The sequence below is a fragment of the Undibacterium sp. FW305-107 genome, assembly GCF_058788535.1.
In genome coordinates this window covers 403078-460748 of the sequence record NZ_JBYTAV010000003.1, presented here as the reverse complement: position 1 = coordinate 460748, position 57671 = coordinate 403078, and the positions used below count along the sequence as shown (strand labels likewise).

Annotated in this window: 54 protein-coding genes (1 of these 54 running past the window's edge); 29 read left to right on the top strand and 25 right to left on the bottom strand. The window is 50.6% G+C overall.

The genetic code is table 11. The annotated features are described in order from the left end of the window. Nucleotides 1-13: 13 nt before the first annotated feature. On the bottom strand, nt 14-1129 hold the full coding sequence (locus AC3WQT_RS09135; protein ID WP_492703554.1) for a Re/Si-specific NAD(P)(+) transhydrogenase subunit alpha: 1116 nt from the start codon (nt 1127-1129) through the stop codon (nt 14-16). A gap of 453 nt (nt 1130-1582) precedes the next feature. On the opposite strand from AC3WQT_RS09135, the gene AC3WQT_RS09130 reads away from it, so the two are divergent. From AC3WQT_RS09130 to AC3WQT_RS09105, 6 genes are all read left to right on the top strand, one after another. Next, nucleotides 1583-2074 carry an NUDIX hydrolase gene (locus AC3WQT_RS09130; RefSeq protein WP_492703553.1) on the top strand — a complete coding sequence of 164 codons (492 nt, stop codon included), beginning with the start codon at nt 1583-1585 and terminating at the stop codon, nt 2072-2074. Beyond that, nucleotides 2071-3168: a tRNA 2-thiouridine(34) synthase MnmA gene (gene mnmA / locus AC3WQT_RS09125; protein ID WP_492703552.1), complete on the top strand. Its 1098-nt coding sequence runs from the start codon at nt 2071-2073 to the stop codon at nt 3166-3168. Before AC3WQT_RS09130 ends, mnmA begins: the two co-directional genes overlap by 4 nt. A gap of 348 nt (nt 3169-3516) precedes the next feature. Continuing rightward, nucleotides 3517-4464 (top strand): MurR/RpiR family transcriptional regulator, encoded by a 948-nt coding sequence (locus tag AC3WQT_RS09120; RefSeq protein WP_162040004.1) that lies wholly within the window; start codon nt 3517-3519, stop codon nt 4462-4464. A 1-nt stretch (nt 4465) separates the two neighbouring features. Beyond that, nucleotides 4466-5467: an isoaspartyl peptidase/L-asparaginase family protein gene (locus tag AC3WQT_RS09115; protein WP_492703650.1), complete on the top strand. Its 1002-nt coding sequence runs from the start codon at nt 4466-4468 to the stop codon at nt 5465-5467. A gap of 88 nt (nt 5468-5555) precedes the next feature. Continuing rightward, complete coding sequence (locus AC3WQT_RS09110) at nt 5556-6347, top strand: prohibitin family protein (protein ID WP_492703551.1); 792 nt, start codon at nt 5556-5558, stop codon at nt 6345-6347. A gap of 64 nt (nt 6348-6411) precedes the next feature. After that, nucleotides 6412-6756 (top strand): hypothetical protein, encoded by a 345-nt coding sequence (locus AC3WQT_RS09105; protein ID WP_492703550.1) that lies wholly within the window; start codon nt 6412-6414, stop codon nt 6754-6756. Between the two features lie 612 nt (nt 6757-7368). On the opposite strand, the gene AC3WQT_RS09100 is transcribed toward AC3WQT_RS09105, so the two are convergent. From AC3WQT_RS09100 to AC3WQT_RS09085, 4 genes are all read right to left on the bottom strand, one after another. Next, nucleotides 7369-7893: a carboxymuconolactone decarboxylase family protein gene (locus AC3WQT_RS09100; RefSeq protein WP_186950911.1), complete on the bottom strand. Its 525-nt coding sequence runs from the start codon at nt 7891-7893 to the stop codon at nt 7369-7371. Nucleotides 7894-7971: 78 nt separating this feature from the next. Continuing rightward, complete coding sequence (locus tag AC3WQT_RS09095; protein ID WP_110255121.1) at nt 7972-8520, bottom strand: peroxiredoxin; 549 nt, start codon at nt 8518-8520, stop codon at nt 7972-7974. A gap of 386 nt (nt 8521-8906) precedes the next feature. Continuing rightward, nucleotides 8907-10829, bottom strand: a complete 1923-nt coding sequence (locus AC3WQT_RS09090; protein ID WP_492703549.1) for a PAS domain-containing sensor histidine kinase — start codon at nt 10827-10829, stop codon at nt 8907-8909. Between the two features lie 5 nt (nt 10830-10834). Continuing rightward, nucleotides 10835-12139, bottom strand: a complete 1305-nt coding sequence (locus AC3WQT_RS09085; RefSeq protein WP_492703548.1) for a cyclic di-GMP phosphodiesterase — start codon at nt 12137-12139, stop codon at nt 10835-10837. 177 nt (nt 12140-12316) lie between these two features. On the opposite strand from AC3WQT_RS09085, the gene asd reads away from it, so the two are divergent. From asd to AC3WQT_RS09060, 5 genes are all read left to right on the top strand, one after another. Then, a complete protein-coding gene (gene asd, locus AC3WQT_RS09080; protein WP_492703547.1) occupies nt 12317-13168 on the top strand; it encodes an archaetidylserine decarboxylase in 852 nt (283 codons plus the stop codon). A 329-nt stretch (nt 13169-13497) separates the two neighbouring features. After that, nucleotides 13498-13713, top strand: coding sequence for a hemin uptake protein HemP (hemP, locus tag AC3WQT_RS09075; RefSeq protein ID WP_492703546.1), 216 nt, complete (start codon nt 13498-13500; stop codon nt 13711-13713). A 27-nt stretch (nt 13714-13740) separates the two neighbouring features. Continuing rightward, nucleotides 13741-14100, top strand: coding sequence for a hypothetical protein (locus AC3WQT_RS09070; RefSeq protein ID WP_492703545.1), 360 nt, complete (start codon nt 13741-13743; stop codon nt 14098-14100). A 4-nt stretch (nt 14101-14104) separates the two neighbouring features. Continuing rightward, complete coding sequence (locus AC3WQT_RS09065) at nt 14105-14344, top strand: (2Fe-2S)-binding protein (RefSeq protein ID WP_492703544.1); 240 nt, start codon at nt 14105-14107, stop codon at nt 14342-14344. A gap of 8 nt (nt 14345-14352) precedes the next feature. Beyond that, nucleotides 14353-15030, top strand: coding sequence for an energy transducer TonB (locus AC3WQT_RS09060; protein ID WP_492703543.1), 678 nt, complete (start codon nt 14353-14355; stop codon nt 15028-15030). Between the two features lie 243 nt (nt 15031-15273). Here AC3WQT_RS09060 and AC3WQT_RS09055 read toward each other — a convergent pair whose 3' ends face one another. Both AC3WQT_RS09055 and AC3WQT_RS09050 read right to left on the bottom strand, forming a co-directional pair. Further along, entirely contained in the window at nt 15274-16521 is a 1248-nt protein-coding gene (locus AC3WQT_RS09055) for a hypothetical protein (RefSeq protein ID WP_492703542.1), read from the bottom strand. A gap of 12 nt (nt 16522-16533) precedes the next feature. Further along, a complete protein-coding gene (locus tag AC3WQT_RS09050) occupies nt 16534-17259 on the bottom strand; it encodes a hypothetical protein (protein ID WP_492703541.1) in 726 nt (241 codons plus the stop codon). A gap of 874 nt (nt 17260-18133) precedes the next feature. On the opposite strand from AC3WQT_RS09050, the gene bfr reads away from it, so the two are divergent. Further along, nucleotides 18134-18610, top strand: a complete 477-nt coding sequence (gene bfr, locus AC3WQT_RS09045) for a bacterioferritin (protein ID WP_492703540.1) — start codon at nt 18134-18136, stop codon at nt 18608-18610. A gap of 113 nt (nt 18611-18723) precedes the next feature. On the opposite strand, the gene AC3WQT_RS09040 is transcribed toward bfr, so the two are convergent. Then, nucleotides 18724-19332, bottom strand: coding sequence for a glutathione S-transferase (locus AC3WQT_RS09040; RefSeq protein WP_492703539.1), 609 nt, complete (start codon nt 19330-19332; stop codon nt 18724-18726). A 263-nt stretch (nt 19333-19595) separates the two neighbouring features. Here AC3WQT_RS09040 and purB point away from each other — a divergent pair, with 263 nt between their 5' ends. Further along, nucleotides 19596-20963: an adenylosuccinate lyase gene (gene purB / locus AC3WQT_RS09035; protein ID WP_492703538.1), complete on the top strand. Its 1368-nt coding sequence runs from the start codon at nt 19596-19598 to the stop codon at nt 20961-20963. A 92-nt stretch (nt 20964-21055) separates the two neighbouring features. Here purB and AC3WQT_RS09030 read toward each other — a convergent pair whose 3' ends face one another. Beyond that, the gene (locus AC3WQT_RS09030; RefSeq protein ID WP_492703537.1) at nt 21056-22261 is read right to left on the bottom strand and encodes a sterol desaturase family protein; all 1206 of its coding nucleotides are present in this window, start codon (nt 22259-22261) and stop codon (nt 21056-21058) included. Nucleotides 22262-22515: 254 nt separating this feature from the next. Between AC3WQT_RS09030 and AC3WQT_RS09025 the strand changes: the two genes are divergently transcribed. The 4 genes from AC3WQT_RS09025 (at nt 22516) to AC3WQT_RS09010 (ending at nt 24781) form a co-directional block, all read left to right on the top strand. Further along, nucleotides 22516-23052 (top strand): cytochrome b, encoded by a 537-nt coding sequence (locus AC3WQT_RS09025; RefSeq protein ID WP_492703536.1) that lies wholly within the window; start codon nt 22516-22518, stop codon nt 23050-23052. A 19-nt stretch (nt 23053-23071) separates the two neighbouring features. After that, nucleotides 23072-23638 (top strand): YceI family protein, encoded by a 567-nt coding sequence (locus tag AC3WQT_RS09020; RefSeq protein WP_492703535.1) that lies wholly within the window; start codon nt 23072-23074, stop codon nt 23636-23638. Nucleotides 23639-23696: 58 nt separating this feature from the next. Beyond that, entirely contained in the window at nt 23697-24263 is a 567-nt protein-coding gene (locus AC3WQT_RS09015) for a YceI family protein (RefSeq protein WP_492703534.1), read from the top strand. A 125-nt stretch (nt 24264-24388) separates the two neighbouring features. Next, a complete protein-coding gene (locus AC3WQT_RS09010) occupies nt 24389-24781 on the top strand; it encodes a MarR family winged helix-turn-helix transcriptional regulator (protein ID WP_492703533.1) in 393 nt (130 codons plus the stop codon). A gap of 54 nt (nt 24782-24835) precedes the next feature. Here the strand turns inward: AC3WQT_RS09010 and AC3WQT_RS09005 are convergent, their stop codons facing one another. The 9 genes from AC3WQT_RS09005 to queA form a co-directional block, all read right to left on the bottom strand. Beyond that, the gene (locus AC3WQT_RS09005; RefSeq protein ID WP_492703532.1) at nt 24836-27931 is read right to left on the bottom strand and encodes an efflux RND transporter permease subunit; all 3096 of its coding nucleotides are present in this window, start codon (nt 27929-27931) and stop codon (nt 24836-24838) included. Next, nucleotides 27928-29214 (bottom strand): efflux RND transporter periplasmic adaptor subunit, encoded by a 1287-nt coding sequence (locus tag AC3WQT_RS09000; protein ID WP_492703531.1) that lies wholly within the window; start codon nt 29212-29214, stop codon nt 27928-27930. Before AC3WQT_RS09000 ends, AC3WQT_RS09005 begins: the two co-directional genes overlap by 4 nt. A 293-nt stretch (nt 29215-29507) precedes the next feature. Continuing rightward, nucleotides 29508-30530 (bottom strand): protein translocase subunit SecF, encoded by a 1023-nt coding sequence (secF, locus tag AC3WQT_RS08995; protein ID WP_492703530.1) that lies wholly within the window; start codon nt 30528-30530, stop codon nt 29508-29510. A 33-nt stretch (nt 30531-30563) separates the two neighbouring features. Continuing rightward, nucleotides 30564-32441 (bottom strand): protein translocase subunit SecD, encoded by a 1878-nt coding sequence (secD, locus tag AC3WQT_RS08990; RefSeq protein WP_492703529.1) that lies wholly within the window; start codon nt 32439-32441, stop codon nt 30564-30566. 78 nt (nt 32442-32519) lie between these two features. Next, nucleotides 32520-32786, bottom strand: a complete 267-nt coding sequence (gene yajC / locus AC3WQT_RS08985) for a preprotein translocase subunit YajC (RefSeq protein ID WP_492703649.1) — start codon at nt 32784-32786, stop codon at nt 32520-32522. A 390-nt stretch (nt 32787-33176) separates the two neighbouring features. Beyond that, on the bottom strand, nt 33177-34628 hold the full coding sequence (locus AC3WQT_RS08980) for a YdgA family protein (RefSeq protein ID WP_492703528.1): 1452 nt from the start codon (nt 34626-34628) through the stop codon (nt 33177-33179). Between the two features lie 219 nt (nt 34629-34847). Further along, nucleotides 34848-36371: a flavin monoamine oxidase family protein gene (locus AC3WQT_RS08975; RefSeq protein ID WP_492703527.1), complete on the bottom strand. Its 1524-nt coding sequence runs from the start codon at nt 36369-36371 to the stop codon at nt 34848-34850. 136 nt (nt 36372-36507) lie between these two features. Next, nucleotides 36508-37641 carry a tRNA guanosine(34) transglycosylase Tgt gene (gene tgt / locus AC3WQT_RS08970; RefSeq protein WP_492703526.1) on the bottom strand — a complete coding sequence of 378 codons (1134 nt, stop codon included), beginning with the start codon at nt 37639-37641 and terminating at the stop codon, nt 36508-36510. Further along, complete coding sequence (queA, locus tag AC3WQT_RS08965; protein ID WP_492703525.1) at nt 37634-38683, bottom strand: tRNA preQ1(34) S-adenosylmethionine ribosyltransferase-isomerase QueA; 1050 nt, start codon at nt 38681-38683, stop codon at nt 37634-37636. Before queA ends, tgt begins: the two co-directional genes overlap by 8 nt. Nucleotides 38684-38878: 195 nt before the next feature. Between queA and recG the strand changes: the two genes are divergently transcribed. Next, on the top strand, nt 38879-41035 hold the full coding sequence (gene recG, locus AC3WQT_RS08960; protein WP_492703524.1) for an ATP-dependent DNA helicase RecG: 2157 nt from the start codon (nt 38879-38881) through the stop codon (nt 41033-41035). A 6-nt stretch (nt 41036-41041) separates the two neighbouring features. Then, nucleotides 41042-41530, top strand: coding sequence for a GNAT family N-acetyltransferase (locus AC3WQT_RS08955; RefSeq protein ID WP_492703523.1), 489 nt, complete (start codon nt 41042-41044; stop codon nt 41528-41530). Nucleotides 41531-41554: 24 nt separating this feature from the next. Here the strand turns inward: AC3WQT_RS08955 and AC3WQT_RS08950 are convergent, their stop codons facing one another. Continuing rightward, complete coding sequence (locus AC3WQT_RS08950; RefSeq protein ID WP_492703522.1) at nt 41555-42433, bottom strand: LysR family transcriptional regulator; 879 nt, start codon at nt 42431-42433, stop codon at nt 41555-41557. Between the two features lie 135 nt (nt 42434-42568). On the opposite strand from AC3WQT_RS08950, the gene AC3WQT_RS08945 reads away from it, so the two are divergent. The 5 genes from AC3WQT_RS08945 (at nt 42569) to AC3WQT_RS08925 (ending at nt 49227) form a co-directional block, all read left to right on the top strand. Continuing rightward, nucleotides 42569-43387: an SDR family NAD(P)-dependent oxidoreductase gene (locus AC3WQT_RS08945; protein ID WP_492703521.1), complete on the top strand. Its 819-nt coding sequence runs from the start codon at nt 42569-42571 to the stop codon at nt 43385-43387. Between the two features lie 699 nt (nt 43388-44086). Beyond that, nucleotides 44087-44998: an SDR family NAD(P)-dependent oxidoreductase gene (locus tag AC3WQT_RS08940; protein WP_492703520.1), complete on the top strand. Its 912-nt coding sequence runs from the start codon at nt 44087-44089 to the stop codon at nt 44996-44998. Nucleotides 44999-45284: 286 nt separating this feature from the next. Further along, nucleotides 45285-46229, top strand: a complete 945-nt coding sequence (locus AC3WQT_RS08935; RefSeq protein ID WP_492703519.1) for a hydrogen peroxide-inducible genes activator — start codon at nt 45285-45287, stop codon at nt 46227-46229. A gap of 28 nt (nt 46230-46257) precedes the next feature. Then, the gene (gene rimJ, locus AC3WQT_RS08930) at nt 46258-46791 is read left to right on the top strand and encodes a ribosomal protein S5-alanine N-acetyltransferase (protein ID WP_492703518.1); all 534 of its coding nucleotides are present in this window, start codon (nt 46258-46260) and stop codon (nt 46789-46791) included. A 165-nt stretch (nt 46792-46956) separates the two neighbouring features. Then, nucleotides 46957-49227 carry a patatin-like phospholipase family protein gene (locus AC3WQT_RS08925; RefSeq protein WP_492703517.1) on the top strand — a complete coding sequence of 757 codons (2271 nt, stop codon included), beginning with the start codon at nt 46957-46959 and terminating at the stop codon, nt 49225-49227. Here the strand turns inward: AC3WQT_RS08925 and AC3WQT_RS08920 are convergent. Beyond that, nucleotides 49200-49988 (bottom strand): helix-turn-helix domain-containing protein, encoded by a 789-nt coding sequence (locus tag AC3WQT_RS08920; RefSeq protein WP_492703516.1) that lies wholly within the window; start codon nt 49986-49988, stop codon nt 49200-49202. The genes AC3WQT_RS08925 and AC3WQT_RS08920 overlap by 28 nt on opposite strands. A 216-nt stretch (nt 49989-50204) precedes the next feature. Between AC3WQT_RS08920 and AC3WQT_RS08915 the strand changes: the two genes are divergently transcribed. Further along, nucleotides 50205-50462: a hypothetical protein gene (locus tag AC3WQT_RS08915; RefSeq protein WP_492703515.1), complete on the top strand. Its 258-nt coding sequence runs from the start codon at nt 50205-50207 to the stop codon at nt 50460-50462. Nucleotides 50463-50504: 42 nt separating this feature from the next. Here the strand turns inward: AC3WQT_RS08915 and AC3WQT_RS08910 are convergent, their stop codons facing one another. The 4 genes from AC3WQT_RS08910 to ugpB all read right to left on the bottom strand — a co-directional run bounded on the left by AC3WQT_RS08910 (nt 50505) and on the right by ugpB (nt 54835). After that, a complete protein-coding gene (locus tag AC3WQT_RS08910) occupies nt 50505-51581 on the bottom strand; it encodes a sn-glycerol-3-phosphate import ATP-binding protein UgpC (RefSeq protein ID WP_492703514.1) in 1077 nt (358 codons plus the stop codon). A 1-nt stretch (nt 51582) separates the two neighbouring features. Further along, nucleotides 51583-52434, bottom strand: coding sequence for a sn-glycerol-3-phosphate ABC transporter permease UgpE (gene ugpE, locus AC3WQT_RS08905; protein ID WP_422949466.1), 852 nt, complete (start codon nt 52432-52434; stop codon nt 51583-51585). Between the two features lie 2 nt (nt 52435-52436). Further along, a complete protein-coding gene (ugpA, locus tag AC3WQT_RS08900; RefSeq protein WP_110255157.1) occupies nt 52437-53318 on the bottom strand; it encodes a sn-glycerol-3-phosphate ABC transporter permease UgpA in 882 nt (293 codons plus the stop codon). A gap of 203 nt (nt 53319-53521) precedes the next feature. Then, nucleotides 53522-54835 carry a sn-glycerol-3-phosphate ABC transporter substrate-binding protein UgpB gene (gene ugpB, locus AC3WQT_RS08895; RefSeq protein ID WP_492703513.1) on the bottom strand — a complete coding sequence of 438 codons (1314 nt, stop codon included), beginning with the start codon at nt 54833-54835 and terminating at the stop codon, nt 53522-53524. A 191-nt stretch (nt 54836-55026) separates the two neighbouring features. Here ugpB and ubiA point away from each other — a divergent pair, with 191 nt between their 5' ends. The 4 genes from ubiA to AC3WQT_RS08875 all read left to right on the top strand — a co-directional run bounded on the left by ubiA (nt 55027) and on the right by AC3WQT_RS08875 (nt 57106). Next, nucleotides 55027-55893, top strand: a complete 867-nt coding sequence (ubiA, locus tag AC3WQT_RS08890; protein ID WP_492703512.1) for a 4-hydroxybenzoate octaprenyltransferase — start codon at nt 55027-55029, stop codon at nt 55891-55893. Between the two features lie 130 nt (nt 55894-56023). Further along, on the top strand, nt 56024-56335 hold the full coding sequence (locus AC3WQT_RS08885; protein ID WP_162039958.1) for an ElaB/YgaM/YqjD family protein: 312 nt from the start codon (nt 56024-56026) through the stop codon (nt 56333-56335). 15 nt (nt 56336-56350) lie between these two features. After that, a complete protein-coding gene (locus AC3WQT_RS08880; protein ID WP_492703511.1) occupies nt 56351-56740 on the top strand; it encodes a phage holin family protein in 390 nt (129 codons plus the stop codon). Nucleotides 56741-56743: 3 nt separating this feature from the next. Then, nucleotides 56744-57106: a YqjK family protein gene (locus tag AC3WQT_RS08875; RefSeq protein WP_492703510.1), complete on the top strand. Its 363-nt coding sequence runs from the start codon at nt 56744-56746 to the stop codon at nt 57104-57106. A gap of 59 nt (nt 57107-57165) precedes the next feature. Here AC3WQT_RS08875 and proC read toward each other — a convergent pair whose 3' ends face one another. Then, a protein-coding gene (gene proC, locus AC3WQT_RS08870; protein WP_492703509.1) for a pyrroline-5-carboxylate reductase crosses the window boundary here: on the bottom strand, nt 57166-57671 show its 3' portion. Its footprint extends 325 nt past the window's final position; 506 of the gene's 831 nt are visible here — the last part of the coding sequence; its start codon lies off the right edge, out of view; its stop codon occupies nt 57166-57168.

Here is a 57671-nt window from a genome sequence, read left to right as displayed (position 1 = left end):
TAAAAACTTGACTCTATTTCTTTAAGACTTCACCACCTGAGCAGACCAGGGTGGCAGCGACGATTTCATCTTCACGGTTAATCGCCAGCGCAGCATCCTTGTCGATGATGAGCTTCAGGAAGTCCAGCACATTACGTGCATACAGGGCCGATGCATCAGCCGCCACCAGGGTAGCCAGGTTAGGCTCGCCTATGATGTGTACGCCGTATTTGGTGACTGTCTTGTTGAGTTCAGACAAAGGGCAATTGCCGCCCTGCTCTACCGCCATGTCGACGATGACTGAGCCTGGTTTCATGGCTTTTACTGTCTCTTCCGAGATCAGTATCGGTGCCTTGCGACCAGGGATCAGGGCTGTTGTGATGATGATGTCAGCCTGCTTGGCACGTTCATGTACGAGAGCTGCCTGTCTTTCCATCCATGCTGCTGGCATGGGACGGGCGTAACCACCCACGCCTTTGGCGATCTCGCGTTCTTCATCAGTTTCGTAAGGCACATCGATAAATTTCGCACCCAGGGATTCAACCTGTTCCTTGACGGGTGGACGTACGTCCGATGCTTCAATCACTGCACCCAGGCGTTTGGCTGTGGCAATGGCTTGCAGACCGGCTACACCTACGCCCATGATCAACACGCGTGCGGCCTTGACCGTACCTGCAGCTGTCATCAGCATGGGCATGAAACGTTGATACGTATTGGCAGCCAGCATGACAGCCTTGTAACCAGCAATATTGGCTTGCGAAGACAAGACGTCGAGCGACTGCGCACGGGTAATGCGCGGTGCAGCTTCGAGTGCAAATGCGGACAGGCCGTGTGTGGCCATTGCCGCAATATTGTCTGCGTCAAACGGATTGAGCATGCCAACCAGCACCGTGCCTGACTTCATCAACGCACGTTCTTCTGCATTGGGGGCGCGTACTTTCAAGACCAGTTCAGCGCCCAGTGCATCAGCGGCTGTGCCAATTTCTGCACCGGCAGCCTTGTAGGCCTCGTCAGTAATACTGGAAGCCACACCTGCACCAGACTGCACGATCACCTGGTGTTTTGCTGCGACATATTTCTTGATGGTTTCTGGGGTTGCCGCTACACGCGTCTCCCCCGGCCGTGACTCGGCGGGTATGCCGATTTTCATAGATTTGCTCCCTTTTTTAGTGTGAATATTGGTGTATCAATTTCGTGCTGGAAAGGCCAAGGGTAAGCTCTGACCGTTCCATTATTTTTTTGCTGATGCGGGTCACCAGTTTGCTTACCCGAATCTTACATTTGATATTCGACAACGATATTACACGCAAAATGTTTTTTAGCACAACCGTTCACTTTTTTGTGCTTTCTACAAATTTCTTTTAAGAACCATACTGACGACACCCTGCAAACACCTACAAAATTAAATTATTTCCTTTAAAAACAGTCACTTGACCGCGAAACCCGGAATCATTCAAGTTTGGTGCAAAATCAAAATATAGTGAAAGCGCAAAAATAAGCAGACATAGATAAATTACGCATTAGCTAATTCGCTTTCAAATTTGCTGGTTTGCCACACAAAATTTGACGGCAAAGTAAAATGTCGGACTTACTGAGAGAAGCCATGTCTGCCATTTGGAAACCATCCGTCACTGTAGCCGCAATTATTGAGCGCGACCAACAGTTTTTCATGATTGAAGAAGAAACACCTGATGGTGTGCGCATCAACCAGCCCGCCGGTCATCTGGACCCCGATGAAAGCCTGATACAGGCCGTCATCCGCGAAACCCTGGAAGAGACCGCACACGACTTCACACCAACCGCATTGATAGGCACCTACCTGTCACGCTTCATTTCACCCAAGACCGGTGAAGAAGTCACTTATCTGCGTTTTGCCTTTACCGGCGAACTGGGCCAGGCACACGACCGCGCCCTAGACACCGGCATCTTGCGCACTGTATGGATGAGCTACGAAGAGATAGTAGCGGCGCAGGACAGGCATCGCAGCCCTCTGGTAATGCAATGCATAGACGATTATTTGCAGGGCAAGCGCGCGCCGCTGTCCCTGTTGTTTACCCATCCAAGCGCACTTGGAAACTTGGAACCGCAAAAATGAGCAAGAAAAAAGTAGTGATAGGCATGTCTGGCGGCGTTGATTCTTCCGTCTCGGCATGGCTGCTGAAAGAACAGGGTTATGAAGTCATCGGCCTGTTCATGAAAAACTGGGAAGATGACGACGATTCAGAATACTGCTCTACCCGTGAAGACTGGATAGATGCCGTCAGCGTTGCCGACGTCGTTGGCGTCGATATCGAAGCCGTCAATTTCGCCAGCGAATACAAGGACCGCGTCTTTGCCGAGTTCCTGCGTGAATACCAGGCTGGCCGCACACCCAACCCGGATGTGCTGTGCAATGCCGAAATCAAATTCAAGGCTTTCCTTGATCACGCCATGAAGCTGGGCGCCGATTACATCGCCACCGGCCACTATGCGCGTGTGCGTGAAATGAATGGCCAGTTCCAGTTAATGAAGGCTATTGATGCCAGCAAGGACCAAAGCTACTTCCTGCACAGGCTGAACCAGAAGCAACTGGCGAATACCCTGTTCCCGCTTGGTGAAATCCAGAAGACAGAAGTACGCAAGATCGCCGAACAATTGCAACTCCCGAATGCAAAGAAAAAAGATTCAACTGGCATTTGCTTTATTGGCGAGCGCCCTTTCCGCGAGTTTTTGAACCGCTACCTGTCATACAAACCAGGCAATATCCAGACACCTGAAGGTGAAATCATAGGCCAGCATGTGGGCCTGAGTTTTTACACCCTGGGTCAGCGCAAAGGCATAGGCATAGGCGGCATCAAATCGCACCAGAACGCCGATGGCAGCAGTGATGCATGGTATGTGGCGAAAAAAGATGTAGAAGCCAATACCCTTTATGCAGTGCAGGGTCATGATCATCCATGGCTATTGTCTGCTGGTCTCGAAGCCGGACAAGTCAGTTGGGTGGCCGGTGAGGCACCGCAAGCTGGTGAGCTGTCTGCCAAGACCCGTTACCGCCAGCCTGACGTGGCTTGCCATTTCAGCGGTGACAGCGAGCGTTTCCAACTGGACTTCCCGCAGGCGCAATGGGCGGTCACGCCTGGGCAGTCTGCAGTTTTGTATGACGGCGATGTTTGCCTGGGTGGTGGGATTATTGATCTCGCCACCCGCTAAACTACCTTGCGAACAGTCAATCGCCAGCAAATGATTGCCACAAACAAAATGCCCACATGTCTGTGGGCATTTTTTTACCATTTGGTAAATAGCAGAATCTGTTTCAATTTACTTTCATAAATGCCGACAATCTTTTCAATAACACAATCATTAGCTTGCGTAAATTCAGGTAAATTCAGAACAAAATTTGATGTATTTTGTTTATCCTGACAAATCTCCTAAATAGACCAAATTATCCAAAATATGTACGGAGAGAGACAATCATCGATTTGACACGATTCATTTCTTTACAATTTAAATCGATGAAATTATATTTACATTTCTATTTCACCGGAAAAGCCAGCCGATATGAATCGTCCTGATACGCAATCCCTGGGTGGTACTGTTAATGCGCGCATAGGCAAGGTCTATATGAACTTGTCAAAAGCGCACAGAAAAGCAGCCGATTATGTGCTGTCGAATGTATTTCGATCAGCCACCATGTCTATCGATGAGCTGGCAAATGCCGTCGGCATCTCGGTCGCCACGGCAAATCGCTTTGCCAGGGCGCTTGGCTTTGAAGGTTATCCGCAATTCCGTGCTGAACTGGTATATGGCTTTGAAGCCATGCTGGCACCTATCGATAATCTACGCAGCGAAATCCAGCGCCCTGCCACCAGCACAGAAATTATTTCCAGCTCACTCAATGAAGACATGGCCAATCTGGAAGCCACGCGCCGCGGCCTGGCCCCTGACCTGTGCAACCATGCCGTACGCCAGATCCTGAATGCGGAAAGAATTTACATCGTCGGCTATGGCGCCAGCGCCTTCCTGGCTGGACTGATGGCGCATAGCCTGGACCCATTCTGCAATACCGTGCAATCAACACTGGGCTCAGGCGGGCCATCGAATGTCGCACGGCAGTTGTTCAAATATACTGAGCGTGACCTGGTCATCGGCATTTCCTTCCCGCGCTATGCAGAAGACGTAGTCACCATCCTGCAGCAGTTGCGCGAAAAAGGCGTGCCCATTCTGGCACTGACAGATGCGCCAAGTTCACCATTGGCATCACTGGCGAACATCACCCTGTATGCGCAAACCCGCCGCAATTTCTCCCCCAATTCCGAGGGCGCAGCACTGTGCCTGATAGAAGCGATTTGCAGTGCCGTTGCCCACCAGGCCAAAGCCCCCGTACACGCTGCATCCGAAATGACCAAGTTCATGCTGCCATGGTTGTATCAGGAACCGAATGCCACTACCCGCAAATCGCAGGCAGCGGCAGCCAGCAAGATCATCGACATGGACAGGCCAGCTTAAGATGGGCGCACGTGCTGCTATCGCCATACACGGTGGTGCTGGCACGATCTTGCGCAGCAGTCTGATTGCGGAACAGGAAGCGCGCTATCTGGAGGCTTTGCGGTCTTTCGTCACTGCGGGTAATGAAGTATTGGCACAAGGTGGCAGCGCACTGGATGCTGTGAGCCTGGCTGTCAGCATGCTGGAAGACTGCCCGCTTTTCAACGCAGGCAAAGGTGCAGTATTCACCAATGCTGGCACCATGGAAATGGATGCCGCCATCATGGATGGCAAAAACCGTCGCGCCGGTGCCGTGGCTTGCATACAGCAGGTGCGCAATCCCGTTCGCGCTGCCAGAGCCGTCATGGAGCACAGCCCGCATGTCTTGATGGTAGGCAAAGGTGCAGAAGAATTCCTGCGCCAGCATAGCCTGCAATTCGAAGACCAATCGTACTTTTATACCGAAGAGCGCTACGCGCAATTGCAACGCGCCCGGCAAGAATCTGGCGTGCTGCTCGATCATGATGCAGCGAATTTGCTGAGCACGTCATCCAAACCGGCTCCAGAACCCGCACCACTTGATCCCGATAAAAAATTTGGCACGGTAGGTGCCGTTGCGCTGGATGTGCACGGCAACCTGGCTGCAGCCACTTCGACTGGTGGCATGACAAACAAACTGCCTGGCCGCGTCGGCGACACGCCCATGCTGGGCGCTGGCTGTTATGCCGATAACCAGACCGCTGCCCTGTCTGCGACGGGCACGGGTGAAGCCTTCATGCGCAGCCTGGCGCTGCATGATATTGCTGCGCAAATGCAGTACCTGGGGCTAAGCCTGGAGCAGGCTGCCAATAATGTCGTCATGGATAAACTGCCCGTGTATGAAGGCCAGGGTGGCATCATAGGCATAGACAAATTTGGCAACATCGTCCTGCCCTTTAATACCGAAGGCATGTACCGCGCTTATCAACGCGTTGGTGAAGCAGCATTTGCAGCAATTTATGCAAACTCACAGGACGTAAATTAAGCGGTAGATTTGCCCGCCGATTACCGGGAATACTTATGTAAAAAACACCTATACTGCGGGTGTTTTCATCCCTCGAGTTAAAAAAATCATGCGTAATTTTCTTCCCAAATTTGCGGTCGGCCTGATCGTCTTGCTGGTCCTGATCATACTCAATCCTTTCGCTACTATCCCCGCTGGTCATCGCGGCGTATTGACAACATTTGGCAAACCTTCGGATGAGGTCTACAGTGAAGGCATACACTGGGTCTGGCCTATTGCCCAGAAAATGCAAAAGGTCTCCGTCGCCATACAAAAGGGTGAAGGGGATGGCGATGCAGCTTCCAAGGATTTACAGACCGTGCACACCAAGATCGCTATCAACTATCACGTCAGGCCAGATGCAGTGGTCTCTGTCTTCCGTGATCTTGGCAACGAGCCCGGCGAGCGCATCATCATCCCCAGTGTGCAGGAAGCAGTCAAAGCTGTGACCGCTCGCTTCACTGCCGAAGAGCTGATTTCACGCCGCTCACAAGTACGCGATGAAATCATCCTGGCCTTGAAAGAACGCATGGCAAGACATGGCCTGGTGGTTGATGAATTTTCCATCGTCAACTTCAACTTCAGCCGCACCTTCAATGAAGCGATTGAAGCCAAGACCACGGCAGATCAATTGAAGATGAAGGCAGAGCGCGACCTGCAAAGGATAGAAGTCGAAGCCAAACAAAAAGTATCCCGTGCCCGCGCTGAGGCAGAAGCATTGGCTCTGCAAAGACAGCAAGTCACACCAGAACTGCTGCGCCTGCGTGAAACAGAAAATCAGGCCAAGGCCATAGAGAAATGGGATGGCCGTTTGCCAACGACCACCGGCGGTGCGATCCCCTTTATTAATGTTGGTAAATAAGCTGGTAAATAAGTTGGCAAATAAGTCAGTAAATAATCAAAAATAAGTGAGGAACAAGCCAGCCATGTCAGACCAAAAATCATCCGCCCGCTTCACCCTGTTTTGCATACTATTGCTGGTCATCTGGTATGTCATGGACAGCCCCATCGATTTAAACCTGGACTGGAATCCGGATGACTTTGATATTTTTTCTGACAATGGTTTTTCCATAGGCGGCATCGCTGTTGCCCTGGTCGCCATCGTCTTCGCCATGATCATGGCGGGACTGGTGATTGCCGGTGTGTCGTTCTTGCTGGTGGGTCTTGCGGTGCTGATAGGTGGCTTGTTTTTGATGATATTTTCGCCGTTTTTATTGCCTTTATTGCTGCTGATTGTGGTGTTGGGGATTTTTAAGAGGAAGTCTCGGTAGGGGGTTGTTGTAATTTGAAGTGCGGACGAACTGGGCTTGCTGTTGGGTTTGACTTTGGGGTTGCAGTTGTTTTTGACGTTTGGCAGTTCCCATGTGTCGACGCCGATTGTGCAGTACAGAAAATGGAAATAGAAGAACCGCTGTTTGAGGTATAGCAGGGATTTCGGACAGTATGCTGTCCGCCTGCGTAACGGCATGCGCTTGCAAGCGCATGTTCCTAAAGCAAGGCCGCAGGCGAGTTTCGGATCTTCCCATTTTTTGTACTGCACAATCGGGAACCCCGCAGGGGCGGCGACGCCTAGGTCGCCTTTCTTTGAATACGTTCTTTGGCGACGCAAAGAAAGAATTTCGGCCGCCGGGCCGAGACCCGGCCTGTATCCATGAAGGGCAATCGTTTTACGCGCAACACAAGTATGCAACGAACGTCACCAGGCTCCAGCCTACGCTGGAGCGACGATATTGTGATCGCCGTTTATCGACAGAACCCCATCCTCATCCCAACCATTCCACCTTGCAGCTTGCAAGCTGCTTAGAAATTTGTGGCGCAAAGCAGTGCTTTGCGAATTCCCACAAATCTCTCCTTGAAGGTGAAGGAGCAATACCAGCCAAGGATTACACAGTCTCAGCAGAAATAACCTGCGCTGCGGCATTCACAACAGCCGCAATACGACCAACATCCCGCAACTGCGTCGCCGACATACCTTCCTTCTTCAACAACTCAAAATGCGACTTCACACAGAAATGGCATTTGCCGATGATGGAAGCCGACAAAGCGTACATCTCGAAACGGCGCTTATCAACACCGCCATTGGTCGCATAGGCATTCATGCGCAATTGAGCAGCCTGGGTTTTCAGGTCAGCATCGTCTGCCATTTCCACATACGGGTACCAGACATTATTCATACCCATCAAAGCCGCTGCTGTCAGCGCTGCATTGATTTCTTCTGGCGTGATTGCGCCACTGGATTTGATGGCTTCAATGATCACTGTGCTTTTTGCTGCAAATGCTGCTGCCAGAGCCACGCCTACCGCGTCATTGCCTTCCAGGCTGGAGCGGGCGATGGTGCCATCGATGTTCAGACGGATATCCTTGGCGTAATCAGGGATACGACTTTTAATTAAATTCAAGAATTCCATAGTATTTACCTATCAAAAAGTGGTTTTAAAACCCGCCGGAGCGGGTTTATTTTACGTCTACAGCATGCGCTCTCTGCATTACAGAGTTGCGCCGCCTACTGTACGGTTGCATGGGCACAGTTCATCTGTTTGCAGGCCATCCAGAATACGCAGGATTTCTGTAGGGTTACGGCCAACATTCAAGTTGTTGACAGAAACGTGTTGAATGACATTGTCAGGATCGACGATGAAAGTCGCGCGCAGTGCAACACCGGCGTTAACATCGCGTACACCCAGCATGTCGACCAAAGAGCCTGTTGCATCACCGAACGCGTAGTGGTTCAGTTTGTCCAGATCTTTGTGTTCACGACGCCATGCCAGCTTGCAGAATTCGTTATCTGTAGAACCACCCAGCAAAATAGCATCACGGTCAGCGAAGTCATTGGTCAGTTTGGCAAATTCAACGATTTCAGTCGGGCAGACGAAAGTGAAATCTTTTGGGTAGAAATAAATGATTTTCCATTTGCCAGGAAACGAAGCTTCAGTGATGTCTTCGAATGCGGACACGCCATTTTCTTCGTGATGATTGAAGCCTGGCTTGGCTGCTGGAACTTTGAATGCGTCGAGTTTTTGACCTACAGTTTTCATTAAATTCTCCTGATTGACATAACAAGGTGAACAATATGTCCACAACGACAAGAAGCATATCACTATGAATTTTAAATATCCAATAGATTTTAACTACCATACAATTAGCTAAAACCTTATCTGCAACCTCAGTAGCTGACTGTGAGTAATCTGAAAAATTTGAGGGATGGGTCAGAATTTCAAGTCTATCAGGACTTATGCAAAATCGTCCCAGCAAGGCTATCGCGTCAAGAAACCGCCCTTGCAAGGGCGGTTCGTTACGTCGGCAGGCAACATATTGCCTGAAACCCCGACTACACCGTAGCGACGAAGACAATACTTTAGTACCGAATCTTGCTAAATGCGGGAGCTGCAACGCAGCTGGGGCGGTTTTGCGGAAGTCCGTTTTATCTGTCGTGGCGGCGGTGCGCCGAGGCCAGCAGGGTAAACCAGAATATGCTGCCTTTGCCCTCTTCGGTTTCGAAGCCGATTTCACCACCCATTTTTTCGACAAAGGTTTTAGTGATATTCAAACCCAGGCCAGTACCACCCTGCTGTCGGGTATTGGTGCCATCTGCCTGGGCAAATTTCTTGAAAATCTGTTCCCTGAAAGCCTCAGGTATGCCTTGCCCATGATCTTCCACCTCGACCTTGTAGATGCCTGAGATATCGGTAATCCTGATTTGCACTTCAGCACCTGCTGGAGAAAACTTGGCAGCATTTGACAGCAAGTTGGCAAAGACCTGCATGACACGTACATTGTCACCCATGGCCCAGGCATTTTCTGGATGATCAGCAATGCGGTAACGCACGTTGAGCGCTTGCGCGTAACCGGCATTAGCTTCTATTGCCTGCCTGGTCACGGCAACCAGGTCAAAGCGTTCTATGTTGATGACCATTTTACCGGATGCCAGTTTCTCCATGTCGAGGATGTCATTGACCAAAACGCCCAGACGCTGGCAATTTCTGTGAGCGACCTTGATCAGTTGCATGGTCTTGGCTGTCAATTCACCGGCAACCCCACTTTCCAGCAAACCCAGCGCGCCCCGTATCGAGGTCAGAGGAGTACGTAGCTCATGGCTGACGACAGAAATGAATTCTGACTTGATGCGGTCAGCCTTGCGCTGTTCAGTCAGGTCCAGCACAAAGCCCACCCATTCTTCCAGTGAGCCTTCCAGTTGTGCCAGGCCAACCATGACGGGAATACGCACCCCATCCTTGCGTATCAGCTCGCCTTCATAGGGTCTGGCCTGGCCATGCAGGCGTATTTCTGCCATGGCATTGTGATGGGCAGCATGGCTCTCTTCTGTGGTCCGGTCCAGCCAGCTCATGCCAAAATCTGCAAATTCCAGCCTTTGCACACCCGCCAATTGCAACAAGACATCATTGGCCTCCGTCAGCGTACCGCTGAGATTGCCTTGCATGATGCCGATGAGACTGGAATTAACCAGGCGGCGCAAGCGCGACTCACTGATCAGCAGCGCCTCCAGCATGCGCGATTTTTCTTTACTGGCTTGTTCTGCCGCATCCCTGGCTGCCACCAGGCTGCGCTCGGCTTCTTTCATTTGCGTAATATCACGCACACTAAAAACCCGCCCTACCCTCTTGTCTCGCATGAATTCAGGTTTGGAAACACAGATAAAATAGCGCCCGTCTTTCAGGGTCATTAAATCTTCGGTCTCCAGATTCGGATCATCGTGGATCTTTTCCAGGCTGGCAAAAAAACCATCTGCATCTTGCAGCGCGCCCTTGAGATGGGCAAACATTTGCGCCTCGTCTCTGGAAGCGAGCAATTCATCTTTCAATTGCCACATGGAAGAAAAGCGCTGATTGATGTTCACCACATTGCCGCTCAAGTCTATCGACAAGATGCCTTCGGCAGTCGCATCGAGCGAACTTTGCAATTGCGCTACCAGATGCACATGGCCTTCTACCAGTTCACGTCTGTGGGTAATATCTTCGGCATGGATAATAAAAAACTCTTTGCCGTTTTCAATAAAAGTCGAAACGCGTTTTTCTACCGGAAAAGAAACACCATGACGGTTGATCCATTCACTTTCTGCAACTGCCCGGCCTTCAGCATGCGCATCTGCACGCAAGGCTTCCCAAAAGAACACATCCTGCAATGAACATTCTATGTTTGCCAGAGGCAGGCCCAGCAGCTCATCTCTGGCGTAAGCCAGCATCATGCAAGCCAGCTGATTTGCATCGACCAATGCCATGTGATGCATATCCACCACCAGAATCGCTTCACGACTATGGTCAATGATGTGGCGCAGTAATCCATGGTTCAAAACGGATACTGACTGTGACATGCCGGTGTCGGTCATTTCTGCTAATTCTGGCCTGGTAAAGGGCCGCCCTGTGTTTTCTTCGATTGCGAGTCAAAATAATAATTGACCCTTTTGCGCGGGTTCAGGTAATTGAAAATTACCCTTGGCAATAAACCTGGTCGTATGCTGGCGTTGATGGATAGCTCTTTGCTCTCTTCGGCGAGGTCCAGAATGATGGCGTCTTCCTTGGGTATCTCAGCGTCATACACCAGCACGCGTGGCCTCAAGGGCTTGCCCACATTCACATTCATGACCAGACCGACTGCCTCATTGGATAACCTGACCAGGGTACCGGGTGGATACACACCCAGACTCTTGACCAGGGTAGCCATGATGACGCCATCAAACTGTGTGCGCCTATGCGCATACATGGTTGACAAGGCTTCATGTGGCGTCAATGATTGTTTGGGATCATTGTGATTGCACAAATTATCGTACACATTGGCGATGGTCACAATACGGGTATGTATGCTTATGGCATCACCTTTCAGTTGATGCGGATAACCGGTCCCGTCCATGAATTCATGATGCTGGGCAATCACATCCAGCACTACCTGCGGCAAACCGGCTTTTTTACCCACCTCCACACCATATTCCGGATGAAGCTCAAAGAAATTTTGCTCAGGCCGGGTCAGGGGCTCAGTCTTGTTGCTGATGTGGTCAGGCACATTCACCTTACCCAGATCATGAAACAAGGCAGCAATACCTATCTCCTTGATCATCTCATCGCTGCATTTCATTTCATTGGCCAGCATCATTGCCAGCACCGAGACATTCAATGTATGAAAATACAATTCCTCGTTGCCCGCTGTCTGCTGTATCAGGTGCATGACGGTATCATTACCGCTGAGCAGGACTTCAGACATGCTGTCGACCAGCTTGCCAGCTTCTAAAATGGTTTCCTTGGGTCTGGAAAAAATCAGGCGATTGATATTTTTGACCACGCTGGCCGCCAACACGAATTTTTCTTCGCAGCGCGCAATTTCATCTCTTTGCTTTTGCAGTTTTTCAAAGCGGGCGCGCTTGGCATCCATAATGCTGGCATATACCCGCTTTGGCGATGATTCAGGCAAACTGTCAGCAACAGTCTGAGGCTGGCTAGCGGGCTTGGCAGTTAACGGATCAGACTTTGACGGGATATAACGTACATGCTTGAGCTTGAGCGCGATCAGATCGTCAATTTGTTGCTGGCTGGTGATCTTGAACGAGTTCATCGGAAAAGAATGCTGGAACCAACTCAGGTCGAGTTTGATGAACATTCCGATCCGGATCTGATCAATCACAATTAGCTGGCTATCATCAGACATGGGGACGCAATAGTAAGTATTTCTATTGACGATAGCATACGCCCCCCTCATTTGCAAAAACCTTAGCTCAGGAGAAACAATTTCTGACTATGTGTCTGCGATTACCTGAGAAAAAGCAGGCTTTTGCCCGCTCAACGTTATAATCCCTGTCCTGTACATTTTGAAAAGTGAGTCGCTGTGTCCGATCGCCTTGCCGTCCTGCCCCAATATTTAATGCCTAAACAGGCACTGACCGTACTGTTCGGCAAATTTGCCAATGCAAAAGCAGGCAAGTTCACTACCAGCCTGATACGCTGGTTTGTCGGCAAGTACCAGGTGAATATGCAGGAAGCTGCCAATCCTGACATCAGCAGCTATGCCAGCTTCAATGAATTTTTCACCCGCCCGCTACGCGCAGGTGCCCGCCCGCTGGCCGATAGTGACTTGCTGAGCCCGGTAGATGGTGCCATCAGCCAGTTTGGCCCGATACAAAAAGACCAGATTTTCCAGGCCAAGGGCCATAGCTATAGCACCACCGCCCTCGTTGGTGGCGACAAGCAGTTGGCAGCCTTGTTTGAAGATGGCGGCTTTGCCACCCTGTACCTGAGTCCGCGCGACTATCACCGCATACACATGCCTTGCGATGGCCGCCTGACGCGCATGATCTATGTGCCGGGGGCATTGTTCTCCGTCAACCCAACCACGGCACGCGGCGTACCTGGCCTGTTTGCCCGCAACGAACGTGTGGTTTGCGTGTTTGAATCAGCCTTTGGTCCCTTTGTGCTGACCTTGGTAGGTGCAACCATCGTGGGCAGCATGGCCACCACCTGGCATGGCATGGTCAATCCACCTCGCAGTGCTGAGGTACGCGAGTGGCGTTACGACGATCAGCAAATCATATTGAAAAAGGGTGAGGAAATGGGCAGATTCTTGCTCGGATCCACAGTGGTCATGCTATTCCCTAAAGGCACTGTGGATTTCAATCCAGCCTGGACACCGGCCAAAGCCATTTGCATGGGCGAAGCTATGGGCATGCATCCAGCTAAATAATATAGTTCCTGCTCTATCGTTTCAGATATTCAAGCCTCCTCCGCTTCAAATACTGCCATCTTCAAACACTTACCCAGGCAATTCCATCCTTGCACACCTGGGTAAGCATCAGCTTCAGTAGCATTTCCCCCTTCATATAAAAGCAACAAGTATTTGCCAAAAACATTGCTTTGGTGCCAATTTTCCAGCGTATTTAGTTTGCCACTTTAATGAGCAAGACAAAAGTAAACCTTGAACTGATGAATATCAACAAAAAACACTTGCCAAACAAGTTCGAATATTCAATAATCTAAATAAGAATTGTTATCGTTTAGATTTGCAAGGTAAATATGACTACATATAACGCTCTACACCAGCACGCTGATCTAGTTAATGCCGCAGCGGCAACAACGACAACAGCTACATCGAATCATGCTTTGAAAGAAGTTCCACGCATCAAGAGCGGCGACTTGATGCAACAAAAGCGTGAATTGGAAATTGATCACGCGGGCCGTATTTACCGACTGCGCATTACGCAATTGAACAAGCTGATATTGACAGCGTAAAACGCTGATCATACTTGGAGACTGGACATGCCAGGTGGAACGCTGATGAACGAAGAATTATCGGGTTTGACTGCCACATCCAAGCAGCCTGAACTGCTGGTTTCAGCAGTGTTGCACCTGATGTCGCATTACACAGTCAACAGCACGAACAGTGCAACGCAGGAAGAGGCTGAGCAAGCGAGTACCAAGCTGGCATCAGTCATAGAAAGACATTTGAGTGTGCTGGCGAATTTGCCGGATCTGGCACCTGTGCTGAAAGCCACCTGCCAGCAATTATCCGAACAATGGGCCAGCCTGGTAGAAAAGAAGACAGCGCAAAAAACCAAGCTGCGCAAATTGGGCTGGTTGCTGGCCTTCTCTGGTAAAAAATCTGCATTAATGGAGTAGCTTCATGATTGTATGTGTTTGCAATAACGTATCGGAAAAGAAAATTCATCAGGCTGTCGCCATGGGTGTCAGCACGATGGCCGAGCTGCGCGAGCAACTTGATGTTGGCACTTGCTGCGGCAAATGCGCAGGTTGTGCACGCAAAGTCATGCGCCAGTGTATGGATGAACAAAGCAATAATGCATCCAGCTTCCAGAATTTCATTCAACAATTACACTTCCAGCCCAACGCCGTCACTGCGTGAGGTTAACCATGTCCACACTTACATTACAATCAGTTTCACAAGATTTCACCGCTCCCAAGTCCCGCATCTTTTCTTTTGCCGCCATCGTTGTGGCTCACCTTGCGCTGTTTTATGCGCTGGAACATGGTCTGCTTTCACATGCAGTGCAAATACTGCCAAGGGAAGTGATGATGACCTTTGTCGAGCCACCTGTAGTCAAGGCAGAACCACCACCCCAGCCTATCCCCACAAAGAAACTGACCTCGGTACAAGTGCCGGTACCTGTCGTTCCCCATATCACACCAGTCGTAGAAATACCAGCCGACGTACATCAGATCACCACACAGGCAGCACCACCTGCCCCACAACCGGCACCGCTGGTGGCCAAGGTTGACACCAGCCCGACGCCTGTGGTTGCTGCCCAGCCGAAACAAATCAGTGCGGTCGAATACGTACGTGCACCACAGGCAGACTACCCTCCCATGTCCCGACGCATGGGCGAAGAAGGCAAAGTGACTTTGCGGGTACTGGTCAATGAAAAAGGTCAGGCAGAAAAAGTGGATGTGCAAAAATCATCCGGCTCCAACCGCCTTGATGAAGCCGCCAAAGTCGCCATTTTGCGCGCCATCTTCAAACCTTATCTCGAAGATGGCAAAGCCCTGACTGTGATTGCCACAGCGACTATCAGCTTCTCCCTAAGCAGCTAAGAATAAGTCCCCTCCCCGGGACAGGTCAGATTGCGGCAATTGCGCGATCTGGCCTTTTTTTATTCCTGCGGCAAAATCGAACCAATTTATTGCTAGAATCAGGAACAGCTTCAGCCGCGAATACTTCGCTACATGATTGATGTATGACACCAAGTATTCCCGTCAAGCTGTTCGGGTGTACAAGCAGCTCGTGACTAAAGTCGCTCTTGTGAGTCATTTATGACTCTGCATGCATCCTTGCATTCACCCTGGTTTGGGTTGGCCAGTTCTAAGTGATTCATGTACTCTCCCAAGCAGGCGACTCGATGGCGTGTCGTCGCCCATCAGCATGTCGGAACTGTTTTTTGCAGGCACTGCGGGCCCAGTCTTTGATGAGTTCGCAGGTGCTATTGTCCTGTCAATCAGATCCAGCTTGGAATCCCTCGCTAGTGCGTGATTCGTGACAGGACTCACTGGAGGTGATGGGTTCGGATGAGCATTCGGATCGAAGGTCGCAGCCTTTTTCTTGCCATCGCTGATATCGACATACGGGAAGGCTTTGTTGTCAGAAAATTTTACATTCTGGTTAATCAGGTCTTGCTGCAAACCCAGTCGTTTCATATCGAACTGCACTTCAGGGGCGACGTATTTCTTGTCAGTTTTGTGATAAAAATCCTGATACGCTTTCTCATTATTACCAGCAACATTGGCTGCCCAACTACCGTAGAAGTTGGTGTAATCGAGATTGTGATTCGACCCAAGACGAGAAACGTTTCCTGGTTTATCAAAGTAATACTTGCCCATAGCAGCGACATTTTCCTTCGAGAAGGACATGGTCATATCTGCATCGGCCGTCAGGCCTGGTTTCATCGCGTAGTTTAGATTTGGCCGAATACCGGTCACATCGATGAAATCCTGCATACGTCCCGGGGAGGTATTGTAGATGTCCTTGAGCGTCGCACTGGGGTTATCTTTCCTGGCTTGCGAGACAGTCGCATTGAAACCGCCGATATGCGCGGAGGCCTCGTCTTTGCGAGATGACTGGATAAAGTCTTCAGTCAACTTGGTATAGTCGTGTGGTGATGCCTTGCTTTTTGCCAGAGTCGTGGTGCCGTCAAGGAAATCCTGCGTTATCTTCCTGGTCGCTGCGGCATTGAATGAATGCTGGATTTCGTGGCCCATCACAAAAATCAACTCGGCCTTATCACGTGGATTAGTGCTGGCACCTTTGAGCGCGTCCATCGGTACATTGATGGCTTTTGCGCTCGGGTCATACGAGCCACCTGTACCAGAGTTGGGAGGAAGCGCCTGAAATTTACTTAAATATCCTTTATCGACCGAGTCGAGGATACGCTTCTTCAGATCGGGGGAAGCGTCGAGGACCTTAGCCAAGTCATCACCCGGATTGTTGCTCGCAGTCTTGTTGGCATTACCGAAGTCCTTGATGATCTTATCAAGCTTTTGCTCTGCAGTCGGCGGTGCAGTATTGGGTTTGTCATTTGGTCCGGTCATGTGACTTCCTCTCTAGACATCAATGACTATCATGGAGACGCAATTGTGCGTCACTTTTTTGTCGCTTTCTCCACGAATAGAAATTTGTAGCTCAACTTTACCGCGTGAAAAATTCCAATAAATGAGTCGATTGTGTTCCCCATAGTAAGGCTCTGATCGAAAGCCTAGTTCAGTCAGTCGTTTTGCATAGGCATCAAAATCGACTTGGCAAATCGCGCTCATATCGGCGTCACTGTGAGTCTGGTCATCGAACGAGAATATCAGGCGACTGGGTTTGCCTTCTTTATTGCTGGAGATCACGGTAATGTTAAAGAACCAGGTATCAGTAATTTTCGCTCCTGTCCCATATTCCTTGGAATTTACCGGATCAAAGTAAACCTTGAGGCCAGTCGCAATCTCAAGGTTCTTGGAGGAAATATCCTCCGCCGTCTTGATCTTGCCGATCAGGTCTAGCATACGCTTGCTGATTTCCTCGGCAGTCATTTGCGGTACTTTGGGCGATGCATTTTGATCAGTGGTTTCCATAAGTTTCTTGTTTGCGATAGAAGTTGAGGAAGAGGCAGTATCTGCAGAACGATTTCCCTGCGCCTGGGCATCAGGGCTTTGCGCGCAAGAAGCCGTCAGAAAAGCAAGTAGCGCTGAAGAAAAGATCATACCGATGGCGTTGATACGGCGACGCTTTGCCGGCCCTGCGTTTGGAGGATGGGAAGATGATGAAGCAATGGTACTGGATTGCACTATCAGGTCCTTTCAGATGACTGGCAAACGGGGGAGTTCCGGGCATTCAAATTAAAAACACGCCATATTTTCAAGTGAATTTACATCGTCTTAAAATATTGCCGATTTAGTAATGAGAGTATATCACTGTTGTTAGCACGATCAACAAATGTGGAAGATGGGGAGCAGAGGCAACTCACACGGATACGAATAAGTGATGTATTCGCGCACATGATTTTGATGAGCAACAATGCTGGAATTAGCGCCGATAGCGCCGATTTCCAGCAACCACAAAAACAGTTTTCCCAGAACACCAGACTCAGAAAATGAAAATATGATTGACCTTGGAAAATGGTGACAGACGACAGAGAAAAATCTATTTGCGCACCATACCTTGGCTTGAAGAAAGTGCGACAAAGACCAACTTGATGAAGGAAGGAAAACTTGACTCTCGTGATTGGAGTCGTGACGCTTGAGAAGTTCAGTTGACTTTGAACGAAGTGAAAATTCATTCTCTATCGACGAAATTTATTTTGAGCTTATTGAAATAAGTGTCTTTGAAAAGATTTTGATTTTCTGGAGAGATTTATTCAGATGGGATATGGAATAAGCGCAGGAATGAAAATAGAAATCGGATAAAGAGCCGTTAGCATTGAATGACCGTGACTCTTCTTAGGCTGATAGAAAACTAAATGAGAACAATTGCGCTTCACAACTTCAGTCAATTTCAAAAGCATTGTCGCCTTCGTGCACTGAATTCAGCGAATTCAGTGATGCTGATCATCTTCATTTTGCAACTGCCACTGAATGCTCTATGATGTGATAAAAGCCTGTGTGCAAATGTGCATCAGCAATCACATCACCAACAGAATCAATAGATACAGGAAGGAAAGCCATGAAAGGCGACGCGAAAGTCATCAAACTGCTTAACGCTCAACTCACCAATGAATTGAGTGCCATTAATCAGTATTTTTTGCATGCACGCATGTACAAGCACTGGGGCTTTGAAAAAATAGCCAAGAAAGAATACGAAGAATCCATAGGCGAAATGAAGCATGCTGACAAGCTCATCGACCGCATCCTCATGCTGGGGGGCCTGCCGAATCTGCAAGCCCTGCACAAACTGATGATAGGTGAAGATACGGTGGAAATGCTGAGCTGTGACCTGAAGCTGGAAGTTGCCGCGCAAAAAACAGTCAAGGAAGGCGTCGCCACTTGTGAGGCGGTAGGCGATTATGTCTCGCGCGATTTGTTCCAGGTTATTCTGGAAGACACTGAAGAACATATAGACTGGCTGGAAACCCAGCTGGAATTGATAGAGAAAATCGGTATCCAGAATTATTTGCAATCGCAAATGTCTACAGAAGAATAAGTCGGTCCAGTTTTTTGGTGCGATAGAAACACAAAAGGGATGTAGCTTGCGCTGCATCCCTTTTTTATATAGTCGCGTTTTATAGTCGAGCTTATTGGGCTTATTGCGTGGACTTATTGCGGCAACGTGTCTTTGAAAGAAGCACGTTCCGACAATTTATCAAATAACTTAGCCAGATTTGGATAGTCACCGCGCCAGTCTATCTCCGGGAAGCGGAAGCTCAACCAGCCCAGGGAACAACCTACGCTGATATCTGCCAGTGTCAAATGCGTGCCGGTGCAGAACGGTGTATCACCCAGGCCGCTGGACATGGACTTCAAACCAGCATGGACCTTGCTCATTTGCCTGTCTATCCACTCCTGGCTTTGTTGCTCAGCCGGGCGCAAGGTTTTTTCCAGACGCACCAGAATCGCCGCATCCATGATGCCATCTGCCAGCGCTTCCCAGCATTTGACTTCCACGCGCTCACGACCCTGGGCAGGAATGAGCTTGCCGACTGGTGTCAGAGTATCGATATACTCAACGATGACGCGCGAATCAAACATGGCACCGCCATCTTCCATCAAGAGACAGGGTACTTTTCCGAGTGGATTTGATTGCTGTATCGTAGTATCTGCCGCCCACACGTTTTCTTGCACAAAAACGTAATCAAGTTTCTTCTCCGCCATGACAACGCGGACTTTTCTTACAAAAGGACTAGTGATGGAGCCAATAAGTTTCATAGGAATCTGGTAGTAGGTTTAGCGCGGATTATAGCATCGCCTGCCTGCAAATCCTGTGCTTGAAGGACCGGCGTGCGGAGCAGCAACATCACTACGATTCTATAATTTGAACGCATTCAAATGGTAAAATCGCATAATCGGTGCAAAAAAACTGTATTTGCACAACAATTGTAAATTTTTGCCAAATCTTTACCATTTGCAAAATCTACACTTTTGTTGTTTTTTGCGCAAGGCTTTCTGTCATTTCATCTCTATAGTCCATCATGTCCCTATCCTCACTTTCTGCCCTTTCTCCGCTCGACGGTCGCTATGCAAGCAAGGTTGATGCTTTGCGCGCCACTTTGTCTGAGTCTGGCTTCATGCATCACCGTGTTAAAGTTGAAGTGTCCTGGCTGCAGGCCCTTTCGCAGGCTGGCTTTGACGAAATAAAGGCTTTTTCTCAAGATGGCTATGCCTTGCTGGACAAAATCGTCGCTGAATTTTCTGAAACTGATGCCCAGCGCATCAAGGAAATCGAAGCTGTCACCAATCACGACGTCAAAGCCGTAGAGTATTGGTTGAAAGAGCAAGTCAAGGATGTACCTGAGCTGGTTGCCGCCAGCGAATTCATCCACTTTGCCTGTACCTCAGAAGATATCAATAACACCTCGCATGGCATGATGCTGAAGACTGCCCGCAATGATGTAATGTTGCCCGCCTTGCGCAATCTGATCAGCAGATTGACAGACCTCGCGCATGTGAATGCTGAGGTACCCATGCTGTCACGCACCCATGGTCAGGCCGCCAGTCCGACTACCCTGGGCAAGGAAATGGCCAACGTCGTCGCCCGCCTGCAACGCGCCATCAAGCGCATAGAGCAAGTTGAAATCCTGGGCAAGATGAATGGCGCAGTCGGCAATTACAATGCTCACCTGTCTGCTTACCCTGGCTATGACTGGGAACATTTTTCCAGGAACGTCATTGAGCAACGCCTGGGCCTGACTTACAACCCTTACACCATACAAATCGAGCCGCATGATTACATGGCTGAAATGTTTGATGCCTTCGCCCGTGTCAACACGATTTTGCTGGATCTGAACCGTGACATCTGGGGTTATATCTCGGTCGGTTATTTCAAGCAAAAGACCAAGGCCGGTGAAATCGGTTCTTCCACCATGCCGCATAAAGTCAACCCTATCGACTTTGAAAACTCTGAAGGTAATCTGGGACTGGCTAACTCACTGCTGCGCCATCTGTCGGAAAAATTGCCGGTATCCCGCTGGCAGCGTGACCTGACTGATTCCACAGTCTTGCGTAATATCGGTGTCGCTTTTGGTTATACCCTGCTGGCCTATGACAGTTGCCTGCGTGGCTTGAACAAGCTGGAAACCAATCCTGAACGCCTCGCTGCTGACCTGAATGCAACATGGGAAGTATTGGCAGAACCGGTACAAACCGTGATGCGTCGTTACGCGGTTGAAAACGCTTACGAACAATTGAAAGAACTGACACGCGGCAAAGGCATCACCAAGGAGGCCTTGCAAGAGTTTGTTGAAGGTCTGGCGATCCCACGCGATGCCAAGGATTTGCTGCTGGCCATGACACCGGCGAATTACACCGGTATTGCAGCAAAACTGGCGAAAGCGATTTAAACGAGGTTTCAAAAACTGGTTTTAGCAATACTAAACAAAACAGGCAGATCATTTGATCTGCCTGTTTTGTTTTCATTGTTACTTTTGCGAACTTATTTCTGCGAGCGGAACGGGAACATCAGCTGTTTCACAAAGCCGTCCGGCATATAGTCACCCTGTACACCATATTTCTCTGGGAAGCCTTTTTGTCCCTTGATTGCCGTACCAAACAGATGATCGAGGAAGGCATAGTGGGCGGCATAGTTTCTATCGATCGCCACATCATCTGATGAATGATGCCAGTGGTGGAAATCTGGCGTGACGATGAGGTACTTAACCGGGCCCCACGGTAAATGCACATTGGCATGATTAAACACCGCCTGGAAGCCGACCACGATGATGTAGACGTCCATGACGGTCTTGTCAAAACCCAAAACGTACAAGGCACCCAGTACGCCAACGCGTGTACATATCAATTCAAGAATATGCTGGCGCGAACCGGCCAGCCAGTCCATGGTTTTGGCTGAATGATGGACGGCATGGAAGCGCCACAGGAATGGAATCTCATGATAGGCGCGGTGCGTCCAGTACTGCACCAGATCGGCTGCCAGGATACACAACAGTAACTGCGGGAAGAACCAGATAGACTGCACAAAGTCACGCACACTGTCATGCGCCATCCAGCCAAACAGACGGTGAATGGCGAAGTTGACGGTCAACAAGGCCAGCCCAACGATGAAGTGATTGACGGCAAAATGCACCATGTCGGTCTGCCATTCGCGGCGGAAAATCAACTGCCCCTTATACAGCGGGAAGATTTTTTCTATCACGACGAAAATGATGGTGGAACCCAGCAAATCGAGGATGAACCAGTCCAGCCCTATATACGGCGTGTGATCAGGAAAGTCGGCAACCGGCACGTGAGATCCACCAAAAGCCACAGCCGCAATGACCAGGGCCGCTGCCACTGCATTCAAACCACGCCGGCGATTGAACAGTATATTCAATAAGCTGATCACGCCAGACAATACCAGCGCCGCGAACAGAATATGCCGTATCACATCGGGTGAGTAATTTTTGCGCAGCTCAGGCGTGGTCAGGTATTGCGGAAAGTGGAACGCGATCACGCCCAGCAAACACAGGAATGCCAGCGTCAATGCCAGCACACCGCTGGCTAACCCGGTACCCGGCTTCAAGGGGCCACTTTGATCCAGCAAACCTGTGGTTTCACTGACGGCTCCGGCAACATTGCCAAGCACGGTTTTGGCAGGGTCAACTAAGATTTTCCCTAGCGATTTTTCTGGAATTTCTGGTTTCATTATTGATATGATGAATGGCAAGGTCGACCAATGATAAATGAATGCCTTAAAAGCGGGGGAAAAACCTTGGATGGAGAGGTGTCTGCGGTGATTCCGGGGCAAAGTCTACCGGCAAGCCTTAAGCTCAAAAGCCTGCTGTAGCAGCTGCTTACATATTAAAGTCTGAAAATCTGGCTGGTGTCAGCAGACTTTCTTTTTTTTTGCTATATTAGTTCTACTTCGAACTAATTATCTCTTTCATCAGAGGAGCCAGCATGGCAGCCACTCAACGATATTCCAATTTCAGCATAGTATTGCACTGGCTCATTGCCTTGCTGATTATCATTGCCTTCATCCTGGGTAACATCATGGTTGACATGAAATTCAGCCCGACAAAATTACAATATTTTTCTTATCATAAGTGGCTAGGCGTTACTGTGCTGGGATTTGTAGCGCTGCGCCTCATCTCCCGCCTGCTAAGCAAGGCACCACCCTACCCTGCCAGCATGGGTAAAGTCCAGACGCAACTCGCTAATGGCACGCATATCTTGCTGTATGTACTAATGTTTGGCGTGCCTTTGTCCGGTTATTTCTACACGCTGGCGGCAGGCTACCCGGTAGTCTATCTGGGATTGTTTGAATTACCAGTATTAATGGGGCCAAACCCGGAAATCAAGGAAACTTTGAAAGAATTGCATGAAATATTAAACAAAGTCATGTTTGTTCTGGTCCTACTCCATGTTGCAGCAGCACTGAAACATCAATTTTTTGACAAAGATGGTCTCATGCAACGCATGCGCCCAGGTCGTTAATTTTTTACACAGGTATCCCATGTCTACATATTCCATGAAAAAAATCGCTGCCTATGCAGCCGCCGCCCTGGTGATAGCCAGCCCGGCCATCGCCAGCGTTGTTAAAGTTGACAATGCCAAGAGCACAGTCAATATTGTCTTCAAGCAAATGAATGTACCGGTTGATGCCAAATTCAAAAAATTTAACGCCAATATCGACTATGACAGCGCCAAACCAGAAGCATCCAAAGCAACTGTGGACATTGATGTCGCCAGCTTTGACCTGGGCGACGCTGAATACAACAAGGAAGTCTTGAAGAAGGAATGGTTTAATGCCGCCGCCTTCCCTAAAGCCAGCTTTGTCTCTACTTCCATGAAAGCTGGCGCGGCTGGCAAACTGGATGTCACCGGCAAGCTCAGCATCAAGGGCAAGACCGTGGATGTCAGTTTCCCTTTAAGTATCAAGAAAGAAGGTAATAGCCAGGTTTTTGATGGCAGCCTGCCCATCAAACGCCTCACCTTCAATATTGGTGAAGGTGAGTGGAAAGATACCGGCATGGTTGCCGATGAAGTACAGATCAAGTTTCACGTAGTAACAAACCCGTAATACCAAGTAACACCAAACCTTTTTAAGCAAACAAATTTTCGCCATTCAGGAGTCATACATGAAAATCGCCAAACTTATCGCCGCCGCCCTGCTGATCAGCTCTGCACCTGCATTTGCTCAGACATATAACATTGAATCCAACCACACTTATCCTAGCTTTGAAGCTGACCATATGGGTATCTCCGTGTGGCGCGGCAAGTTCAACAAAACCTCAGGTAAAATCGTGCTCGACCGCGCTGCGAAAACTGGCACTGTTGACATCACTATCGATGCCAACTCCCTCGACTTTGGCCATGAAAAAATGAATGAACATGCAAAAGGCAAAGACATGTTCAATGTAGCGCAATTCCCTACCGCGACTTACAAAGGTACATCCATTAAATTTGATGGCGATACACCTGTTGCAGTTATCGGCGAGTTGACCATGCTGGGCGTGACCAAGCCAGTCACTCTGACCATCAATAAATTCAAATGTATCCAGCATCCTATGTTCAAGAAAGAAGCTTGTGGTGCAGATGCCTCAGCAGAATTCAAACGTACTGATTTTGGTCTGAACTACGGTACACCACGTTTTGCACCAGAAGTAAAACTGGCTATCCAGGTAGAAGCAATCAAGGCTGACTAATTTTTTGCATTAGTAGCTGTCCCTGGTGTGATACGCTCTGCCGCTCTGCGTATCACACCATAATCCACACAAACTATCTCATGGGTGAACGTTACCTGCGCAGCATACGATTACTGTCGGAGTGCATGCAATTATTTGAACAGGCTTCTGCCAGGAATGTGCGCAAGCTGGGCTTTACACATTCTCAATTCGATATCATCGCCACCCTCGGCAATACGCCTGGCATGACTTGCAAGGAACTGGGTGAGAAAACCCTGATCACGAAAGGTACGCTGACAGGCGTACTCGACAGGCTGGAGCAAAAAGGCCTGATACAGCGTGAACGCGGCAATGATGACAGACGCCAGTTGTTCGTCAAACTGACACCAGTTGGTGAAGCCACTTTTGATGACATCTTTCCCAAGGTAGTACAGTCTGGAAAGCAACGCTTCAAAACCTACACAGAAGATGACTACCTGAATCTGGAAAGCAGCTTACTCAAACTCAGGCAGCATTTACAGGAAGACGACTGTAGTTAAATCGTCCGCCTCCGCCAATCCGCATTCAGTACCGACACGGATTGGCCTCAAGGTTTATTTCACTTCCAGCTTGTCACCCACGATAGGCCCTTTGCCGCTGAAACGGTCAAGTGCCAGGTAAATCACGGGTGTGATGAACAAGGTAATCGCCTGGGAAAAAATCAGGCCACCAACCACCGCCAACCCCAGAGGCTGACGTAATTCTGCACCGGCACCCAAGCCCATGGCAATCGGCAGGGCACCTACCAAAGCAGCCAGCGTGGTCATCATGATCGGGCGGAAGCGTTGTATGCAGGCTTCGCGTATCGCTTCTGGTGGCGTCATGTTGTGATGCCTTTGCGCATCAAGCGCAAAGTCGATCATCATGATGGCGTTTTTCTTGACAATACCTATCAGCAGCAAAATACCGATGGTAGCAATCAGGGTCAGGTCCTCGCCAAACATTTGCAAGGTTAGCAGGGCACCTACGGCTGCAGAAGGCAAACCTGCCAGGATGGTGATAGGGTGTATATAGCTTTCATACAGCACACCCAGCAGGACATAGATCACAAGCAAGGCAGCAACGATGAGGATAATCTGTCCTGATTGCGAATCCTTGAACACCGCCGCATCACCGCCATAAGTAGTGATGATGGAGGCTGGCAATTTGATTTCATCGCGGTATTTTTCTATGCGGTTAGTCGCCTCACCCAAAGCTGTGCCCGGTGCCAGATTGAAGGACACCGTTACAGCCTGCAATTGCCCTACGTGATTGATGGCAGTTGGCCCTACCGTACGTTTGACAGTAGCAATACTGGAGAGTGGCACCAGCGTACCTGTGTTGCCGCGCACGTAAATACCATTGATGGCGCTTTCGTCTTTCTTGGCGCTGGGCTCAACTTCCATGATGACCTGATAGCTATCGACATTGGTATACATGGTCGATATCTGGCGTTCACCAAAGGCGCTATACAAGGCAGAACGTATACTGTCCATGGTCACGCCCAGGGCATTGGCACGGTCACGGTCTATATCGACGCTGGCCTGCAGGCCTTTCAGTTGTGAATCGGTGGTGACATCCTTGAAGCCTGGGTCACTGCGTAATTTCTCTTGTAGCTTGATGGCCCAGTCACTGAGGGAACCAGCTTCCACACTTTGCAGTATGTATTGGTACTGGCTCTTGCTGGGACGTCCGCCCAGTTGCAAGTTTTGGGTAGGGCGCAGGAAGACGGAAATACCCGGCACTTCACTGAGCTTCTTGCGCAAACCATCGACCACATCCTTCATGGGTTTACGTTCACCACGTGGCTTCAGGTTGACGAACATACGGCCAGTATTTTGTGAGCCACTACCGCCATTAAACGAGGTTGCAGTGGCCACGTTCGGATCATCGCGTATGATTTTCGCGACCCTGTCCTGCAAGATCACCATGGCAGGGAAAGACGTTTCTTCTGCAGCCTCTGTCGAGACGTTGATCTGGCCTATGTCTTCCTGAGGGAAGAAGCCTTTGGGGATGACATTGAACAGATAAGCGGTGGCAGCAAAGGTCGCCAGGGCAATCAACAGTACCAGCTTGCGATGGCGCAATGCCAGGTCCAGGCCACGGGTATAAGAACGCAACGAGGCATTAAAGCTGCTTTCAAATACATGCAACATTGCAGCCACTGCTTTTGGCGGCTCTTTCAACTCATGTTCGCTCTTCAGGAAACGGCTGGCCAGCATCGGCACCAGCGTCAGCGAGACGAAGGCGGATGCCAGAATCGCCAGGCTGACGATAACGGCAAACTCGTGGAACAACTGACCGATGACACCAGGCATGAAGAAGATGGGGATAAACACCGCCACCAGCGAAGTGGAAATCGAGATGATCGTGAAACCCACTTCACGCGAACCCTGCAATGCCGCCTTGAAAGGCGGCTCGCCATTTTCCACATGGCGCATGATGTTTTCCAGCATGACGATGGCATCATCGACTACCAGGCCCACCGCCAGTGTCAACCCCAGCAAAGAGACATTATCCAGCGTGTAACCAAAACCCCATAACAGGGCGATGGCACCGATCAGGGACACAGGCAATGACAGCGTAGGAATGATGGTCGCTACCATGCGGCGCAGGAACAGGAAGATGACGATAACCACCAGGAATATCGTCAGCAGCAGAGTCAGGTTCACATCATGCAAGGCATCACGAATCGAGATAGACCTGTCATTCACCAGATTCATTTTGACTGAAGCGGGCAATTGCGATTTGAAGCCTGGTAAGGCAGCCCTGATGGAATCGACTACCTTGACGGTATTGGCATCGGTCTGTCTTTGTATCGCCAGGGTAATCGAGCTTTCACCATTAAAATTGGCGGCTGTCTTGACTTGCTCATAGCTGTCTTCAACTGTCGCAACTTCGCGCAGGCGCACGACCTGACCACCTTTGTTGCTGACCACCAAATTGGCAAATTCTGCAGCGCTCTGCATTTGCTTGTTGGCCAGCAGGGTCAGTGTCTGCTTGTCACCTTCGAGCGTACCGACCGGCGTATTTGCATTTGAAGTGCGGATAGATGCTGACAATTCATCCAGCGTCAGATTGCGCGCCTGCAAGGCATCCGGCATGACACGTATGCGCACGGCATAACGCTTGATACCAAAAATATTCACCTGCGCCACACCTTCCAGCGTGGATAAACTTGGCGAGATCAGATGCTCGGCATAACTCGTCAATTCAGAAAGACTCAATGACGGTGATGTCAGCGCAATAAACAGCACAGGCGCATCAGCAGGGTTGACCTTGCGATACGATGGCGGCGATGTCATATCAACGGGCAAGGAGCGCTGCGCGCGCAGCAATGCTGCCTGCACATCCACGGCAGCGGCATCAACATTGCGGTTCTGGTCAAATTCCAGTGTCAGCGAAGTGGAACCCAGGGTATTGCTGGAACTGATGATGGACAAGCCAGGTATGGTGGCAAACTGCTTTTCCAGTGGCAAAGCAACCGAAGTCGCCATGGTCTCAGGACTGGCACCCGGCAAATTGGCATTTACACTGATAACAGGCGTGTTATAGCTTGGTAAAGCCGCGATAGGAATATAACGATATGCCAGAATACCTGCAACAACGATGGACAGGTTCAGCAAGACCGTCATCACTGGACGGCGTATGAATAATTCAGACAAATTCATGATGCGCTCGCTGCTGAGGCTGCAGGTGCTGCAGCGCCAGATGAGGCGCTGGCCGCAGCATCAGACTTACCAGCATCCTTGCCCGCCTTATCACCTTTATCACCCTTACCCTTGCCTTCTTTACCATCGCCATTGCGTTCTTTGACGCTGGCACCTGGACGCAGGTTTTGCTTGCCATCCAACACAACTTTGGCACCTGCATCTATGCCAGTAACGACGGCATCGTTACCGAAGCTATTGGTGACGACCACAGGTTTCATGGCGGCCTTGCCTTCAGCATCGACGATATACACAGAGCTGCCACGCGGGCCTACGATGACGGCATCCTGCGGAATCACGACCACATCTTTCAAGGTCTGCACGCTGAGTTCCAGGTTGGCATAGGCACCAGGCCAGAGTTTCAATTCCTTGTTATCAAATACGGCCTTGACCTTGATGGTGCCGGATGCAGCATCCACGGCATTGTCAACGAACTGCAATTTCCCCTTGAACTTGACGATGGTGTCTGGCAAATTGGCCATGACATAGCTGTCGCTGCGCTTCATGCTTTCCAGTGCGTCGGGCAGATTGCGCTGTGGCAGCGGGAAGGTAATCGCGACCGGGTCCATCTGGGTGATACTGACCAGCGGTGTCGCCGTTGCAGGTTGTACCAGCGAACCAGGGAAAACGCTGATGATGCCGGTACGGCCTGACGATGGTGCAACAATGCGGTTATAACTAAGCGCGACACGCGCGGCATTGACTACTGCCTTGTCTGAGGCTATCACGGCTTGCTGAGTGTCAACCTGGGTCTGGCTGGTATCAGCGGCGCTTTGTGCGACAAATTTCTTGCTGACCAGATCCTTGCTGCGTACCAGCTGGCGCTGAAAGTCTGCCAGCGTTGCCATATCCTTATCAAGTTGTGCCTGGGCTTTTGCCAGATTGACTTCATCGGCACGACTATCCAGTGTGAATAAAACATCACCTGCTTTGACAAACTGTCCCTCCTTGATATGTACCCTGGCAATAGTGCTGCTCACTTGAGGACGAATGTCCACAGTGTTCAATGCAGAAACCACGCCGTTCGCAGTAATCCTGACATCATAGTCACGCTTTAGCGCAATGATGGTAGAGACGCTCACTGGACGGTTTTGCGCCGCGCCGGCAGCACCAGCGGCACCACTACCCGCTTTTGCCGAAGCCCCCTCACCTGCAGCCTTGTCAGATGTCTTTAAGTAAGTGTAGGCCGCGCCCGAGATGGCCGCCAGAGCTGCAACGATGATCAGGGTTTTGAATTTGCTCATATTATTTTTATCCAGTGCGGAGAAGTACCAACAGGCATTTGCATTACGTGACCGGCTACTTCCACCGGCTTGATTGGCAGCTTTATATCTGCTTCATTTATCAACTTCACTTATCTGCGTCAATTATCTGCGTCAATTTGCAACAGCCTCTGAGACTCAATTCAACATCAAAAAGTTCAGACTGGAATGCTAACAAAGAAAAAGCCAGCACACAGGCTGGCTTTCATTTTAGATACCTTCCGTTACATGGAAGAGACACAATTGCGTAGTTTTAAACAAAACATTAAAAACTTTTATACAACAGCGCCATCAGTATCGTCTTTTTCCTTGACCGGTTTGATCAGGTCTTCACGCTTGACACCCAGCCACATGGCAATCGCAGCCGCCACGAAAACCGAAGAGTAAATACCAAAGCAAATACCTATCGTCAGTGCAACTGCAAAATAATGTAAAGTCGGGCCGCCAATCAGCAACATCGACAAGACCATCAACTGGGTACAGCCGTGGGTGATGATGGTACGTGAGATCGTGCTGGTAATCGCATTGTCGATGACTTCAGTCACAGACATCTTGCGTTGCTTGCGGAAATTTTCACGGATACGGTCGAAAATAACCACAGACTCATTCACCGAGTAACCCAACACCGCCAGCACCGCTGCCAGCACCGACAAGTTGAATTCCCATTCAAAGAAAGCAAAGAAACCCAGGATGATAATGACGTCATGCAAGTTGGCGACAATCGCCGCAACCGCAAATTTCCATTCAAAACGTATTGCCAGATACAGCATCACACCCAATACCACAAACAGCAGAGCCATCAAACCATCATGTGCCAGTTCATCACCAACCTGGGCACCGACCAGCTCTACCCGTTGCAGTTTGACCAGTTCGGTTTTGGCAGCATCCTGACAAACCAGTTTTTCCGAAGTTGTACCACTTTCTGCACTTGCTGGCGCCTTCGTCAAACTGCCATTTTCAATTTTGCAGAGTGCTTCAAACACGACATCAGCAGGACTGACTTTTGCATCTTTTTTGGTTTCCGGCAAACGAATGACAACGTCCTGTGCCTTGCCAAAAGTTTGCACTGGTGAATCCGTGAAACCCAGTTTTTCTACTGTATGACGTATCGCATCGACATTGGCAGCCTTGGGGTAAGTCACTTCCATGACCGTACCACCGGTAAATTCGACCGAGAAATGCAAACCCTTGTGCAGCAGGAAAAACACGGCTGCAACAAAGGTCAGCGCAGAAATGACATTGAAAATCAGCGCATGGCGCATGAAAGGAATGTCTTTTTTAATGCGGAATAATTCCATAATGAATCCCTGTATTCTTGTTTGGCTGAGCGCTTACTTCAAGGCGTTTTCTGTTGGTTTCCAGATTTGGCCAATAGAAATGGACGACAGTTTTTTCTTTCTTCCATACCAGAGATTGACCACACCGCGCGATACAAAGACTGAAGAGAAAATCGAAGTCACAATACCCAGGCAGTGAACCACTGCAAAACCACGTATCGCACCAGAACCGAATACCAGCAATGCCAGGCCGACGATGAGGGTGGTCACGTTGGAATCCAGGATTGTCGCCCAGGCATGATCAAAGCCTTCTTCTATGGCTTTTTGCGGCGCTTTACCTGCACGCAATTCTTCACGAATACGTTCATTAATAAGTACGTTGGCATCAATCGCCATACCCAGTGCCAGTGCAATCGCCGCAATACCAGGCAAGGTCAGCGTTGCCTGCATCAGTGACAAAATCGCCACCAGCAACAGCAAGTTGAAAGACAGGGCCAGCACACTGAAGAAACCAAACATCAGGTAGTAAGCCATCATGAAGACGGCAATCGCAGCAAAACCATACAAGGTAGAATTGCGGCCCTGCTTGATGTTTTCTACACCCAGTTGCGGGCCTATCGTGCGTTCTTCGATGATTTCCATAGGTGCCGCCAATGAGCCTGCGCGCAACAACAGGGCCAGATCACCGGCAGCAGAGGAAGAACCCATGCCGGTAATGATGAAGCGATTGCGCAATTCATCATTGATGGTAGGTGCAATCAAGACTTCGCCCTTGCCTTTTTCAAACAGGACAATCGCCATGCGCTTGCCTATGCGTGAGCTGGTGGCATTACCCATCTTTTTACCGCCATCACCATTCAGGTCAACACTGACTGCTGGTTGCTGATGCTGGTCAAAACTGGAGGTGGCATTGGTGATGTCATCGCCAGTAATCACCGGGTCCTTGGTCAGGATCAGGTACTCGCCACGATTGGAGATGAATTTTTCTGAGCCATAAGGAACAGCTGTATTTGCATCGACTGCGCCGATAACACTTTCATCAAGCAAACGGACTTCCAGCGTTGCCAGACGATTAATGATGCTCTTGGCGCGAGCCACGTCCTGTACGCCAGGCAATTGCACGACAATACGGTCGGCACCCTGTTGCTGAATGATAGGTTCAGCAACACCCAGTTCATTCACACGCTTGGACAAGGCGGTAATATTTTGTTTGATGCCTTCTGAAATGACTTCTTTCAGTGCCTTTGGTTTCAAACTGATTTGCAAACCAAAATCAGCGCCATCGCTGCCAGCAGTATCAAGCAGGTCTACATCTGCCATCTGCGAAGTCAGGACACTCTTGGCCTTGCCACGTTCTTCTGCATCACGGAATTTAACCTTGATCTGATCACCTTCACGGCTCAGACCTGCATGGCGCACTTCTTTTTCACGCAAATTGCTGCGTACACTGGACAACAAGCCCTGCATGCGTTTATTCATGACAGCCTTGGTATCGACTTGCATGAGGAAATGCACACCACCACGCAAATCCAAGCCCAGATACATGGGCAGGGCATGCAAGCTCTGCAACCATTTCGGCGTATTCGACAAGAGATTGAAAGCCAGCGTATACGTAGGGTCAGCAGGATCGGCATTTAAAGCTTTTTCCAGAGCAGACTTGGCTTTGAATTGAGTATCCGTATCTTCGAAACGGGCGCGTACAGTACCTTGCACGCCGTTATTTTCGTAGAAGATATCCTTGCTTTTGAGACCAGCTTGCTCCAGCGCTTTTTCAACGCGGGTGGTCATATCAGCTTCGACTTTGACAGTGGCTTTCGCGCTACTGACTTGTACTGCAGGTGATTCGCCAAAAAAATTGGGCACGGTATAAATAGCACCGAACACCAGGGCGATCAGAATCAGTATGTACTTCCAGAGTGGATAGCGATTCATAATGGGAAGAATAATTGGAAGCTAAAAAAGCACAACGCAGCCCAGATTATTGTGGACTGCGTTGCCGTGTTTTGCTGATTAAATCGCTTTAATCGTGCCCTTGGGCAGCATCATGGTGATGGACATTTTTTGTACAACAACTTCTGTGCCATTCGCGATTTCAATAGTGACATAAGCATCACTGACCTTGACCACTTTACCCAGGATACCGCCTGCTGTAACTACTTCATCATTTTTTGCCAGAGCATCCATCATTGCTCTTTGCTCTTTCTGACGCTTCATCTGAGGACGTATCATCAGGAAATACATTACTGCTACCATCAGGAGCAAAGGCCACATACTCATCAGATTGCTCTGGAGGTCGCCGCCAGCGGCTGCTTGTGCGTAAGCATTGGAAATAAACACGTTCAGACTCCTGTCATTTTAATAATGAAATACTAATTTTTTGGCTAAAAACTGGATAGAAATTGCCGCGATTCTTGCTCAGTCCTTGCTCAGTTGCTGGTATATAGCACCAAATGCCTATTTTTCAATCGGCAAAGCTCCGTATTTTAGCATCGCCCATGCGAATTGCTGGAAATTGTCAGGATATCTGCAAAGAAAGCTGTCCATCAAAGAAAAACAGGCAATCATCGGGTACCCGGTGATTGCCTGCATCTTACTATTTCGCTTGACTTAATTACCGGACTTAATTGCCAGGCTTAATTATTAAAATTAACAGGTTGGCAACATTTCTTAACGGTTGAACGGCTTGCCATTAACAGTCAGGGCTCCCTGCTTCCATTCGATCTTGGAACTCAGGAGTTTACCGCTACGAGTGATATAACCCTGCCCCTCGAAAGCCTGGATCTGTTGATTCATGGCATCCAGTGCTGCTTTTTGCATTTCCGGGTCTTTTTGCCTTGCACCACCCAGCTTTGCCACCAGAGCTTCTGTCAAGGTCACATCCAGATTACTTTGCAATTTTGGCAGCAGCAGCATAGGATTGGCTGCATCTGCCGCCGTTGCGCCAACCAGTTTGGCAGAGCCTGAGAGTTTTGCCTCGCCTTCAGCAGTAACAACGCTAAGACGCTCCAGCACCAATTCTGGCTCTTTTTGCAAAATCAAGGGTGCGACTTCATCCCAGAGTGCTTTCAAGGCAGCCAGTTTTTCCGGATCAGCACCAGCACCCGAATATGCCGTAGAAATTTTTGCCAGCGAAGGGCCATGAATGCGCTTGACGCCATAGTCGTAATGAAAATCACTGAACTCTTGCTGATCAAAAGTGAATTTGGCAACTCCAAATCTGGCCGCGATGTCTACCAATTCATCTTTCATGCCGGCATCTGTGGTGAGCTTGAGCTGATCCAGATTAAAACTTTTCTTGGCATCGACTTTATCCGCATAGCTGATACTGGCAACCGTGGTATCCGTCTTGCCCAGATACAGATTCGTATCTGGATAAGCTTGCGTCACGTCACCTTTGAGGCTGACGGCACCCATTTTGAATGATTGCCCTTCCAGCCCGTCTACAGTCAGGCCAGGGGCGCTCATCACGACATTAAACGCCTTGTAATCTTTTTCAAAGCCGATTTCCAGACTCAAACCCTGCCATGTGACTTTTTCTTTGTCTTTTTCCATCACTGTATTGAATGCCGGGCTGGAAATACTGACGCGGCCACTACCGCCATAATTCAGGCGGGAAGTAATCTCAAGCGGATTGGCCGTACCAAACAATTTGGCAAGTTGCGCCTTGCTTTCTGCATCCAGAACCAGTTCTGTCTTGATGAGGGCAGCACCGTAGCCACGGAATCCAGGCAAAGGACCATGCTGGATACGATTAATAAAATGAATTTGCAAGGGCTTTGACACTTTTTCTGTCACGACTGGTTCTGCAGGAGGCGCATCTGCAACGACGACAGCGCCATCTGCACCTGGCTGTTCAGCAGCATCAGGTTCAGGGAAATCAGGCTTTTGCGTCCCCGGGAAATTTGCCAGGTTCAGCTCCAGCGTCGTATCCTGCACTGAAGAGAACACACCACGCTGATAATCCTGCTTGACGACTTTGACATATGGAGAAGATTTAGCCTGAATCATGCTGGACTCTGCCAGCTTGGCTTCTACACTTTTTCCGGTGTACCAGGCCGCAGCAGGGTATGCCACCGCCAGAACCACTACTACCGCGATCAGTTTCGTACTTTTACTCACAAACTTTCTCCATTTAAGCTACACGCTTGCCATGTGGCACTGGTCATTGCGACCTGCAAGGAGTGTAACAAGCTTCTTTTCGATTGTCATTATTGCATTCGGCACATAATACTTTGGTATGTGTCAAGCTTTCGCGGATTTCCAGACATAAAAAAATTCAAAAAAAGGGCAGCAAACTCACGCTTGCTGCCCTTGCCCTGATTGTTTTGTTTTACTTAGTTAGCTGGAACGTATAGTTGCCAGCGCCAATTCAGAGGTATTCAAAGCGCCCTCAACAAAGCCTTGATAGTCAGAATATGCCTCACCAACAATGTGGATATTCTTGGCGCCGCTGCCAAAGTCGAAGGCCTTGAAGACATCCATGACCTTCCATGAACGAACACCTGGTTGCCAGCCATGGTTGGCCGCACCATACGGCGCCCTGGCCCAATCGCGTATGCCATAGGTAACGATGGAATTCTTGATGAAGTCGCGGGTATCTTCCAGCGATTTTTCTTCAAACATGTGCTGGGCCTGGTCAGTCAGTTTCAAACCTGAGCGCTTGATATCGACGAGGCGCTTGACATCACGCGCGACGAACAGGGAGAAGGCATCGACGATCTTGACGTTCTGGTCGATCTCGGCGCGGTCATGTTTGTCGGTTTCCATGACATAGTGTTTCCAGAATTCTGTCGATGGGCGATCCATGTACAGCAAGACCATGCCGTGTCCATCTTTATCCTGTCCTTGCGGGCGGCGGAAATAATGGATTTCACGGGTAGGCAGGCAACTCGCATATTGTTGCGGGCGCTGTGAATAATCCCACCAGGGTGAATCTGTCACGAAGAACAATTTCAGCATGGGGAAGCCATTCACCGCATCAAGCTGTGAGGAGACGTGTTCAGGCAGGCAGGACGCCAGTTTTACCAGCGGCATTCTCGGCAAAGCCAGGATCAACCTGTCGGTCTGCAACTGTATATTGCCGTTCTTGGTATGTACATCAAGCTCCAGCCGGGGCTGGCCCATGGCGATTTGCTTGAAACTGGTGAGCATATGACCACCGGCCAGAGTGACATTGCTAAGGCCGCGTAATTTGGCCATCAGGCTCTCTGTCAGTTTTGCCGTGCCGCCATCGACGCTGGCCAGTTGCTGACCTACGGTTTTCAGGGCGCGCAGCCACCAGATGATCCATTCGATTGCATTCAGGTTTTCGGGGATCATGTGATAGAAGGTGCCAGTATCACGCAGCTTGGTCAGTGCCAGATGGCTGAGCGCACCTTCGGCAGACATGGCGTTCCAGAAGCCCATGCTCCAAAGCGGCTGACCATTGAGCTGTGCATGTTTGCGCATGCGCTGATAGTCAGCTTCGGTTTGCGCATCTATCCAGGCCTGGTCTTGTGGGTCTTGCCCCATGACGAGCATGATGCCGCGCTTGAGAAGTTGCAGGGAATTGAGACCCATTTCCTCGGCAGGCAAATCATAAGTAGGTGCATTGACTTCTTCACCTTCGGGGCCGCTGAACTCGGTCAGCTTGACACCCAGGTCACGGCACAATTTATCGAAGCGAGGCTGCAGGGTGGGCTCGAAACGCATAGGACCCCATTCAGCGATGAAGCCATCCAGGTCTTCAGTCTCTATGCGGCCACCCCAGCGGTCAGATGAGGCTTCCAGCACCACGACTTTTTGCCCGGACAAGGCCAGACGCCAGGCGCAATACAGACCAGAAATGCCGCCACCGGCAATAATGACAGGATGATAATTCATATCAGACCTCTAGTATTCATTTGTCCACTAGGACGAGAGCGTCATTTTGCCTGCAAGCGGCCTGAATATAATTCGTATTACTGATCAGTCCGTCATTATTTACCGTATTAAATAAGACAATCAATAAGACACTACGTCAAACACCACGTGCCCTGTCTGCATGGAATTGCTGGACAAACTCAGGGAATCGTTCGTCATCCAGTGCTTTACGGATGTTTTTCATCAAATCCAGGTAGTAATGCAAATTGTGGATAGTGTTCAAACGTGCGCCGAGGATTTCACCGGTGCGGTGCAAATGATGCAGGTAAGCGCGTGAAAAGTTCTTGCAGGCATAGCATTCGCAAGTCGCATCCAGCGGTTCTTTTTCTTCCTTGTAACGGGCATTCTTGATCTTGATATCGCCAAAGCGGGTGAAGATCCAGCCATTGCGCGCATTGCGGGTAGGCATGACGCAATCAAACATGTCTATGCCATTGGCAACACCTGCTACCAGGTCTTCAGGTGTACCTACGCCCATCAGGTAATGCGGTTTGTTTTCTGGCAGCTTGGGGCCGACATGCGCGAGTACGCGCATCATGTCTTCCTTAGGCTCCCCTACCGACAGGCCGCCGATGGCGATACCGTGGAAATTGAGCTCATTCAAGCCAGCCAGGGATTCATCACGCAGGTGCTCAAACATGCCGCCCTGGACGATGCCAAACAAGGCATTCGGGTTTTCACCCTGGTTGAATTCATCAATTGAACGCTTGGCCCAGCGCAAAGACATGCGCATGGATTTGCCTGCTTCTTCTGTCGTCGCTGGCCTGCCATCGATTTCATACGGCGTGCATTCATCGAACTGCATGACGATGTCAGAATTCAGCGCACGCTGGATTTGCATGGAAATTTCTGGCGACAAAAACAGACGCTCACCACTGATAGGTGAAGAAAACTTGACGCCCTCTTCCGTAATCTTGCGCATCGCACCCAGGGAAAATACCTGGAAACCACCTGAGTCTGTCAGGATAGGTTTATCCCAGCCCATGAAACCATGCAGGCCACCAAATTTGTTGAGCACTTCCGTGCCAGGACGCAGCCATAGGTGGAAGGTATTGCCGAGAATGATATGGGCATCAATCTCTTTCAACTCCAGCGGCGACATGGCCTTGACCGAGCCATAAGTACCCACCGGCATGAAGATAGGCGTTTCTATTTCACCATGGTTGACTTTGACACGGCCACGGCGTGCAGCAGTAGTTTTATCTTTTTTAATGAGTGTAAATTCAAGCATGGTCTTCCCCGGAGGAATTGGTCAGCAGCATGGCATCGCCATAGCTGAAAAAACGATATTGTTGAGCGATAGCGTGAACATAAGCAGCGCGGACGCGATCATACCCGGCAAATGCCGATACCAGCATCATCAAAGTGGATTTTGGTAAGTGGAAATTGGTGATAAGCCTGTCCACGGTTTTGAATACATAGCCGGGCGTGATGAACAAGCGGGTGTCGTCACTGCCTGCCTGCAAGGCACCAGTTTGTGAAGCAGATTCGAGCGCACGCATGCTGGTGGTACCAACCGCCACCACTTTGCCGCCCGCGGCTTTGGTGGCCTGTACGGCTGCCACGGTCTCATCCGGCACGGTATACCATTCGCTATGCATCTGGTGATCTGCCAGGTTTTCTGTACGCACAGGCTGGAAGGTACCAGCGCCCACATGCAGAGTCACATAGGCAAGTTTGATACCCTTGTCCTGGCAACGCTGTAATAGCGCCTCGTCAAAATGCAGGCCAGCAGTCGGTGCGGCTACCGCCCCAGGTACGCGGTTATACACAGTCTGGTAACGTTGCTCGTCAAAGTCATCTGCATCATGTTCTATATACGGCGGCAAAGGCAGGCGACCATAAGTTTCCAGTAGCGTGAAGATATCAGACGGGAAATACAGGGTAAAAAATTCACCGACACGCTCACCGACGACCACGTCGAAACTGTCCGCCAGGCGGATTTTGCTACCTGGTAGCGGCGACTTGGACGCACGCATCTGGGCCAGCACACTGCGCTCCTTGTCATTATTCGACAGCACGCGCTCTACCAGCATCTGTATCTTGCCACCGCTTTCCTTGACGCCAAAGAAGCGTGCCTTGAGTACACGGGTATCATTAAAGACCAGCAAATCACCGGCATTGAGCTGGTCTATGATGTCAGCAAAATGCCTGTCGACCAACTTATCGCCATCGACATGCAAGAGGCGTGAAGCGGTACGGTCGGGCAAAGGTGTTTGCGCGATCAGGGCTTCAGGCAGTTCAAAATCAAAATCACTTAGGGAGTAAGACATGCAAAAATTCTACAAAAACGGGGGTAAAACAGGAAAAACAGACATAAAGCTACTTTACACTGTATAAAATACCAGTAGAATGCACACTATCGTAGCAAACCCGGGTAAGATCATAGACAAACAGCCTGAAACCCAAGGTTTTGTGAATTTCCTGAAAAAAGTAAGCTAACAGCAAAACCCACCATTTTACACCCCATGGCCGCTGAAGACCAAAGTGCAAGTGCAGAGTTAAAAAATACACAAGCTGATGCAGCCATGGCTGGCATCACCACCTTGCCTGACTCAAGCCCCAAAAAACCTGCAAAAAAAACCAAAACCCCCATTAACACTGCAGCCAAGGCCAGCGAAAAACTTGCCAAACTGGGCTTGCGCAAGGACATGGATTTTGTCTTGCACCTGCCCATGCGCTATGAAGATGAAACTGAAATCGTCAGCATGCGCGATGCTTCTTTCCGTGGTGGCAGCAGTGTGCAGGTTGAGGGTGTGGTCACAGAATGCGATATCCAGTACCGCCCACGCCGTCAGTTGGTCGTGACTATTGCTGACGATAGTGGCCAGGTCGTGCTGCGCTTCCTGAATTTTTATGGCAACCAGACCAAGCAAATGGCAGTTGGCGTGCGAGTACGGGCACGCGGAGAATTACGCCACGGCTTCTTTGGTGCAGAAATGGTGCATCCTCACTACAAGATCGTCAATGAAGGCGCACCGCTGCCGACTGCGCTGACACCCGTCTACCCATCCGGAGAAGGCGTGCCACAAGCTTTATTGCGCAAGGCCATTGCCAATGCCATGACACGCGTCAACTGGCGTGACACCCTATCCCCCGCGCGGCTGGCTGCCCTGCATTTGCAGGATTTTGAAAGCAGCATACGCACCCTGCATAATCCACCGCCAGATGTAGACCAGCATAGCCTGATAGAACGCGAACACCCGGCCTGGGAACGCATGAAATTTGATGAACTGCTGGCCCAGCAATTATCACTGAAGCGCGCACAAATTACGCGTCGTAGTAAAGGTGCAAATGCCCTGCCACTGGTTGGTGAACTCAGCAATGCTTTCCTGCTGAACCTGCCATTTTCCCTGACCAGGGCACAAGAAAAAGTGCTGGCTGAGATACGCGATGATCTGCGTGAAGCCTTTCCCATGCAGCGGCTATTGCAAGGTGATGTAGGCAGCGGCAAAACCATCGTGGCAGCACTGGCTGCTGCGCAGGCAATAGACAATGGTTTTCAGGCTGCACTGATGGCACCGACAGAAATTCTGGCCGAACAGCACTTCAGGAAAATCGCTGCCTGGCTGGAACCTCTCGGCGTAAAAACTGCATGGCTGACTGGCAGCCTGAAGAAAAAAGAAAAAGACGCGGCAAATGCATTGATCACTTCCGGCGAAGCACAACTGGTGATAGGCACCCATGCATTAATACAGGACAGTGTGCAATTCAAAAAGCTGGGCCTGGTCATCGTCGATGAACAACACCGCTTTGGCGTCAGCCAGCGCCTTAACCTGGCCAACAAGACCGAGGCTGGCAAGGTGCCACATCAACTGATGATGTCGGCCACGCCTATCCCGCGCACCCTGGCGATGACTTACTATGCTGACCTGGAAGTGTCAGTCATCGACGAATTGCCGCCAGGCCGCACACCTATCGTCACCCGCGTTATCGACCAGAACCGCCGTGATGAAGTCATTGCGCGCGTGCAGGCAGCGGGGCAGGAAGGCAAGCAAGTCTATTGGGTCTGCCCGCTGATAGAAGAATCAGAAACCCTGCAACTGCAAACAGCAACTGACACGCACACCATGCTTGCTGAAGCCCTGCCAGAACTGAATGTAGGCCTGGTACATGGCCGCCTGAAACCGGCAGAAAAGCAGGCAACGATGGAAGCCTTCATCCGCAATGACAGCCAGGTGCTGGTGGCTACCACCGTGATTGAAGTTGGCGTTGACGTACCGAATGCCAGCCTGATGGTGATAGAGCATGCAGAGCGTTTTGGCCTGTCACAATTGCACCAGTTGCGTGGCCGCGTAGGCCGTGGTGCCGCAGCCAGTGTTTGCCTGTTGCTGTATCAAGGCCCGCTGGGCGGCACTGCCAAGCAAAGGCTGGCCACCATGCGCGAGAGTAATGATGGTTTTGAAATTGCGCGCAAGGACCTGGAATTGCGCGGCCCCGGTGAATTCCTCGGTGCGCGTCAATCTGGTGAAGCCATGTTACGTTTTGCCAACCTGGAAACCGATCAATGGCTGGTGGATAAGGCACGCAATCTGGCCGATGATTTATTAAAAAATGACCCCGTCACCGTTGCTGCTCATCTGGAGCGCTGGCTGGGATATAAAGAAGAATTTTTGAGAGTATAAAAACCTATGCTGAATATCGTTAATGTTGATGTTAATAATCCACAACATGCCAAAGACCTCGTCAGCATGCTCAATATGTATGCGCTCGATCCTATGGGCGGTGGCGAAGCTCTGTCTGATTATGCGCAAACCAATCTCATTAGCGAACTAAAAAAACGCAATACCGTGCGCGTCATTCTCGCTTATGTGAATGATCAGGCTGCCGGTTTTGCGATTTGCATAGAGGGCTTTTCCACCTTTGCCTGCAAGTCTCTGTTAAACATCCACGACTTTGCCGTACACCCTGATTTTCGTGGTCAGGGCATAGGCAATAAAATGATGCAGCACCTGACTGCACTTTCCGAACAACTAGGTTATTGCAAGATGACGCTGGAAGTATTGGAGGGGAATACCCGTGCGCAAAATCTGTATCGTGCAGAAGGCTTCGCACCGTATGAGCTGAACCCCGAATTTGGTGGTGCGATTATCATGCAAAAGAAAATTGGCAAAGCCTGATTTCATCACATTGCATAGTGGAGATCAGCCAAATTTCTCTACCATGAAATCCACAAAACTACGCAGCTTGGGCGTGCGGTATCTGTCTTGCAGATAAACCACGCTTAAGGCCCGGCTTGGCAATTCATACTCAGGAAATAATTGCACCAAAAGCCCGGCCTTTACATCTGCTTCCAGCAAGATTGCTGGCTGCAAGATAATGCCCAGGCCATGCAAAGCAGCGACCCGCAAAGCCTGCCCATGATTGACTTGCAGCCTGCCGGTAACGGGGATGCGATACATCTCATCCTGGTCTTGCAAACGCCAGTTAGTAATGGCGGCCGGGCTGAAGGACAGGCATTCATGCTGCGTCAAATCTTCAGGCATGCGTGGTGCGCCCTTGCGCGCCAGATAATCAGGTGAGGCGCAGATCATCAAGCGATATGGACGCAAGGATTTGGCGATGAGTGTTGAATCAGGTAACTCACCTATGCGTATCGCAACTTCAAATCCCTCTTCCAGCATATCCATGACGCGGTCAGACAAGCTCACATCGACACTTACTTCAGGATAGCGCGCCAGATATTCTGACAATGCAGGCATTAGTGCCTCGGTACCAAAACTGACAGGCGCAGTAATGCGCAGTTTGCCTGCTGGAGCCAGTTGCAGGTTTTGCGCCTGCTCGTCGGTTTCATCGACCAGCCTCAAGATTTCCTTGCAGCGCGCATAGTAATCCTCGCCAAAGGCTGTCAAGTGCTGACGCCGCGTGGTCCTTTGCAGCAATTGCATGCCCAGGCGTTTTTCCAGCATGCGCAAATGATTGCCTGCCATGGTTGCCGAAATCCCGCTAGCCGTGGCGGCTCCACTCAGACTGCCTTTTTCCACGGCAAGAACATAGACCTTCATGCTGTCCAGCAAATCCATTCAACACTCCTGATTATAGATGTATCAATCATAGACTCATTTATCTCATTTTAGTTTCAAATAAGAATAGAGCCTTGTTTGCAACCTTCGCTGGCAAACAAACAACGATTCCCACACAATTTTTGGAGCCATACCATGACTATCACCACACTTGCCACCCGTTTTGCCAACCGCACCGTCCTGATCACAGGTGGAGGAACCGGCATGGGCAAGGCCGCCGCCTTGCGCTTTGGCCGCGAAGGAGCCAATGTCGTCATCGCTGGCCGCCGTTCTGCAGAAATAAATCTGGTTGCCGATGAAATCAAGGCCGCTGGCGGCGTCGCCCTGGCAATACCTGCCGATATCTCTGACGCAGAACAAGTCCAGGCACTGGTACAAAAAACCGTGTCCACCTTTGGTGGCCTGCACATGGCCTGGAATAATGCCGGTATCCTGGGTGGCTTCCAGCCCTTCCAGGAAACCAGCCTGACCGACTTCGATGCCGTCATGGCAACCAACCTGCGCGGCGTATTCGCCTGCCTGAAACACGAAATCGCCGCCATGCAGGCAGCCGGTGCTGGTGGCGCCATCGTCAACACTTCTTCCTGGACTGCCCACGGCGCCATGCCCGGCCTGTCCGCCTATGCCGCAGGCAAAGCCGCTCTCGATGCATTGACACGCACGGTCGCAGTCGAAGTCGGCCCTCTGCAAATCCGCATCAACAACGTCAGCCCCGGCATCATCGCTACCCCCATGGCCAGCGGCGTACTGGCATCCAGAACATCTGCACTACCGTTTGAAAAACAAACCCCATTGCAGCGCATAGGCCAGCCCGAAGATGTTGCCGATGCAGTGCTGTGGCTATTGTCAGACGATGCGCGTTTTGTGACCGGGCAAAGTTTGCTGGTCGATGGTGGTTTTACCATAGGTGGCTTGCGCCCCTGGTTTAACGGATTTGTGGCGGAGCATGTTTGAGGTACGCTTAGGTAATTAGATATCAAATAGGCGACCGTTAGGTATATTTCATTGAGATTGGTCAATTAACCTGTGTTTTGGGGTTGCTGCTGTTTTTGACTTTTTGCAGTTCCCATGTGTAGCCGCCGTTTGTGTTGTACAGAAAATGGATTAAGAAGAGCCGCTGTCTGAGCCGCAGGCGAGTTTCGGATCTTCCCATTTTTTGTACTGCACAAACGGGAACCCCGCAGGGGCGGCTACGCCTGGGTCGCCTTTTTGGCATACCTTTTTGGCGAAGCAAAAAGGCATGTAGCCGCCGGTCTACCACCGGCCGGCGATCTTAAAATACGTATACAGGCATTAGAAAATCAAGTCATTCAAAACATCGCGATCCTGAAGTTAATGCGCTATACGATATGCTATTAACGCCGCTGGATTCCACCCAAAAACACGCTGGAGTGCCAGCCCGGTGGAATGACGTATTTCGGAGTTGGGTAAAATGCATGAAATGGCTCCGGCAAAAACTATTCGAGAAAACCCGCATCAATTTGCTGAATGTACAAATTCCCATTCGCAAATCATCTCCCCCCCATCCCATAGCCAAAATCACAACTACCGCCCCCACCTCATGTCAAGGTAAAATCCCCCAGAACCTAAAGACGACCAACGCATAAATGCCAAACGCACTGGCTATGTGCACACACAATATAAGGATCAGCAATGACTATAGATTTCAAGGGCCGTGTCGCCATCGTGACCGGTGCAGGTGGTGGTTTGGGACGTGAACATGCGCTGGCGCTGGCTGCGCGTGGGGCAAAAGTAGTAGTCAATGATCTGGGTGGTGCGCGTGATGGTTCCGGTGGTTCGTCCGCTGCAGCGCTGGCCGTGGTTGAAGAAATCCGTGCTGCTGGTGGTGAGGCGATAGCCAATGGTGCATCGGTCACTGATTTTGACGCGGTACAGGCGATGGTGGCAGACACTATGGCGCAATGGGGGAGGGTTGATATTCTGGTCAATAATGCCGGTATCTTGCGTGACAAAAGCTTTGCCAAGATGGATGTCGCCGACTTTAAACTGGTGCTGGATGTTCATCTGATGGGTGCAGTGCATTGCTGCAAGGCAGTCTGGGCCATCATGACAGAACAAAAATATGGTCGCATCGTCATGACGACTTCTTCGTCCGGTCTATATGGCAATTTTGGTCAGTCGAATTATGGTGCGGCCAAGATGGCCCTGGTCGGGCTGATGCAGACGCTGGCGCTGGAAGGTGCAAAGTACGATATCCGTGTCAACAGCCTGGCACCAACAGCGGCAACACGCATGACGGAGAGCCTGTTCCCGGCAGAATTCCTGGCGGCGCTGCAACCATCTGATGTGGTACCAGCCATGCTGGTGCTGGCGTCTGAGCAGGCACCTAGCCGTGCCATCCTGTGTGCGGGCGCTGGCAGCTTTGAAGCAGCGAATATCACCCTGACCCAGGGTGTATGGGTAGGCCGCGGTGAAGATGCACCTGAGCAACTGGCAGCTCGTCTGGCTGAAGTCCGCCAGCGTGAAGGCGAAGCTGTACCAGAAAGCGGTGCGGCGCAAGGTCACCTGGAGTTGACCAAGGCCATGAGCCAAGCCAAAGCTTAATCCTGCCCATGTAGATTTGAGAGGGAGTAGCACATCAGGGCTACCCCTTTGTTACCTACCACAAGTCAGCGTCAAGACTATGAGCCAGATCAACAGTTTTGCAAACAATTAGCGCCTCATCAGCAATTTAATTTCTGGCAGAGTATGTGTTAAAACAGGGATATATCGTATATACAGTATGATTATCCAAAAATACTCCCCCATCCATTGTTAAATTCGGGAAAAAATTTGCGCTCTGTACAAAGCTCTTGCTGACGCTGCTCCCAGTCTGTGCCAAACTAACGGCATGACACTCACAGAATTAAAATATATTGTTGCCGTAGCCCGGCAAAAACATTTTGGCCATGCGGCAGAAGCTTGTTTTGTCGCCCAGCCTACGCTGTCTGTCGCCATCAAAAAACTGGAAGATGAGCTGGGGGTCACTATTTTTGAACGTGGTGGCACCGAAGTTTCAACCACCCCTCTGGGCGCGCAGATTGTTGCCCAGGCCGAACGTGTGCTTGAGCAAACCGCCGCTATCAAGGAAATCGCCAAACAAAACAAAGACCCGCTGGCGGGCCCTTTCCGCCTCGGCGTCATTTATACGATAGGCCCCTACCTGCTGCCTACTCTGGTGAAAACCATGATACAGCAGGTGCCACAAATGCCTTTGGTGCTGCAAGAGAATTTCACCGTCAAACTCATGGAGCTATTGCGCCAGGGTGAGCTTGATGCTGCCATCATGGCCCTGCCCCTGCCCGACCAGGGCATGATGATACAGCCGCTATACGACGAACCCTTTGTCGTCGCCATGCCCCGCGACCATGCCTGGGCTGAGCGCAAGGAAGTATCAGCTGAAGAATTGAAATCTGAGACCATGCTCTTGCTGGGCAACGGTCATTGCTTCCGCGATCAGGTGCTGGAAGTTTGCCCGGAAATGTCGCGCTTCTCCACTACCGGTGACGGCATTGCCAGGACCTTTGAAGGCTCTTCGCTGGAAACCATACGTCATATGGTGGCGTCTGGCATAGGTATCACCGTATTGCCGATGGCGTCGGTACCGGATATGGATGCCAAGGATGGCATGCTGCGTTACCTGCCTTTTACTGCCCCGGCACCCGACCGCCGCGTCGTGATTGCCTGGCGCAAGAGTTTTACCCGTCAGGCTGCGATTGAAGCTATACGCAAGGCCGTGTTGGCTTGTGACCTGCCTGGTGTCACCATGCTCGACGAAGCGGCGAGCACTCAATAATTTTTCCCTTCGCACTATGAACAAAGAAGTGATCGCGACCGCACGCCTGCAATTGCGGGTCCTGATGCCCGAACATGCCCCGATGATGCAGCAATACCTGCTGCTCAACCGCCATCACCTGGCACCGTGGGAGCCAGCACGTGATGAAGAATTTTTCTCGCTGGAGAAATGCGAAGAAAGACTGCTGGCCAGTTCCCGCCTGACAGAAGCTGGTCTGGCCATGCATTTTGCGGTTTGCCAGGACCAGGTCATGATAGGTATCTGCAATTTCAGCAATATCGTCCGTGGCGCTTTCCATGCCTGCCATCTGGGTTATGCGATTGCAGAACAGCAGCAAGGCCAGGGCTATATGCAAGAAGCCGTGCAGGCTGGCATCGGCCACATGTTCCATGAGGAGGGGCTGCACCGTGTGATGGCCAACTATGTGCCGGAAAACCAGCGTAGTGGCGCTTTGCTGGAGCGTCTGGGCTTTGAAAAAGAAGGCTATGCCAAGTCTTATCTCAAGATCAATGGCGTCTGGCGCGATCATATCTTGACTGCCCTGGTTAATATTGATAACTGAGCCAGATAACTTAGCAGGATAATCAAATCAAGCACCATGAATTAGCAAACGGGTGTCCCCCAAAAGAGTGATACGTATATACTGCGGTCTTTTGCGAAACACGCTGGTGTATCAGAGAATGGCAACAGACTCCGCTCATCACATTTCTACAGAAGGCTTCAGTCCATGTCATTGTCCCGGATACTGGTGATACTTGCCTGCGCCTGCGCGGCAACCAGCTTTTTTACCTTTGACAGCCAGGCGCAAACCACTGGCGACGTACAAAATCCCAGCCCAGCCATCATCAATGCCAATGTCCAGCCCAGCCGCCCGAAAGTGGCCCTGGTTCTGTCAGGCGGTGGTGCGCGCGGCTTTGCCCATATAGGCGTCTTGCGAGCATTGCGTAAAATGCGTGTGCCTGTGGATATGGTGGTCGGTACCAGCATAGGTGCTGTCGTTGGTGGTGCCTATGCTGCCGGGCGCTCAGCCGATGAGCTGGAACAAATCGTAAAGGAAACTGACTGGGACAGCGTACTGGCTGACCGTCCTGCCCGCTACGACCTGGACTTCCGCCGCAAGGAAGAAGACTTGATGCTGCCTTCACGCATAGAGTTTGCGGTGACCAAGTCTGGTGTATTTTTGCCACCCGCAGCAGCCGGTAATGCCGCGCTGGAAAACGCCCTGACCCGCCTGATGCCTGAAGGCATGCGAGACCAACCAGTGAACCAGCTGGCCCTGCCTTTCCTGTCTGTCGCATCTGATTTGCTGACTGGCGAGATGGTGGAATTGAACGACACCCCTTTATTGATGACCATGCGTGCCTCGCTGGCATTGCCGGGCGTTTTTGCACCTGTACGTATCAAGCAAAAGCTGGTCGTCGATGGTGGCCTGGTCAGTAATTTGCCGGTAGAACTCGCACGTGCCATGGGTGCGGATATCATCATTGCCGTCAATGTCGGCACGCCGCTGGCCAAGGAGCATGAACTTAACAGTGCCATTGATGTGACCAAGCAGATGCTGCAGATTCTGACCGAACAGAACGTGCAGCGCTCGATCAGGGACTTGCGCAAGACCGATGTATTGATAGCGCCAGAATTGTCAGGCACCAGCTTTCTGGATTTTGGCTTGTATCAGCAATCCATCAAGGCTGGCGAAATCGCCACCAATAAAATGGCCTCTCAACTGAGCGCCTTGCGCGTGCCGGATGAACAATATGCGGTGTTTGAATACCAGCGTTCCAACGCTGGTCAGGCGGCAAGAAATACAGCCGATAAATTACCGCTGGCAAAGATAGAGGTGGAAGGGCCGCGCTACATCAATCCCCAGGCTCTGATCGCGCAAACAGGCTTGAAAGAGGGCCAGGTCTTGTCGCAAGAACAGATCAGGCAAGCCTCGGGCAAGCTGTATGGGCGCGGTGACATCGACAATATAGAAACGGTCATCAGCGATGAAGATGGCAAACGCAATGTGCTGATCAAACCATCAGAGTCGAATTCCAGCCGCAACCGCCTGCGTGTTGGCCTTGAGCTGACCAGCGATTTCGCTGACGAAAATCGCTTTGGCCTGAGCGTCATGCATATTGCATCGTCACTCAATAGTTATGGCGCTGAATTACGCACCTTTGCCCGTATAGGCAGCCAACGCCAGTTGGGTACGCAGTTTTGGCAACCACTGGCTTCAGGTTCCCCTTGGTTTGTCGCCCCTTCTATTGAATACAACGGCAGCAGCCTGGATCTGTATCAAGAGGGTCGCAGAGCCTTGCGCGTGGGTGTGCGCGGCACCCAGGCCAGTCTGCTTTTTGGGCGGCAACTGGATAACTGGGGCACTATAGAAGCCGGAGTCAGCCGTGGTTTTGGCAAAGTTGACATTTTATTGCCCGCCGTCGCCAATCAGGACAGCCTGCGCTATTACAGCACCACGCGCTTCTTGCGCTTCCGCCTGGATACCCTGGATTCGCTGGCCAACCCCAGCCGGGGCTATCTGGTTACTTCATCGTGGGAACAAACTCCGGCACAGAATCCAGGCGAACGCTCACAAGCCCAGTCCCAGATCGATGCTTTATCCGCCTTCCAGCTCGGGGATTGGGCTGGCCACTTATATGGCGAATGGGGTCGTTCGGAACGCGGCGGTGCCCCCAACCCGCTGGGCGGTTTCCTGCGTCTGTCAGGTACGGCGAACAATTCACTGGAGGGCGACGCCACGGCTTTTGGCCGCTTCGTGCTGGCGCGTAAAATAGGCTCATTGCCCACTGCCGTTGGTGGTGCCATACGGACTGGTTTTTCGCTGGAAGTGGGCAATTCTTATGGCAATGGTCAGGCGCTACGCCTGAGTTCTCTCAAGCAGGCGGCCAGTGCCTTTGTATCCGTAGAAACGCGTTTTGGCCCGCTGTTTTTTGGTGCAGGGGCAACACGCGGCAATGGCTCTTCGCTTTACCTTTTCCTCGGGCCTATCTGGTGAGTCAGTCCTTTGACTGGCGCTGCCGTCTCTGGGCGACGCAGCGCCGTAAAGGCTGAAAACTCCCAGGAGCGGAAACCTACCAGCAAGGTAAAACCATCCCGCTCTTCTGGCCTGAGGCGACGGTCATCCTGATGCAGACGCGCCAGCTCGGCAGCCAGTTGCTGTATCTTCTGCACCATTTCCATGGCGCTATGCGATGACACCCGGGCTGGCACGAAGAGCAAAGTCTCGCCCTGCCCGGCGAAGCTGCCATCAAAGTAATCACTGACTACTACATCCCGGAAATACTGCTGCACCGGCCCGTCAGGACGCCAGTGGAACGCGGGTGATACCTTCAAACGGTAGCGGTTCAGGGGGCGCAGTTCTATAACTTCGAGTTTGTCGAGCGCGACCATGTGCAAAACACATTCAGCTTCGGACAAATGATAGGTTTCTATGATTTGCTCCAGCGTCCAGTGCCCCAAACAGCAAATCGCCACCAGCAATAACTTGGGGTCGGCCATCAACGACTGCTCCTGCGTCAGGCTCAGGGTATCGGCGTGCGGGGTAACATCAGCGGCCTGGCGTAATACATCCTCCATGGCGATGCCTGAAGCCTTGCAAATTTCCGCCAGGCGCGACAGGCTCATGTCCTTTTGCCCGAACATGCGCTTCATGCTGGATTCACTCATGCCTATGCGTTCGGCCAACATTTTGTATGTCACGCCTGCGGCACGCAACTCTGAACGCAAGACTTTCAAGACCAATTCGGGTGAACTCATGAGTACTTTCTGGCTAAGTGTAAAATTTTGCAAATAGTACCGCAAATCGATACCAAAAATACTGAATAACTATTCTTTCAGCAATTTTCTGGTACGTTTTTTTAATTATTGCGACACTTCGACCTGCAAAAGCTGCGTGAAGTTCAATAGCAGGCGTATCGATATTGAAACTCGCTGCTAATGGAAATATTGAAGCTTCAGTCCAGAGGAATCAGAATGCAAACACGAAGTAACACCGGTGATATGAGTGATCCCAGCAACAACCGGGAGACGATACGCAGGTATGCCATAGCAGCACTGCTGACGATTGCGGTATTTGGGATGGGCTATATTTGCGGGCAAAAGACTGAAAGGCAAACACCTGCTGTCAGCAAAGCCAACGTACTCAATGGCCCACCCAGTCGCGCCAGCGTGCGTTCTGATCTGTTAAAACGCCAACAGGGTCATCAGCGCAAAGCTGCGTTGATCGTCTGAGCAACTTTGCAAAAACTCCGTAAAAATTCTGCGGAAACTCTGTTAAACGCGTTTGGTAGAAACAGGATCAAACCAATGCACTACATCCGCAGCAAAACCTGCTGTCGTGCGCTGACCTGCTTCTACTGCCGTACCTGCAGGCGTGCGTATGACCATGGGTTCACCACCACATAGACCATGCACCAGCAAATCTGCCCCCAGCGACTCTACCAGCTGTACATCCAGTGGCAAACCTGGCATGCCTATGAACAAATGTTCTGGACGCACACCCAGTATCAGTTCACGGTTGGCGACGCGCTCTGCTTCGCTTTGCACCAGCGGCAATGACACCAGCGCCTGACCTATCTGCATCTGTCTGCCATTTTCTGTAATTTTGCCACGCAAGAGATTCATCGGTGGCGAACCAATAAAACTGGCGACAAAGGTAGTGGCTGGTGTTGCATACACTTCTGCCGGTGTACCTATCTGTTCTGCCACACCACCATTCATGACAATCATGCGCTGGCCCAGTGTCATGGCTTCGACCTGATCATGCGTGACATACAGGCTGGTGGTACCCAATGCCTTGTGCAGACGCTGAATTTCCAGACGCATTTGCACCCGCAATTTGGCATCCAGATTCGACAGCGGTTCATCGAATAAAAACACTGCCGGTTCCCGGACGATGGCGCGCCCCATGGCAACCCGCTGGCGCTGACCGCCAGAGAGCTGACGCGGGGTCCTGTCCAGCAGTGCGCCCAGTTCCAGAATCTGCGCGGCTTTTTGTACCCTGGTCTCAATATCGGCTTTGGAGAAACCGCGTATCTTCAAACCATAAGCCATGTTCTGGTACACGCTCATATGCGGGTACAGGGCGTAGTTCTGGAACACCATGGCGATATCCCTGTCCTTGGGTTCCAGGTTATTGACAACCCTGTCACCAATGACGATATCGCCGGAAGTGATTTCTTCCAGCCCCGCCACCATGCGCAAGAGCGTCGATTTACCGCAGCCAGAAGGTCCAACCATGACGATGAATTCGCCATGATTGATGTCCATGGAAACACCATGGATGACAGCAACGGCTTTATCACCCTTGCCGTAAGTTTTGGTTACGTTTTTAAAATGCAGTTGTGCCATACTATTTCTCGGAATCCACCAAACCTTTAACGAACCATTTCTGCATGATGACTACCACCAAGCCAGGTGGCAACATCGCCAGCAGCAGGGTCGCCATCACCATATTCCATTCGACTGCTGCATCACCGCCAGCAATCATGCGTTTGATGCCCACACCTATCGGGTACATATTCTGTTCTGTCGACACCAGCAAGGGCCAGAGATACTGGTTCCAGCCATAGATGAACATAATGACGAACAGCGCAATCACATTGGTACGCGACAGCGGCCACAGAATGTCCTTGAAGAAGCGCAAGGGTCCGGCACCATCAATACGCGCTGCTTCCGCCAGTTCATCGGGAACAGTTAAAAAGAATTGCCTGAACAAGAAGGTCGCTGTCGCCGAGGCGATCAGCGGCACAGTCAACCCGGCATAGCTGTTGAGCATGGACAGGTCAGACACCACTTTATACGTCGGGCTTATACGCACTTCGACAGGCAGCATCAGAGTGACAAAAATCATCCAGAAAAACAATGTGCGACCGGGAAAGCGGAAATAGACCAGCGCAAAAGCAGACAACATGGAAATTGAAATCTTGCCGATGGCGATCATCAGTGCAGACACCAAACTGACCCACATCATGCGCCCCACCGGGCTGCTGGCGACATTACCTGACGTGCCCGTGCCCAGCACCGCTTGCAGATTAACCCACAGCTGGTCGCCCGGTATCAAAGACATCGGTGCCAGGGCAGATTGTTCAGCCGTCTGGGTTGCGGCGACAAAGGCAACATAGATGGGGAAAGCCACCAGGCTGACACCAAGTATCAGGATAAAGTGGCTGAACATGCCCAGAAAAGGCCGGCGTTCTATCATGCTTAATACTGCACTTTCTTTTCTATGTATTTGAACTGCAGCACGGTCAGGACGATGACGATGCTCATCAATATGACGGACTGCGCAGCGGCACTGCCAAGATCACCGCCTTTGAAGCCATCATTGAAAACCTTGAACACCAGGATCTCGGTATCCTTGCCAGGACCGCCCTGGGTGGTAGCTTCAACAATCGCAAAGGTATCAAAAAAAGCGTAGACGATATTCACGACCAGCAAGAAGAAAGTGGTTGGAGTCAGCAGCGGGAAGACGATGGTAAAGAAACGCTTCCACGGCCCGGCACCATCTATGGCCGCAGCTTCTATCAGCGACTTGGGTATGGATTGCAAACCCGCGAGGAAGAATAAAAAGTTATAGCTGATCTGCTTCCAGACCGCCGCCAGGACGATCAATATCATGGCGTGACGACCATTCAAGAGATTATTCCACTCAATGCCAAAATGACGCAGGCCATGCGCAACGATACCCAGCGTGGGGTTGAGCAAGAACATCCACAGCACGCCTACTACGACAGGCGACACCGCATACGGCCAGATCAGCATGGTTTTGTAAATGGAACTGCCCCTGACCACCCTGTCGGCAAATACCGCCAACAACAAAGACAGGCTCAGGCCCAACACTGCTACCAGGCTGGAAAACATGGCCGTGGTCTTGAATGCAGCCAGATACGTCTCATCGGCAAACAGAGACTTGAAATTATCAAACCAGACAAACTGCGTGGACATGCCAAAGGCATCCTGCAACAAGACGGATTGATACAGGGCCTGCACCGCAGGCCAGAAAAAAAACAGCACCGTCACCAATAACTGCGGCAAGAGCAGCAGATAAGGCAACCAGGCCGAACGAAACCGAGCACGCTTTTCCAAAAAAACCTCTAATGAATATTTTAAAACTGGAAAGCTCACCACAGAGACACTGAGGAGGGAAGCAGCTCTTGCAAGTGCTGCTCGTTACGCAGGCATGTGGCATGGCCACATGAAACCCCTGCTGCATCACAGAGAAAATCAAGAGAAACTTTCTCTGTGCACCTCTGTGTCTCCGCGCCTCTGTGTTGAGAGGTTTTAAGGCTTTACTTATTCGCTTTTTCGAAACGATCCAGCAATTCATTGCCTCGCAAAACAGCATTATCGAGCGCAGCCTTGGCTGATTTTTTACCACTCCAGACAGCTTCCAGTTCCTCATCCATGATGGTGCGTATCTGGACAAAACTGCCCAGGCGTATACCACGGGATTTGTCTGTGGTCTTGACGATCATCTGCTGGACAGCGATGCCAGGGCCTGGTGTTTTTTCATAGAAGCCAGACTTCTTGGTCATCTCATAGGCGGCATTGGTGATGGGCAGATAGCCGGTTTCCTGATGCCATTTGGCTTGCACTTCTGGCTGGGAGAGGAACTTGTAAAACTTGGCGACGCCCTTGTATTCTTCTGTCTTCTTGCCATTCATGCTCCACAATGAAGCGCCACCGATGATGGTGTTTTGCGGTGCGCCTTTGACGTCTGAATAATATGGTAGTGGTGCAACGGCAAATTTGAATTTGGCATTCTTGGCCACATTGCCGTAGGCAGAACTGGACGAAGTCAGCATGCCGCATTCACCGGAATAGAATTTTGCTTCCGGCTCATTCTTGCGACCAGCGTAGGTGAAATAGCCTTGCTTGGCCCAGTTCTCCAGGTTTTCTATATGGCGTACATGCAGGGGACTATTGAATGTCAGACGTGCATCCAGACCGCCAAAGCCATTGCCTTTGGAAGCGAATTCCACGTTATGCCAGGCTGAAAAACTTTCCAGATGCACCCAGGTTTGCCAGCCTGTGGTGTAGGCGCATTTTTCGCCGCTGGCTTTCAGGCGGGCGGCGGCGGCGACCACTTCTTGCCAGGTTGATGGGGCCTTGTTGGGATCCATGCCCGCTTTGGCGAACATGTCCTTGTTATAGTAAAACACGGTGGTTGAACTATTGAAGGGGAAGGACAGCATTTCACCCTTGGGGGAGGTGTAGTAACCCGCCACTGCCGGTACATAGCCAGAGGCATCAAATTTCTCACCAGCGACTTTCATGACTTCAGATACCGGCTTGACTGCGCCCTTGGCATACATCATGGTCGCAGTACCGACTTCAAACACCTGCAAGATATGCGGCGCATTACCAGCGCGGAAAGCGGCAATGCCAGCCGCCAGGGCTTCGTCATAACTGCCTTTATAGACGGCCGTGACCTTGTATTCATTCTGGCTTTTATTAAATTGCTCAGCCAGCGCGGTGACGCGGTCACCCAAGGCGCCGGTCATTGAATGCCACCAGCTTATTTCCGTCACTGCATGAGCAGAGCCAGCCAGGCTCATCAATACAGCGGCACTGGCCCAAGCCAGTTTGGTTTGCAGTTTCATAGATAGTCCCAGAAAACTTGTAATAATAATTATATTGGCCCGCTATAAAATCATGGCCGGCAAATGCCATGATGCATTCAGATTCTTGCTGAATGGTATCTAATGTAGCAATTCGTTAAGATATCACTCCGCACCACTCTGTGTATAGATAACACTTATAATTCTGCCATGCGCAACAACAAAGCTGAATCATGAATTTCTTGCTGACTCGCCTGGGCTGGTACATCAAACTGGTCAGGCTGCACAAGCCCATAGGCATACTCTTATTACTCTGGCCTACGCTGGCGGCGCTGTGGATAGCCTCGAATGGCCAACCGGACTGGCATCTGGTATTGATTTTCAGCCTGGGCACGGCGCTGATGCGCTCTGCCGGTTGCGCGATCAATGATTATGCAGACCGTGACTTTGACCGCCATGTCAAACGTACGGCAGACCGGCCACTCACCAGTGGCAAGATATCTGGCAAAGAGGCTGTGGGTGTCGCCGTAGTACTCGCCCTGATTTCTTTTTGCCTGATCCTGCCTCTGAACAGCCTGACCAAGATGCTCTCGGTCGCCGCTGTTGTGGTTGCAGGCAGCTATCCTTATTTCAAGCGTTTCTTTGCCATCCCCCAGGCTTATCTGGGTATCGCCTTTGGTTTTGGCATACCCATGGCTTTTGCGGCAGTGCAAAATACCGTGCCCGTGGCAGCCTGGGTCCTGTTGCTGGCAAATGTATTCTGGGCAGTTGCCTATGACACGGAATATGCGATGGTGGACAGGGATGATGACTTGAAGATAGGTATCAAGACATCGGCCATCACCTTTGGCAGCTATGACGTGTTTGCCGTCATGTTGTGTTATGCCCTCAGCTTCATGCTGATATCACTGGTAGGCTGGCAATTGGGCCTGCGTACCTGGTTCCTGGCTGGCATGGGGGTCGCCGTCGGATTTTCGCTCTATCACTACACCCTCATACGTGAGCGTGAACGCATGGCCTGCTTTGCTGCTTTCATCAATAACAATTGGCTGGGTGCAGCAATCTTTGCTGGCATTGCCATTGACTATGCAGTAAAGTAAGCTGATAGATTGCCAATTTCTTAATTCACTGCCTCAAACCAGATTTAAGCGTGGTCTTGTTATATCGCAAAGTAGCCATACATATTCCGCATAAGCTGTAAATTATTTCACCAACCTGAAGGGATGAATCATGAGCACAGTAGATGAACATAAAGAACAATTGATGAATGACTTGCATCTGGTTATCCGCGATGCAGAAGAACTCTTGAAAAATACCGAGCAACAAGGCAGCGAAGGCTTCAAGTCTGCCAAGGCCAAATTTGAAAAAACCTTGAGAAATGCCAAGGCAGAAGTTGAGCGCATTGAAGATATCGTCGTCACACGCACAAAAGAAGCTGCCAAGGCGACGGACGTATATGTCAAGGAAAACCCATGGCAGTCTGCCGGTATTGCGGCCGGTGTAGGTCTGCTGGTTGGCTTGCTCATTGGCCGCAGCAGATAAGCGCAGCAAAAATCAATGGCTATCAGCGATTCGCTGGGACAACTTGCTGCAACACTGAGCAGCATAGTCCGCACGCGCCTGGAGCTGGCTGCAGTTGAGCTGGAAGAAGAGTTTGCACACTTTTCTTCCGGCCTGATATGGTCGTTGACGGCGCTGTTTTTTGCTGGCATTGCCATCCTGCTGGTAATACTGACTGTGGTAGCAGTGTTTTGGGACACAGCTTACCGCTATACGGTATTGCTGGCTTTAATTGCCATATTTGGTTTGCTGTCTCTGGGTATCGGTTTAAGGCTGCGCGCGCAATTCCGCAACAAACCCCGTTTCTTATCCCATAGCCTGGCCGAATTGAAAAAAGACGCTTCCGTCTTTGACCATAGCGATAACAGCCAGAAGGAACAGGGTTAAAGCATGGGAAATCGTCAGGAAAGACTGGCCTTGCGGCGTCAGGCATTATTATTGAAGATACAGGCAGAACGCGGCCTGATGACGATACATTATCAGGAACTCAAAGAATCCTTGGGCATGGCAGGCGGAGCTGCCAGTCTGCTGGGCAGGGCCGGACAATTTGCTCGCCATAGGCCATTACTCGGTGGTATTGCAATTGCTGCTGTACTGATATTCAAACCCAGGCGGATATTTTCTTTTGCCAAATCTGCGCTATTGGGATGGCAAACCTGGCGTAGCCTTGCCAATGTGTTGCGAGGCATACGCACAGATGTATCCAAATCGACTCATACAACGGTCAATTCCGTCAATTCAAACAAGTCTTAAGCCTTCAAACTTAAACCTGGAGCAATAAAGGCTGCGTATGCAGCCCGTACAGCTTGAATTTACGTCTTGTCTTCACCAAACTCGTCACCCAATTCTTTTCCCCTTGCTGCCGCTGCCTTGATGGCACTCACGATAGCCTGCTTGACTCCGGCATTTTCCATACTGGTCAAAGCGGCATAAGTAGTGCCCCCCTTGGATGTGACGCGTTCACGTAAAACACTGACTGGTTCTGTCGCTTGCAAAGCAAGTTGCGCTGCGCCAGTAAAGGTAGTCATCGCCAGTTGCAAACCCTGCTCAGGACCCAGGCCCAGTTCTATAGCCGCTTGCTGCATGGCTTCGATGAAATAGAACACATAGGCCGGGCCACTGCCGGACACTGCAGTGACAGCGTCCAGCAAGCTTTCATCGTCCAACCATGTTGTTGCACCAACGGCCTGCATGATGTGCTCGGCCATTTGTTTTTGCTCTGTGCTGACACCTGCCAGTGCAAACAACCCTGTCATGCCCTGCCCTATCAGAGCCGGGGTATTCGGCATGGTACGGACAATTTTTTCATAGCCCCCCA

Excerpts from the sequence above, each read along its gene's own strand:
- AC3WQT_RS09135 (WP_492703554.1), bottom strand. The coding sequence starts at position 1,129 with ATGAAAATCGGCATACCCGCCGAGTCACGGCCGGGGGAGACGCGTGTA.
- AC3WQT_RS09130 (WP_492703553.1), top strand. The coding sequence starts at position 1,583 with ATGTCTGCCATTTGGAAACCATCCGTCACTGTAGCCGCAATTATTGAG.
- mnmA (WP_492703552.1), top strand. The coding sequence starts at position 2,071 with ATGAGCAAGAAAAAAGTAGTGATAGGCATGTCTGGCGGCGTTGATTCT.
- AC3WQT_RS09120 (WP_162040004.1), top strand. The coding sequence starts at position 3,517 with ATGAATCGTCCTGATACGCAATCCCTGGGTGGTACTGTTAATGCGCGC.
- AC3WQT_RS09115 (WP_492703650.1), top strand. The coding sequence starts at position 4,466 with ATGGGCGCACGTGCTGCTATCGCCATACACGGTGGTGCTGGCACGATC.
- AC3WQT_RS09110 (WP_492703551.1), top strand. The coding sequence starts at position 5,556 with ATGCGTAATTTTCTTCCCAAATTTGCGGTCGGCCTGATCGTCTTGCTG.
- AC3WQT_RS09105 (WP_492703550.1), top strand. The coding sequence starts at position 6,412 with ATGTCAGACCAAAAATCATCCGCCCGCTTCACCCTGTTTTGCATACTA.
- AC3WQT_RS09100 (WP_186950911.1), bottom strand. The coding sequence starts at position 7,893 with ATGGAATTCTTGAATTTAATTAAAAGTCGTATCCCTGATTACGCCAAG.
- AC3WQT_RS09095 (WP_110255121.1), bottom strand. The coding sequence starts at position 8,520 with ATGAAAACTGTAGGTCAAAAACTCGACGCATTCAAAGTTCCAGCAGCC.
- AC3WQT_RS09090 (WP_492703549.1), bottom strand. The coding sequence starts at position 10,829 with ATGACCGACACCGGCATGTCACAGTCAGTATCCGTTTTGAACCATGGA.
- AC3WQT_RS09085 (WP_492703548.1), bottom strand. The coding sequence starts at position 12,139 with ATGTCTGATGATAGCCAGCTAATTGTGATTGATCAGATCCGGATCGGA.
- hemP (WP_492703546.1), top strand. The coding sequence starts at position 13,498 with ATGACTACATATAACGCTCTACACCAGCACGCTGATCTAGTTAATGCC.
- AC3WQT_RS09070 (WP_492703545.1), top strand. The coding sequence starts at position 13,741 with ATGCCAGGTGGAACGCTGATGAACGAAGAATTATCGGGTTTGACTGCC.
- AC3WQT_RS09065 (WP_492703544.1), top strand. The coding sequence starts at position 14,105 with ATGATTGTATGTGTTTGCAATAACGTATCGGAAAAGAAAATTCATCAG.
- AC3WQT_RS09060 (WP_492703543.1), top strand. The coding sequence starts at position 14,353 with ATGTCCACACTTACATTACAATCAGTTTCACAAGATTTCACCGCTCCC.
- AC3WQT_RS09055 (WP_492703542.1), bottom strand. The coding sequence starts at position 16,521 with ATGACCGGACCAAATGACAAACCCAATACTGCACCGCCGACTGCAGAG.
- bfr (WP_492703540.1), top strand. The coding sequence starts at position 18,134 with ATGAAAGGCGACGCGAAAGTCATCAAACTGCTTAACGCTCAACTCACC.
- AC3WQT_RS09040 (WP_492703539.1), bottom strand. The coding sequence starts at position 19,332 with ATGAAACTTATTGGCTCCATCACTAGTCCTTTTGTAAGAAAAGTCCGC.
- purB (WP_492703538.1), top strand. The coding sequence starts at position 19,596 with ATGTCCCTATCCTCACTTTCTGCCCTTTCTCCGCTCGACGGTCGCTAT.
- AC3WQT_RS09030 (WP_492703537.1), bottom strand. The coding sequence starts at position 22,261 with ATGAAACCAGAAATTCCAGAAAAATCGCTAGGGAAAATCTTAGTTGAC.
- AC3WQT_RS09025 (WP_492703536.1), top strand. The coding sequence starts at position 22,516 with ATGGCAGCCACTCAACGATATTCCAATTTCAGCATAGTATTGCACTGG.
- AC3WQT_RS09020 (WP_492703535.1), top strand. The coding sequence starts at position 23,072 with ATGTCTACATATTCCATGAAAAAAATCGCTGCCTATGCAGCCGCCGCC.
- AC3WQT_RS09015 (WP_492703534.1), top strand. The coding sequence starts at position 23,697 with ATGAAAATCGCCAAACTTATCGCCGCCGCCCTGCTGATCAGCTCTGCA.
- AC3WQT_RS09010 (WP_492703533.1), top strand. The coding sequence starts at position 24,389 with ATGCAATTATTTGAACAGGCTTCTGCCAGGAATGTGCGCAAGCTGGGC.
- AC3WQT_RS09005 (WP_492703532.1), bottom strand. The coding sequence starts at position 27,931 with ATGAATTTGTCTGAATTATTCATACGCCGTCCAGTGATGACGGTCTTG.
- AC3WQT_RS09000 (WP_492703531.1), bottom strand. The coding sequence starts at position 29,214 with ATGAGCAAATTCAAAACCCTGATCATCGTTGCAGCTCTGGCGGCCATC.
- secF (WP_492703530.1), bottom strand. The coding sequence starts at position 30,530 with ATGGAATTATTCCGCATTAAAAAAGACATTCCTTTCATGCGCCATGCG.
- secD (WP_492703529.1), bottom strand. The coding sequence starts at position 32,441 with ATGAATCGCTATCCACTCTGGAAGTACATACTGATTCTGATCGCCCTG.
- yajC (WP_492703649.1), bottom strand. The coding sequence starts at position 32,786 with ATGAGTATGTGGCCTTTGCTCCTGATGGTAGCAGTAATGTATTTCCTG.
- AC3WQT_RS08975 (WP_492703527.1), bottom strand. The coding sequence starts at position 36,371 with ATGAATTATCATCCTGTCATTATTGCCGGTGGCGGCATTTCTGGTCTG.
- tgt (WP_492703526.1), bottom strand. The coding sequence starts at position 37,641 with ATGCTTGAATTTACACTCATTAAAAAAGATAAAACTACTGCTGCACGC.
- queA (WP_492703525.1), bottom strand. The coding sequence starts at position 38,683 with ATGTCTTACTCCCTAAGTGATTTTGATTTTGAACTGCCTGAAGCCCTG.
- recG (WP_492703524.1), top strand. The coding sequence starts at position 38,879 with ATGGCCGCTGAAGACCAAAGTGCAAGTGCAGAGTTAAAAAATACACAA.
- AC3WQT_RS08955 (WP_492703523.1), top strand. The coding sequence starts at position 41,042 with ATGCTGAATATCGTTAATGTTGATGTTAATAATCCACAACATGCCAAA.
- AC3WQT_RS08950 (WP_492703522.1), bottom strand. The coding sequence starts at position 42,433 with ATGGATTTGCTGGACAGCATGAAGGTCTATGTTCTTGCCGTGGAAAAA.
- AC3WQT_RS08945 (WP_492703521.1), top strand. The coding sequence starts at position 42,569 with ATGACTATCACCACACTTGCCACCCGTTTTGCCAACCGCACCGTCCTG.
- AC3WQT_RS08940 (WP_492703520.1), top strand. The coding sequence starts at position 44,087 with ATGACTATAGATTTCAAGGGCCGTGTCGCCATCGTGACCGGTGCAGGT.
- AC3WQT_RS08935 (WP_492703519.1), top strand. The coding sequence starts at position 45,285 with ATGACACTCACAGAATTAAAATATATTGTTGCCGTAGCCCGGCAAAAA.
- AC3WQT_RS08925 (WP_492703517.1), top strand. The coding sequence starts at position 46,957 with ATGTCATTGTCCCGGATACTGGTGATACTTGCCTGCGCCTGCGCGGCA.
- AC3WQT_RS08920 (WP_492703516.1), bottom strand. The coding sequence starts at position 49,988 with ATGAGTTCACCCGAATTGGTCTTGAAAGTCTTGCGTTCAGAGTTGCGT.
- AC3WQT_RS08915 (WP_492703515.1), top strand. The coding sequence starts at position 50,205 with ATGCAAACACGAAGTAACACCGGTGATATGAGTGATCCCAGCAACAAC.
- AC3WQT_RS08910 (WP_492703514.1), bottom strand. The coding sequence starts at position 51,581 with ATGGCACAACTGCATTTTAAAAACGTAACCAAAACTTACGGCAAGGGT.
- ugpE (WP_422949466.1), bottom strand. The coding sequence starts at position 52,434 with ATGATAGAACGCCGGCCTTTTCTGGGCATGTTCAGCCACTTTATCCTG.
- ugpB (WP_492703513.1), bottom strand. The coding sequence starts at position 54,835 with ATGAAACTGCAAACCAAACTGGCTTGGGCCAGTGCCGCTGTATTGATG.
- ubiA (WP_492703512.1), top strand. The coding sequence starts at position 55,027 with ATGAATTTCTTGCTGACTCGCCTGGGCTGGTACATCAAACTGGTCAGG.
- AC3WQT_RS08885 (WP_162039958.1), top strand. The coding sequence starts at position 56,024 with ATGAGCACAGTAGATGAACATAAAGAACAATTGATGAATGACTTGCAT.
- AC3WQT_RS08880 (WP_492703511.1), top strand. The coding sequence starts at position 56,351 with ATGGCTATCAGCGATTCGCTGGGACAACTTGCTGCAACACTGAGCAGC.
- AC3WQT_RS08875 (WP_492703510.1), top strand. The coding sequence starts at position 56,744 with ATGGGAAATCGTCAGGAAAGACTGGCCTTGCGGCGTCAGGCATTATTA.